The 51978-nt window shown below is 46.2% G+C and carries 45 protein-coding genes; 24 read left to right on the forward strand and 21 right to left on the reverse strand.

Annotated elements, in window-relative coordinates:
- Positions 1-499: 499 nt before the first annotated feature.
- The 4 genes from QUA97_RS19525 to QUA97_RS19535 form a co-directional block, all read right to left on the reverse strand.
- On the reverse strand, positions 500-3643 hold the full coding sequence (locus QUA97_RS19525; protein WP_333195607.1) for an efflux RND transporter permease subunit: 3144 nt from the start codon (positions 3641-3643) through the stop codon (positions 500-502).
- Between the two features lie 126 nt (positions 3644-3769).
- Positions 3770-3898, reverse strand: coding sequence for a D-galactonate transporter (locus QUA97_RS28345; RefSeq protein ID WP_442922543.1), 129 nt, complete (start codon positions 3896-3898; stop codon positions 3770-3772).
- Positions 3899-4106: 208 nt separating this feature from the next.
- Complete coding sequence (locus QUA97_RS19530; RefSeq protein WP_333195608.1) at positions 4107-6095, reverse strand: efflux RND transporter periplasmic adaptor subunit; 1989 nt, start codon at positions 6093-6095, stop codon at positions 4107-4109.
- Between the two features lie 360 nt (positions 6096-6455).
- Positions 6456-6836, reverse strand: a complete 381-nt coding sequence (locus QUA97_RS19535; RefSeq protein ID WP_194063040.1) for a hypothetical protein — start codon at positions 6834-6836, stop codon at positions 6456-6458.
- Positions 6837-7285: 449 nt separating this feature from the next.
- Between QUA97_RS19535 and QUA97_RS19540 the strand changes: the two genes are divergently transcribed.
- From QUA97_RS19540 to QUA97_RS19550, 3 genes are read left to right on the forward strand one after another with little or no spacing between them, the layout of a single operon-like run.
- Entirely contained in the window at positions 7286-8482 is a 1197-nt protein-coding gene (locus tag QUA97_RS19540) for a sensor histidine kinase (protein WP_333195609.1), read from the forward strand.
- 10 nt (positions 8483-8492) lie between these two features.
- The gene (locus QUA97_RS19545) at positions 8493-9143 is read left to right on the forward strand and encodes a response regulator transcription factor (RefSeq protein WP_194070267.1); all 651 of its coding nucleotides are present in this window, start codon (positions 8493-8495) and stop codon (positions 9141-9143) included.
- Between the two features lie 50 nt (positions 9144-9193).
- The gene (locus QUA97_RS19550; protein ID WP_194070268.1) at positions 9194-9619 is read left to right on the forward strand and encodes a hypothetical protein; all 426 of its coding nucleotides are present in this window, start codon (positions 9194-9196) and stop codon (positions 9617-9619) included.
- Between the two features lie 106 nt (positions 9620-9725).
- Here QUA97_RS19550 and QUA97_RS19555 read toward each other — a convergent pair whose 3' ends face one another.
- Together QUA97_RS19555 and QUA97_RS19560 are read right to left on the reverse strand one after the other, a co-directional pair.
- Positions 9726-10550 carry an NAD-dependent epimerase/dehydratase family protein gene (locus QUA97_RS19555; protein WP_194070270.1) on the reverse strand — a complete coding sequence of 275 codons (825 nt, stop codon included), beginning with the start codon at positions 10548-10550 and terminating at the stop codon, positions 9726-9728.
- Positions 10551-10667: 117 nt separating this feature from the next.
- Entirely contained in the window at positions 10668-11024 is a 357-nt protein-coding gene (locus QUA97_RS19560) for a zinc ribbon domain-containing protein (RefSeq protein WP_333088660.1), read from the reverse strand.
- Between the two features lie 493 nt (positions 11025-11517).
- Here QUA97_RS19560 and QUA97_RS19565 point away from each other — a divergent pair, with 493 nt between their 5' ends.
- The 5 genes from QUA97_RS19565 to QUA97_RS19585 all read left to right on the forward strand — a co-directional run bounded on the left by QUA97_RS19565 (position 11518) and on the right by QUA97_RS19585 (position 15400).
- Positions 11518-12843, forward strand: a complete 1326-nt coding sequence (locus QUA97_RS19565; protein WP_194070272.1) for an RNA-guided endonuclease InsQ/TnpB family protein — start codon at positions 11518-11520, stop codon at positions 12841-12843.
- 39 nt (positions 12844-12882) lie between these two features.
- Positions 12883-13464 (forward strand): hypothetical protein, encoded by a 582-nt coding sequence (locus QUA97_RS19570; RefSeq protein ID WP_194070274.1) that lies wholly within the window; start codon positions 12883-12885, stop codon positions 13462-13464.
- Positions 13465-13698: 234 nt separating this feature from the next.
- Positions 13699-14172, forward strand: coding sequence for a TspO/MBR family protein (locus tag QUA97_RS19575; protein ID WP_194070276.1), 474 nt, complete (start codon positions 13699-13701; stop codon positions 14170-14172).
- Between the two features lie 6 nt (positions 14173-14178).
- Complete coding sequence (locus QUA97_RS19580) at positions 14179-14664, forward strand: AAA family ATPase (protein WP_333195610.1); 486 nt, start codon at positions 14179-14181, stop codon at positions 14662-14664.
- Entirely contained in the window at positions 14645-15400 is a 756-nt protein-coding gene (locus QUA97_RS19585; protein WP_333195611.1) for a tRNA(His) guanylyltransferase Thg1 family protein, read from the forward strand. The genes QUA97_RS19580 and QUA97_RS19585 overlap by 20 nt, the downstream gene beginning before the upstream one ends.
- 121 nt (positions 15401-15521) lie before the next feature.
- On the opposite strand, the gene QUA97_RS19590 is transcribed toward QUA97_RS19585, so the two are convergent.
- Positions 15522-17588 (reverse strand): hypothetical protein, encoded by a 2067-nt coding sequence (locus tag QUA97_RS19590; RefSeq protein WP_333195612.1) that lies wholly within the window; start codon positions 17586-17588, stop codon positions 15522-15524.
- Positions 17589-17840: 252 nt separating this feature from the next.
- Positions 17841-18740 carry an Hsp33 family molecular chaperone HslO gene (gene hslO / locus QUA97_RS19595; protein WP_333195613.1) on the reverse strand — a complete coding sequence of 300 codons (900 nt, stop codon included), beginning with the start codon at positions 18738-18740 and terminating at the stop codon, positions 17841-17843.
- A 770-nt stretch (positions 18741-19510) separates the two neighbouring features.
- On the opposite strand from hslO, the gene QUA97_RS19600 reads away from it, so the two are divergent.
- A complete protein-coding gene (locus tag QUA97_RS19600) occupies positions 19511-20164 on the forward strand; it encodes a Crp/Fnr family transcriptional regulator (RefSeq protein ID WP_194070286.1) in 654 nt (217 codons plus the stop codon).
- Positions 20165-20520: 356 nt separating this feature from the next.
- Here the strand turns inward: QUA97_RS19600 and QUA97_RS19605 are convergent, their stop codons facing one another.
- On the reverse strand, positions 20521-21741 hold the full coding sequence (locus QUA97_RS19605; protein ID WP_194070288.1) for an FtsW/RodA/SpoVE family cell cycle protein: 1221 nt from the start codon (positions 21739-21741) through the stop codon (positions 20521-20523).
- A 253-nt stretch (positions 21742-21994) separates the two neighbouring features.
- Between QUA97_RS19605 and QUA97_RS19610 the strand changes: the two genes are divergently transcribed.
- Positions 21995-23038: a zinc-ribbon domain-containing protein gene (locus QUA97_RS19610; protein ID WP_333195614.1), complete on the forward strand. Its 1044-nt coding sequence runs from the start codon at positions 21995-21997 to the stop codon at positions 23036-23038.
- A gap of 289 nt (positions 23039-23327) precedes the next feature.
- Here QUA97_RS19610 and QUA97_RS19615 read toward each other — a convergent pair whose 3' ends face one another.
- From QUA97_RS19615 to QUA97_RS19630, 4 genes are all read right to left on the reverse strand, one after another.
- Positions 23328-23531 (reverse strand): phycobilisome linker polypeptide, encoded by a 204-nt coding sequence (locus QUA97_RS19615; protein ID WP_006634929.1) that lies wholly within the window; start codon positions 23529-23531, stop codon positions 23328-23330.
- A gap of 322 nt (positions 23532-23853) precedes the next feature.
- Entirely contained in the window at positions 23854-24339 is a 486-nt protein-coding gene (gene apcB, locus QUA97_RS19620; protein ID WP_006634930.1) for an allophycocyanin subunit beta, read from the reverse strand.
- A 176-nt stretch (positions 24340-24515) separates the two neighbouring features.
- Positions 24516-25001 (reverse strand): allophycocyanin subunit alpha, encoded by a 486-nt coding sequence (apcA, locus tag QUA97_RS19625; RefSeq protein WP_194008983.1) that lies wholly within the window; start codon positions 24999-25001, stop codon positions 24516-24518.
- Positions 25002-25071: 70 nt separating this feature from the next.
- The gene (locus QUA97_RS19630) at positions 25072-25227 is read right to left on the reverse strand and encodes a hypothetical protein (RefSeq protein WP_194070298.1); all 156 of its coding nucleotides are present in this window, start codon (positions 25225-25227) and stop codon (positions 25072-25074) included.
- Positions 25228-26061: 834 nt separating this feature from the next.
- Here QUA97_RS19630 and QUA97_RS19635 point away from each other — a divergent pair.
- Positions 26062-27270, forward strand: a complete 1209-nt coding sequence (locus tag QUA97_RS19635; protein WP_333195615.1) for a hypothetical protein — start codon at positions 26062-26064, stop codon at positions 27268-27270.
- Between the two features lie 113 nt (positions 27271-27383).
- On the opposite strand, the gene QUA97_RS19640 is transcribed toward QUA97_RS19635, so the two are convergent.
- On the reverse strand, positions 27384-27968 hold the full coding sequence (locus QUA97_RS19640) for an endonuclease dU (protein ID WP_194070304.1): 585 nt from the start codon (positions 27966-27968) through the stop codon (positions 27384-27386).
- A gap of 513 nt (positions 27969-28481) precedes the next feature.
- Here QUA97_RS19640 and glpK point away from each other — a divergent pair.
- Both glpK and petJ read left to right on the forward strand, forming a co-directional pair.
- Positions 28482-29969, forward strand: coding sequence for a glycerol kinase GlpK (gene glpK / locus QUA97_RS19645; RefSeq protein ID WP_333195616.1), 1488 nt, complete (start codon positions 28482-28484; stop codon positions 29967-29969).
- 74 nt (positions 29970-30043) lie between these two features.
- The gene (petJ, locus tag QUA97_RS19650; RefSeq protein WP_194070307.1) at positions 30044-30421 is read left to right on the forward strand and encodes a cytochrome c6 PetJ; all 378 of its coding nucleotides are present in this window, start codon (positions 30044-30046) and stop codon (positions 30419-30421) included.
- Positions 30422-30436: 15 nt separating this feature from the next.
- On the opposite strand, the gene QUA97_RS19655 is transcribed toward petJ, so the two are convergent.
- Positions 30437-31981, reverse strand: coding sequence for an NB-ARC domain-containing protein (locus QUA97_RS19655; RefSeq protein WP_333195617.1), 1545 nt, complete (start codon positions 31979-31981; stop codon positions 30437-30439).
- A gap of 464 nt (positions 31982-32445) precedes the next feature.
- On the opposite strand from QUA97_RS19655, the gene QUA97_RS19660 reads away from it, so the two are divergent.
- The 5 genes from QUA97_RS19660 (at position 32446) to rpmA (ending at position 35693) form a co-directional block, all read left to right on the forward strand.
- Positions 32446-33390 carry a hypothetical protein gene (locus QUA97_RS19660; RefSeq protein WP_333195618.1) on the forward strand — a complete coding sequence of 315 codons (945 nt, stop codon included), beginning with the start codon at positions 32446-32448 and terminating at the stop codon, positions 33388-33390.
- 110 nt (positions 33391-33500) lie between these two features.
- Positions 33501-34010, forward strand: a complete 510-nt coding sequence (locus QUA97_RS19665) for a DUF3122 domain-containing protein (RefSeq protein WP_333195619.1) — start codon at positions 33501-33503, stop codon at positions 34008-34010.
- 337 nt (positions 34011-34347) lie between these two features.
- Positions 34348-34563: a hypothetical protein gene (locus QUA97_RS19670; protein WP_333088635.1), complete on the forward strand. Its 216-nt coding sequence runs from the start codon at positions 34348-34350 to the stop codon at positions 34561-34563.
- A gap of 413 nt (positions 34564-34976) precedes the next feature.
- The gene (gene rplU, locus QUA97_RS19675; RefSeq protein ID WP_194008993.1) at positions 34977-35369 is read left to right on the forward strand and encodes a 50S ribosomal protein L21; all 393 of its coding nucleotides are present in this window, start codon (positions 34977-34979) and stop codon (positions 35367-35369) included.
- A 27-nt stretch (positions 35370-35396) separates the two neighbouring features.
- Entirely contained in the window at positions 35397-35693 is a 297-nt protein-coding gene (gene rpmA / locus QUA97_RS19680) for a 50S ribosomal protein L27 (protein WP_194008994.1), read from the forward strand.
- A gap of 246 nt (positions 35694-35939) precedes the next feature.
- Here rpmA and thiS read toward each other — a convergent pair whose 3' ends face one another.
- On the reverse strand, positions 35940-36152 hold the full coding sequence (gene thiS / locus QUA97_RS19685; RefSeq protein WP_194009021.1) for a sulfur carrier protein ThiS: 213 nt from the start codon (positions 36150-36152) through the stop codon (positions 35940-35942).
- Between the two features lie 180 nt (positions 36153-36332).
- Entirely contained in the window at positions 36333-37415 is a 1083-nt protein-coding gene (locus QUA97_RS19690; RefSeq protein WP_333088632.1) for a thiamine phosphate synthase, read from the reverse strand.
- Between the two features lie 293 nt (positions 37416-37708).
- Here QUA97_RS19690 and QUA97_RS19695 point away from each other — a divergent pair, with 293 nt between their 5' ends.
- Both QUA97_RS19695 and QUA97_RS19700 read left to right on the forward strand, forming a co-directional pair.
- Positions 37709-37891, forward strand: a complete 183-nt coding sequence (locus QUA97_RS19695) for a hypothetical protein (RefSeq protein WP_228050295.1) — start codon at positions 37709-37711, stop codon at positions 37889-37891.
- Positions 37892-37904: 13 nt separating this feature from the next.
- Entirely contained in the window at positions 37905-39647 is a 1743-nt protein-coding gene (locus QUA97_RS19700) for a DUF1565 domain-containing protein (protein ID WP_228050296.1), read from the forward strand.
- A 1205-nt stretch (positions 39648-40852) separates the two neighbouring features.
- Here the strand turns inward: QUA97_RS19700 and QUA97_RS19705 are convergent.
- The 3 genes from QUA97_RS19705 to QUA97_RS19715 form a co-directional block, all read right to left on the reverse strand.
- Positions 40853-41650 carry a peptidoglycan-binding domain-containing protein gene (locus QUA97_RS19705; protein ID WP_228050297.1) on the reverse strand — a complete coding sequence of 266 codons (798 nt, stop codon included), beginning with the start codon at positions 41648-41650 and terminating at the stop codon, positions 40853-40855.
- Positions 41651-41749: 99 nt separating this feature from the next.
- The gene (locus QUA97_RS19710; protein ID WP_228050298.1) at positions 41750-42661 is read right to left on the reverse strand and encodes an RNA-guided endonuclease InsQ/TnpB family protein; all 912 of its coding nucleotides are present in this window, start codon (positions 42659-42661) and stop codon (positions 41750-41752) included.
- Between the two features lie 45 nt (positions 42662-42706).
- Positions 42707-43138, reverse strand: a complete 432-nt coding sequence (locus QUA97_RS19715; RefSeq protein ID WP_333195620.1) for a hypothetical protein — start codon at positions 43136-43138, stop codon at positions 42707-42709.
- A 288-nt stretch (positions 43139-43426) separates the two neighbouring features.
- On the opposite strand from QUA97_RS19715, the gene QUA97_RS19720 reads away from it, so the two are divergent.
- From QUA97_RS19720 to QUA97_RS19730, 3 genes are all read left to right on the forward strand, one after another.
- Positions 43427-45358, forward strand: coding sequence for an SdrD B-like domain-containing protein (locus QUA97_RS19720; RefSeq protein ID WP_194070537.1), 1932 nt, complete (start codon positions 43427-43429; stop codon positions 45356-45358).
- Between the two features lie 173 nt (positions 45359-45531).
- On the forward strand, positions 45532-45726 hold the full coding sequence (locus tag QUA97_RS19725) for a hypothetical protein (protein ID WP_194070538.1): 195 nt from the start codon (positions 45532-45534) through the stop codon (positions 45724-45726).
- 318 nt (positions 45727-46044) lie between these two features.
- Positions 46045-48612 carry an MSCRAMM family protein gene (locus QUA97_RS19730; protein WP_333195621.1) on the forward strand — a complete coding sequence of 856 codons (2568 nt, stop codon included), beginning with the start codon at positions 46045-46047 and terminating at the stop codon, positions 48610-48612.
- 352 nt (positions 48613-48964) lie between these two features.
- Here QUA97_RS19730 and QUA97_RS19735 read toward each other — a convergent pair whose 3' ends face one another.
- On the reverse strand, positions 48965-49993 hold the full coding sequence (locus QUA97_RS19735; protein WP_333195622.1) for a hemerythrin domain-containing protein: 1029 nt from the start codon (positions 49991-49993) through the stop codon (positions 48965-48967).
- Positions 49994-50325: 332 nt separating this feature from the next.
- Between QUA97_RS19735 and QUA97_RS19740 the strand changes: the two genes are divergently transcribed.
- Positions 50326-51591: a M16 family metallopeptidase gene (locus tag QUA97_RS19740; protein ID WP_333195623.1), complete on the forward strand. Its 1266-nt coding sequence runs from the start codon at positions 50326-50328 to the stop codon at positions 51589-51591.
- Positions 51592-51978 lie beyond the last annotated feature (387 nt).

Raw genomic sequence — 51978 nt, forward strand, 5'->3', positions numbered from 1 at the left:
CAGTAGTCAGTAGTCAGTAGTCAGTAGTCAGTAGTCAGTAGTCAGTAGTCAGTAGTCAGTAGTCAGTAGTCAGTAGTTATTGGTTATTGGTTATTTGTTATTGGTTATTTGTTATTTGTTATTTGTTATTAGTTATTAGTTATTGGTAACAACTGACAACTGACAACTGACAACTGACAACTGGCAACTGCTTTCCGTACAACGTCATCAGGAAGAGGGAATAAGTTGTAGGGTGTGTCGCTAAGGATCGAAAACTTAATAACTTAAACACCTCCTAAAGTCCTTTCTCGTTTAAGTTGCGATATCAAAGGAGGTAGAGCCTGGTAACGAGCAAAACTTTTTACCCCACCCCAACCCTCCCCTTAGCAAGGGGAGGGAGTAAGAAATTCACAAATGATTTAGGATTGCTATATCAATCAAAGACTTATCCAATCTTCTCTATTTAGTTAGAGATCGATCGCAGGCGACGCACCCTAGGAATATTTTATAAAGGTTATTTTCACCGCCCTCCTTTAAATGAAAATACTTGCCCAAACTTAACCTCTCTGAGTTTCTTTCGCCACGATTCCATGTAGATGTAAAATACGGGCGTTAGATACAGCGTCAAAACTTGCGAAAATAACAGTCCGCCGACAACTGCAATACCTAACGGGCGGCGAGATTCTGAACCTGCACCAACTCCCAACGCAATTGGTAATGTGCCCATTAATGCCGCCATTGTAGTCATCATAATTGGTCGGAAACGCACTAAGCAGGCTTGATAGATTGCTTCGGCCGGTTTTTTGCCATCTATGCGCTGGGCTTCGATCGCAAAATCGACCATCATAATCCCATTTTTCTTGACAATTCCTACCAGCAAGATGATGCCGATGAACGAATAAACGTTGAGTTCGACTCCAAACAACATTAGTGTTAATAATGCTCCAAATCCCGCCGAAGGTAATCCCGACAAAATTGTAATCGGATGGATGAAATCTTCGTACAAAATGCCGAGGATTAAATAGATGACCAAAATTGCGATCGCCAACAACATCCCCAAACTAGGTAGCGAACTCTGAAATACTTGACTCGCGCCCTTATAATTGGTGGAAATGCTCTCAGGAATCAGCGATTTGATGATTTGGTCGATCGCGCTATTTGCATTTCCCAGCGCCACCCCAGGCGCGAGGTTGTAGGAAATTGTCGCAGCATTCATCCTACCGACGTGGTTGACAATTAACGGTGCAACTCCTAGAGAAATTTTGGCAACCGTTGCTAGCGGCACCTGGGTTTCACCCCCAGAAGCATCGCTAGAATTACCCGCTGTACTGATGTAAAGCTGCATCAAAGCATTCGGATCTTTTTGATACTTTGGTTCTAGTTCCAAAATAACTTGATACTCGTTACTCGCACCGTAAATCGTCGAAACTTGGTAAGCGCCGTAGGCATTTCTCAGGGTGTTTTCGATTTGACTAGCCGTAATTCCTAATGCTGAGGCTTTGTCGCGATCGATATCAATTTTGATTTGAGCAGTCATCTGCAAATCGCTGTTAACATCCTGAATTTCCGGCATTGCTTTCATTTTTTCAATTAGTTGCGGTACGTATTTACGCAGCGGTAAAACATCCGAACTTTGCAGCGCCAGTTGGTACAATCCCGTGCTTTGTTGAGTGCCCAGCGGGATTGCTGGAGGATTTTGCAGGAAGACTTGAATGCCTGGAATTTCGGCTAATTGCGATCGCAAACTCTGCACAATTTCGTCGGCACCCATCTGCCGCTGCGAGATCGGTTTGAGGCGCACAAACAAGCTGCCGGAATTCCCCGCAACCGCAGCCCCGCCGCCATTGGCGCTCGAACCGGCCCCGATATTCGAGTTGACTGCTTCCACGTTTGGATCTTGGCGAATCGCACTGACAACCGCTTGCTGGTGGCGAGATAATTCATCAAAAGAGGCATCTTGGGCGGCTTGGGTAATTCCGGTAATTTGTCCCGTATCTTGGCTGGGAATAAAGCCTTTGGGAACTACAATAAATAATCCAACTGTAACGAACACCATTGCTAATGATAAAATCATCGTGGTGCGGTGATATTTTAAGGCTATTTTGAGACTCCAATCGTACAGGCTTAAAATTCGATCGAATACGTACTCAGAAGCTCGATAAAGCCGGCTTTGATTTTCGTGATTTACCGGGCGCAAAAAACGGCTGCACAACATCGGTGTCAAAGTCAAAGAAACAAAGCCGGAGACTAAAATAGAAACCGCAATTGTGACGGCAAATTCATGAAACAAGCGCCCCAACAACTCGCTCATAAATAACATCGGAATAAACACCGCCACCAAGGAAAGCGTCATCGATAAAATCGTAAAACCGATTTCGCTAGAGCCGTTTAGCGCGGCTTCTCGCGGGCTTTCTCCGGCTTCGATGTGGCGGACGATGTTTTCGAGCATGACGATCGCATCATCGACTACAAAGCCCACAGATAGCGTCAGGGCCATCATTGACAAGTTGTCGAGGGAGTAGTCGAACAAGTGCATGATACCGAAGGTGCCGATCAGCGATACCGGTAGCGCTAAACTGGGAATGACTGTGGCAGAAAGATTGCGTAAAAATACGAAAATTACTAAGATGACAAGGGCGATCGTCAAAACGAGGGTAAACCGCACATCATCCACCGACTCGCGAATCGATTGAGACGCATCGTACATCACCCCAACCGCGATCGAACTTGGAATCTGAGTTCTCAAATTGGGTAGCAATTTTTGAATCGTATCTACTACTTCTACGGTATTCGTGCCCGGCTGTCTCTGAATCGTGAGGATAATTGCGCGATCGTTATTGTACCAACTAGCAAGTTGAGTATTTTCTACACTGTCAACCACTCGCCCTAATTGTTCGAGATAAACAGGCTGTCCGTTTTTATATGTCACAATTAAACGGCGGAATGCAGCAGCATCTTTCAGTTGTCCGTTAGTTTGCACAGCAAAGTTTTTATGACTTCCCGAAAGGCTTCCTGTAGGTAAATTAACATTGCCTTGTTGGATAGCAGTTTGCACTTTGTCGATGCCAATTTGCCGCGCTGCTAATTGTTGCGGATCGAGTTGAATTCGGGCGGCGTATTTTTGGGAACCGTAAATCTGAACTTGCGCCACACCGTTGATTGTCGAAAGCTTTTGCGCGAGATAACTTTGCGCGTAGCTATCAACTTCAGAAAGCGGTAAAGTTGGGGACGTGAGATAAAGGTAAAGAATTGGCCCGTCGGCGGGATTGACTTTGCTGTAAGTCGGCGGATTTGGCAAATCGTTAGGCATTTGGCCCGAGGCTGAAGAAATTGCCGATTCGACATCTTGCGCCGCATCATCAATATTATGACTGAGATTGAATTGCAGGGTAATTTGAGTTTTGCCGCTGGTACTGGTAGAAGTCAGCGTATCGAGTCCAGCAATACTCGAAAATTGCTTTTCTAGGGGGCGCGCTACCGATGCGGCCATCGTTTCCGGGCTAGCACCGGGGCGGGAAGCGCTAACTTGAATTGTGGGATAATCGACGTTGGGCAAATCGCTAATCGGTAGCAAGCGATAACTCATCCAACCAAAAATTATAATTGCCGCCATCACCAATGTGGTCATAATTGGACGGCGAATAAATGGTTCTGAGAGATTCATTGGTTATATCAATTTCGGTTTTACTGAAATGACTGATGACTGTTGACTGTTGACTGTTGACTGTTAGTTGTTATTTGTTATTTGTTAGTTGTTATTTGTTAGTTGTTAGTTGTTATTTGTTAGTTGTTATTGGGAATTGAGAATTGGAAATCGGGAATTCGTAGCCAGTAACCAATAACCAATAACCAATAACCAATAACCAATAACCAATAACCAATAACTAATAACTAATAACCCATTTCCAACAACTAACAACTAATGACTAATGACTAATGACTAATGACTAACAACTAATGACTAATGACTAACAACTAATGACTAATGACTAATGACTAATGACTAATGACTAATGACTGATGACTGTTGACTTTGCGAACGAAACGAAGTGAAGCACTTGCAGGAGTTTGAGATTACTTTTGTCTGCCAAATAACTTTCGACAATCCAAATATAAAATCGATCGCCCTAGGGATTTTTGGGGGATTTCCATGACTTATTTCCCGATGAATTGGAATCGCTGCCAGATTTTGCACCAGTTTCTTTGGCTTTAGATGTGTCTGAATTATTATTGCCTTTACTGCTATCTGAATTATCTTTAGCATCCTCTGCATCTTTAATCCGAATCTTGCTACCATCAACCAGATTAGCTTGTCCGTCGGTGACAACATCATCACCAGCATCTACACCTTTTTTGATGACACTTAATCCGCCGATCGTATTTCCGACAACTACAGGCACATTGTCTACTGTATCGTCGTCTTGGGCGACAAATACAAACTGTCCGTTCGGCCCGGTTTGTACTGCTTGGGAGGGAACTACAATTGCATTTGGCTGTTGAGATAATGTTAAGGTAGTATTGACAAATTGACCGGGAAATAGTTTCCCATCGGCGTTATTGAAATCGCCAATCAGTTGAATAGAGCCTGTGGAATTATCAACCGTGTTGTTGACAAATGACAAGGTTCCTGATATTGGGCGATTGTTGCCGGCAAAGGTGACATCAACTTTTAGCTTGCCGTTGTCTACGTATTTTTGGATGTCTGAAAGGTTGGATTCGGGAACAGAAAAGGCAACTTGAATAGGATTGATTTTCGAGATTGTGACTAAGGGTTTGTCTGTGCTCGGTTGCACTACATTGCCTTCTGTGACTAGGATATTGCCGGCGCGTCCGTCGATCGGTGCAAACACTTTAGTATAGGATGATTGCACTTGAGCGTTTTGCAAACTACCGCCGTCGGCGCTGACACTAGCTTGAGCACCCTCGATCGCCGATCGATCGCCATCAACAACAGCCCGAGCATTGTCAATCCCCACTAAATCGCTCTTCACCGCCGTCTGAGCGTTCTCAATTCCCACCAAATCGCTCTTCACCGCAGTTTCAGCATTTGCGATCGCCACGGAGTCACCTTTGACGACAGACTCCGCATTTGTGATGCCAATGCGATCGCTCTTTACCGCCGTTTCTGCATTGGCGATCGCCTGTTTGTCAAGCTCCACCGTTGCCGCCGCAGCTCGACTGCTAGTAGCGTATTGTTGCGCCTGATCTTGACTAATTACTCCTTGTTTGTAGAGTTCTGCGTAACGTTGACTTTGGGCTTCGGCATACTCGGCTTGCGCTCGATCTTTGCTCAAAGTTGCCATCGCCTGCTTAACCGCACCTAAGTCTTTTTCCAACGTCATTTTCGCCTGTTCAACAACTCCCTTATCTTTCGCCAGAGTCATTTTCGCTTGTTCGACAACACCCAAATCTTTTTGCAGAGTCGCCCTAGCTTGTTCGACAATTCCTCTATCTTTATCCAAAGTCGCCCTAGCTTGTTCGACAATTCCTTGATCTTTAGCAAGATTAGCCGTCGCTTGTTGCACCTGGGCCCGGTCTTTTGCTACGATACCCTGAGCTTGTTGGATCGAAGCATTTTGAGAGCGATCGTCGATCGAGAAAAGCAACTGTCCTTTCTTAACTTCTTGCCCTTTCTTAAAATAAACTCCCGTCACCCGCCCGCTAGCCTGTGCTGTCACCGAAACAGTAGCACCAGATTGCACAGTACCGATCGCCTGTAACTGAATCGGCACAGTTTTTTTAGTCGCCGTCGCCACCAGAACCGGAGTTATTTGCATTTTACCACCGCGACGGCTCGCTTTTTCCGGTTTAGGGGCGATCGCCCGTTGCCAAACCAAAAATCCCAAACCACCAAGCAACAACAACCCCAGCAAAAACATCGCAATTCGCCCTTTTGCCAGCACCTTTTGAGGCTTCGGTTCTTTTGCTAAAATATTATTTGTAGGCTCGCTTTCCGGCAAACTCGGAGATTCCAGAGCCACTTCAGGAACAGTGTCATTCGGAATTTTATCAACAATTTCAAAATTCTGCGTCGGTTGCTCGTTCAGCTTCAAATGTTCATCAGAAACTTTAGGGCGAGTGCCATTTCGACTGTCACTAATAATTTCTTCTATCATCACAAACCTCTTAACAATAGCCCTCATCTCATGTCTCGTAGACGAGCGCAAAAAAACGGTTAGTAGTGCGGACTTCAGTACACTCTTGAAGTTCGTAGTGCGCTCAATCCACCGGACATAACATCACTTTTCATAGCAATTATTAGATTTTCAGTAGAATTCCCTTTGCTATCTTGAATTTATCTCCGTAAATCGGTGTTAATCTGCCTCGATAGGCGGTTAACTTATTACTCAAACATTGATGAAATTCAAGTTTATTATAGGGTGCGTCAGACCCAAAAGTTAGCAATTGCTGAAAACATTAAACCCCTGACACACCATACAAAGACTGAAAACAAACAAAACTTGTTCTTAGATCGTTTACTTAGCTTTAGCTCCAGACTGCCCATTTTGCGCGCGAGGATAAGCAGCCTTGAGAATCCCCTTAACTTGGGTTTTTTGCTCAGCACTGAGGTTTAGCTCGTTAAGAGCTTTCCGCATTTTTTCGCCTCCCTTGATTTTGGAGTCCAACTGTTTCACCTGCTCGGGAGTTAGCACCGCTTCGACTTGTTTGCGAAGTTCGTCGCGTTTCTGGGCGCGTTGAGCAGGAGAAAGCTTCGGTTGTCCTGAAGTTGCTGCATTTGCCGCCACCGCGTTAGATTTGGTGACATTAGAAGCGTTGGATGGCATACAACCAGACAAACTACCTACCAAGATGGTGCCGGCGAGGATAAATGCTGCTGCGATGGTATTTCTTTTCATGATTCACTGCCTGTAAATTAATCTTCACCCACAAATCTTAGAAGCTTAAACCAGCCAGCGCATCACGCAATACTCCTAATCTAACCAGTCAAAAAGCACATAGCACTTGTGACTTTTTTCCTAGTCCCAAACCCCAAAATCAGCCACAAAGGCTCTAACGCAATCGATCGCACCTTCGCTAAGCTGTTATGGCAAAAGGGGGAATGGGAGAGTGGGAGAGTGGGAGAGGGGGAGAGTGGGAGAGGGGGAGAGTGGGAGAGGGGGAGAATTGCCCAATTACCAATTACCAATTACCAATTACCAATTCCTTCAACATCCATCCATAACATCCGGTGACGAACTTCCTTCACCCTAGGGAAAATAATATGTTTTTTGACTCCAAAATACCATCTATAATTAAATCATGGCGATTGCTTGAATCGCTTCAGATATTGATGGGAAAAAGTTCTATGATTCGGCTAAACTATCCGTCCTTTCGTTTGTTGCTTTATTTGGAGTGGCTGCTGCTAGCGACGGCCGCATTGATAGAAATGCTGCATCAGTTTCAGTCGCTGCAGTCTCTAATATGGCGCGTGGGGGCGATCGCACTTTTCGGCATCATCGGGCTGCGTTTACCAACAGTTAACTTACGTAAAAAAGTTTTATTCACAGCCCTCGAATTTGGATTGATTTTCCTACCAATAGTCCAACAAGGATTATCCAGCAGATCGAGCTTTTTGCTGTTTCTCGTTTTGCTGATGCGGAGTTGCCTAATTTTCCGGCAGCCCGGACAGATAGCAGTCTTAAGTTTAGCAATGGTGTCCTATACTTCGCTGCTGTTGTTCAAACCAATTTTACCCGAAAAAGTCATTTCCACAGTTTGGGAATGGCGGTTGAGCAACGTGTTATTATTTGGGTTGACCTTAGTATTTGCCTTGCTATTAATCAATGCCTTAATTGCCGAACGTCAAAGCCGAGAGGAATTAGAAATTGCCCACGACAAACTAGCGGTGACTCACCAACAACTGCGCCACTACGCACTGCGAATAGAAGATCAAGCAACATTGCAGGAACGCAACCGCATTGCTCGCGACATCCACGACGGATTGGGACACACCCTTGCAGCTCAAACAATTCAGCTCAATAACGCCCTATTGTTCTGGAATTCCGAGGATGAAAAAGCCCTGGGATTTCTGAAACAAGCCAAACAACTCGGTTCAGAAGCATTGTTAGAAATTCGCAAATCTGTTTCTGTATTGCGATCGAATCCTTTGCAGGGATTATCGCTGGAAAGTGCGATTAACAAACTGCTCCAAGACTTTAAGTGCATGACGGGTAGCGAAATTTCTGACTCAATTAACTTACCTGTTAGTTTATCTCAAGAAATGAATATCACGCTTTACCGTATTGTGCAAGAATCGCTGACCAATATTCACAAACACGCCCAAGCAACGCTCGTCATAGTTAAATTGCAGCAACAGGCAGGACTGATTCATTTGTCGATTTCTGACAACGGCAAAGGCTTCGATCCGGCCCAGAATACTACAGGATTTGGAATGCAAGGAATGCGAGAACGAGTGGCGGCGCTGAGCGGTCAATTTTCCATTTACAGCGAGTCAGAAAACGGTTGCCGAATTTCAGTTTCTTTGCCTTCTCAAAATATTTAGGGTTGATAATATGATTAGAATATTGCTAGTAGACGATCAGCATATTATTCGTCAAGGACTCAAAAGTATGTTAGAGTCCAATTCAGATATGCAAGTAATCGGTGAAGCAGAAAACGGACAGCGGGCGATCGCCCAAATCCCAATTTTAGCGCCCGACATCGTACTGATGGACATTCGGATGCCCGTGATGGACGGCGTAGCAGCAACCGAGGCGATCGCCAAATCCTATCCCGACACAAAAGTCCTGGTGTTAACCACCTTTGACGACGATGAATATGTCAGCAAAGCAATGCGAATGGGTGCCAAAGGCTACCTGCTAAAAGACACCGAACCCGACGAATTAGCCCTAGCAATTCGCGCTGTTTATAAAGGACACACCCAACTAGGCCCCGGATTGTTTGAAAAAGCCCTGATGACACCTGCGGTAACTAATTCCCCGGCGGTTTTGCCGCCAGAATTAGAGCAACTCACTCCCCGAGAATTAGAAGTATTGCGTTTAATAGCTTCAGGTGCAAATAACCGAGAAATTGCTCAAACCTTATTTTTGTCAGAAAATACAGTCAAAAACTATGTAACAAATATTTTGAGTAGATTGAATTTACGCGATCGAACTCAAGCGGCGCTATTAGCTCATTCACTATTTAATCCCAAAATCTCATGAGACCTGATAGTAATGTATGATGGTTTCTATAATTAAAATATTGAAATGCGATGCTTTCAAAACTATTAACTACTGCAATTGTTTTTCTGTCTGCCGGAACCCCTTGTTTGGCGATGACTCCCTCAGAATTAGCAACATTTGCAACCAACTATAAATACAATGAAAATGCTCCGGTAGCTTATTCTTATTATGACAAAAGTTGTCAAACTACTGTTTCTGTGCCGCTGGTAAAAACTCTGGATTTAGGTAGTGGAAGAATCGGAGGAATTACTAACAAATATCTGTGTTGGGGAGCTACCTATACTTATTTTGAAATGACTCGCGGCAACTTAGAATCTATTCGAGTCTTTGCGGAAGTAGGTGCAGGCCGATCGACTCGTTATACAAACTGGGGCCCCGTGGCAAATCCTGGGGATGATTTAACTCAGGATCAGCTTATATCTGTAGCAAAAGCGATCGCCAAACATACGCAATAAGCTAGCTTTTTGCACAAATATTCGATCGACCAGTTAACCGCAGATAATTGAAAAAAGAGCGATCGCCTGAATGCAATTGTGTTTAATGTGTGTTTAAGGACTGCATTTAATACTCTCTAATTTCAGGATGGATGAATTGATAACCAGCAGCCTTAATCTTTTGATTCGACACCTTCGCATTATAAGGCCGCACGCTAGGACTTCCATCCCAAGTAGCTTTTGGCAGATTGTGACGTTCAAAAATGCGATCGAGCAATTCGCGACTCGACAGCGACACATCCCCAACTAAATTGTAAATTCCCTGCAATCGATTGTCCAAAGCAAAGGTTAATCCCCCAACAATATCATCCCGATGCACCCAATTTGTAGCATCTTCCCCCCTACCCGGACGAGTGGTTCCAGCCCAGCCTCCAAAGATTTTAACTAATTCTCGCCCAGGCCCGTAAATGCCACCCAAACGAAAAATGCAGGTGTGAAGATTTGGACTGGATGCTGCTAATAAAATTCGTTCTGTTTCGGCGAGAATTTCACCGTTGGGATTGGCTGGCTCCACGGGCGATTCTTCGTTTACCAGTTTACCTTGTCGATCGCCATACACAGAATAAGTACCCGTATAAATCACCTGTTTAACCGTCGGTATCTGCTGCAAAACTGATACCAAAGTTGTCGCCGTCTCTAAGTAACTTTCTCGATAAGCACTAGAATTTCGAGCGCCGACGCACAGCATAACAGCATCTTGGTCTTGCAGTAAACTGGCGATCGCACTTGCATCATTTCCCTTAACTACAGCTACCCGCTGGGCGACAGCCTCCAATTCACTGACTCGGCTCGCCGTCGTAGTTGTCGCCGTCACGGTACAATCGGGTTTAGCGCGTAAATGTTTGGCTGTCGCAGTACCCACATAGCCGCAGCCGACGATCGCCACTTTCATAAAAAATTCTCCCTTCTATCATCCCATCTCAAATTATTACCGATTTTGGCGATCGATTAGTCAGTCAGAACGATCGCACCTGAAGCCATCATTACAAACTGGATTAGTTGGGATTTTTCAGTTTTTAAGCGGCTTACCTTCTCGATTCACAATACGGCTTTCACCATCCTTAGCCGTGACATTTTCATAAACTCCTTCATCCCGCTTCACGTACTTGCTGAAACCAGAATTTTTATAATCGGTGTCGGATGTCGGCTTCATCAACCTTGGAGCGCTCAGCAAACGGCGCACCGGAGCATCTGCGGGAGTATCTCCGGGTTCGCACTTAGCCAACTCGCACAGTTGGCCCCAAGTCGAAACTTCCAGATTCATGCTGTGCGAAACTTCTAACTGCTGGTTGTTTTTTGAACAAAAATAATCGTAGACAGGCATACTAAAAATCTCGTTGGCTACTACTAAAATTATTAATTGCACGGTAACAATGAGTATTATAGCTCAACATTACTAAATGTTCAAGCCCAAAAAATAAAATTTACTATTTTTAACGGTTGTTGAAACACGAAATCAGCTATATTATTAACCCTGTGCTGTTGCTCCCGGATACGATCGAGACCGAGCCCAAAAGTACCCTACCGTGAAATCGTCTCGCGCGATCGCTCGATCGACGGTTAGCAAATGCCTGCAAGACTTCCCTAAATGCAGTCAAAAGAGCGATCGTCAATTTCAGACTGCACCCAAATAACACATTTTAGATTTCAACTATAACAGCAGGATTCTCCCACCATACCGCCTCGGTTGGTGGCGGGTCGGACAAGCGCGTGAGGCTTGTGATTGCACCGCATATTGAATCGATCAGCGCAGCGTTCGACTCTCGATGCGGTGCATGAGTGAACGAACAAGATTTGTTACGAAGTGGTTGCTTTCTCAAACTTCACGAGTTATATTTATCTTAGAGTTTAGTGAACCCATGAGCCAAGTTATCACCGCAAAGCTAAGGTTGAATCTTACCGCCGAACAGAAGTTGGCGGTGCGTGATACTGCGCTGGCTTACCGTGATGCTTTGAACTATACTGCCATGATTGCTTTCGGCAATAGTAAGTCTAATAATGGCACTAAATTACAAAAACTCGTCTATACCCACCTGCGCTCCGAGTTCAAACTAGGTGCACAGATGGCGTGCAACGTACCTAGACAGGTGGCGGCAACCTTTAAATCCTTGTCAACCAAGCTTAAACAGAACAACGAAGCTATTAAAAAGGGATACACCAAGAAGCGCTTCAAGGGGCTTGATAAAGCTCCTAAATACGCATCTCGGACTGTGACCTTGAATTATCAGCGAGATTACACGTTTAAGTCCGATCAACAGGTCAGTATCGGAACGTTAAACGGTCGAATTGTTGTGCCTTACGAGGGTTGGAATAAGCATTTAGATTTGATCAAAGTCTGTCCCAATATTGGTGCAGCAAAGATAGTCTACCAGCGTTCTTCCAAGATTTACTATTTAATGGTAAGTCTTGAAATAGAACTACCGGACATCGACCCAACAAGTATTACCCGAATTTCTGGTGTTGATGTTGGGATGAGATATTTGGCAGTAGAAACAGATTTAAACAATAGGTCTGCATTCTACTCTGGCGCTTCATCTCGACACAAAGCCAATCAATATCAGAAGGCTCGAAGAAGTCTACAGCGTAAAGACACCCGTTCGGCGAAGCGACGACTAATCGCTTTGTCAGGACGGGAGAGACGGTTTATCGCTGATGTGAACCACCAAATCAGTAAAGAAGTTGCCAAGCCTAACAGCTTGATTGGACTAGAAAACTTGACTGGAATCCGTGATAGAACAAAATCCAAGTCTGGCAATTCGGCAAGCAAGAAACAGCGTAGGGCTAATCGAAACAAAGCTAAATGGTCATTTGCCGAATTGCATGGCTATATCGACTACAAAGCTAATTTGATTGGCAGCCTAGCAACTAAAGTTCCAGCACATTATACTTCTCAGAGTTGTCCTAAGTGTGGGCATACCTCGAAGGCTAATCGATCGAACAAGGGGCTAATGTTTCGTTGTGAATGTTGTGGGCATGAATTACACGCTGATTTGGTGGGAAGCAGAAATATTGCATTAAGAACGTTGCTCGTTCGGCAAGACTGGACGAGTACGGGGAGCTTGTCAGTATCCCCCGATGTGTCGCGCGATGAAACTAAAGCTGATCTCCTGCAAAGGTTTTCAGAATTGCGGTGGAGCGTAGATACAAGCCCTCATCATATCGGTATCCCGATTGATGACGGGTAATTGACGTTTATTCATCTACTCACCAGCGAGGGTTTACCGATGAGCGATTTCAAAGTTACACCAGAAGTAGAGCTCAACATAGCTCAAATGTTGGAGAGATACCAACTGCAAGACGAGACAATTCTGCGGCGTTGGGCAAAACTGCACGGTATCAACAGCACTCGCGGTTTCTTCTATCCCGGCGAAGTAGATTTGATGGATCACGCTCACCACCACATTTATAATTTGGGAATGAGCATTGGTGAATATCAAAGTCTTTTAGACCGCCGTCGCAGCAATTCCGACACATCGGGCGATCGCAATAAAACAGTAGCAACTCAAGTTGCTGACGAAGCATACGATGCCATAGAAATGCTGAAAGAACAGTATTCTGAAGCAGTTGATTTAATGGGAGAACGTATAGCAGACCATTTCATCGACGAACTAGATTTATCAGTGATGCGACACCTTTCTCAAAAAGTTAAAGACCGCCGTGCTCTCAACGGTCAAGCTAAAAAACCCAACCGTTTTCTGCAAGTGATTAAAGCCGTATTGCAACCGAGCAGCGAAAATACGCTTCTAGTCCCCAGAAAAGATGATGACTCTAGTTTAGAACTAGAACAGCATCACCGGCTAGGCTAGCCTGGAAAAGTTGCCAGGTGAAACGCTACTTATAGCGGTAGGGTGCGGTGTGCTTCGCCCTACATAATTAAGTTGTGCGCCAGCAGCAGGAAAGTAATAAATTTGCTGTTTTTGACAATTCTAATTCACCTTTAAATTATTGTAAATTTAAGACTGGAGAGAGATGTATTTTGTGCCACATCTACATAAAATCAGAGTTGAATCTCAACCGTCAATCTAACCAAAGGTAGACAAATGATTAAATCTTGGATGGTAATTGGAGGTGTCGCCTTTGCGGTAGCACTGTTGGCTAACTTGCTCTCGCCCAGCGACATTAAGTGGTTCAACCGCTTGCAGCGTCCGAAATGGCTAGTATTTGAAAAAGCAATTCCCATCATTTGGACAGTAATTTTTATTTGTGCAGCTTGGTCAGCAGTGATTGTTTGGGAAAAAGAACCGGGAACTCAGGAGACTTGGCTGAGAATGGGTTTGTACCTGCTTTTAGAAATAGTAACCATATCTTATACATCTGTGATGTGCAAACTTAAGAGCCTAAAAGTCGGCACAATCATCGGCGGAACGGGCGCTATTTTAAGCGTAATACTAGCTTTAAGCGTGTTGCAAGTTTCCCAGCCTGCGGCCCTGTTATTGCTACCTTACATACTCTGGAGTCCGATCGGCACTTACACGACTTGGGCGATGATGCACCTGAATCCGGCGGATGTTTAGCCTTTCATGGAATTAGTCATTTTAATGGGATTGCAAGCATCAGGAAAAAGCACCTTTTGCCGCGACTATTTAGCTGCAACGCACGTTTTGGTCAGCAAAGATTTAATGCGAAACAATAGAAATAAATCGCGCCGACAAATTCAATTAATTGAAAATGCACTCCAAGCAGGTCATTCAGTCGCGATTGATAACACCAATCCCGCAGTTCTCGATCGCAGACCGCTGATTGATATCGGTCGCACCTATCATGCCCAAATCATCGGTTACTACTTTGAATCAATAGTCAGCGACTGTTTAGCTAGAAATCAAAAGCGATCGGGCAAATCTCAAGTTCCAGACATAGCAATTTATGCTACTATAAAAAAAATGGTAGTGCCCAGTTACGACGAAGGGTTCGATCGGCTGTTTTCCGTCTGCATAGCAGACAACTTTAAATTAGAAGTAAAAACCTTGTCCGCAGAGGAAGTTATTCATGGACAATCAGATATTTGAAAAAAAAATGCGGGAGCTAGAATACTTTCATAGCTTGCGTTTATTGCCGGAAACTCACACAGTAATTCGCGCCGACGGCCGCAGTTTTTCAAAATTTACTTCCTCAAGTTTTGATAAGCCTTTCGACTTAAAATTCCACGAACTAATGGTGGAAACCGCCAAAGCGCTCCTGTCAGAACTAGGCGGCATTTACGCTTATACCGAAAGTGACGAAATCTCAGTTTTGTTTCCTCCAGATTGGGATTTATTTGACCGCAGCTTAGAAAAAATTGTCTCTATTTCTGCCAGTATTGCCAGTGCAACTTTCACTTGTGCCGCCCAAACAACAGTAAATTTTGACACCCGCATTTGTTCCGCAGCGAACAAATCGCAAGTAGTAGATTATTTTCTATGGCGCCAAGCAGATGCAGCGCGCTGCGCTTTGAATGGCTGGAGTTATTGGATGCTGCGAAAAAATGGCGAAACGGGTGAAAATGCAACAGTTATATTAGACAAACAATCGGTGGCTTTCAAAAACGAATTGCTGTTTCAAAACGGAATTAATTTTAACGAACTGCCGGCTTGGCAGCGCCGGGGAACGGGATTGTATTGGGAAAAATACGATAAACCAGGTTATAACCCGATCGAAGGCAAAGAAGTTGTGGCAGTGCGGCGACGACTCAAAGTCGATGAAGAGCTGCCCATGAAAGAGGAATACAAAGAATTTATTTACCAATTTTTAAATGTTGGCGATTAACTCGCCAAGGATATCTTGTCAAATCTAGTGGCAATTGATGAATGCTCGGTCGGTTTTAACCGAATGCAAGCTTTGAGATGGGGGTTTAAACCCCCTGCCCAAAGTCTGGCAAGAAGTTAACCTAGGGACTCGGAGACGGGCTCGGAGGCTCGGTTTCCGGTGGATCGGGAGCCACCGCCGGAGATTCGGCAGGCGGAGGATTCAGGGACTCTTCCCAAACTTTGATTTGCGATCGCGCTTGCTCAAAAGCCCGAGCTCCCGAGGGAATTTTCTTCAAAGTGGCGATCGCCCCAGCCAGATCCGACGACGACTGTTCCACAGCAAGCGCCAAAATCCGCTGGCTCCACTCATCAATCGCCTCACTCGCCTGCCAGCGGAGCGAACTCGACTCTGGTACCTGAAGGGCAAGGGAAATTGCCGTTTCCAAAGCGTCAGCAGTCCCCGGTATGGCTGCCTGACGGGCGCTCTGCAAACCTTGTTCGCCCAAAAATTGAGCCTGCCAAGTCCGAATGTTCGATCGAGCTTCCTCATAAAGCACCCTTCCCGATCGAATCCGGCGGGCCATCTCAATTGCCCCCGCCAAATTGCCGCTTGCTGCTAGCTGCTGAGCTCTATCCAAAAACGGCTGGTCTTGAAGGCGCTGTCTTCTCTCGATCCAAGCTTGAATTTTGGTTTGAGCTTCCCGGTAAAGCGTCCTACCTTGACCGATCCGAGAAGCTTGAGCCACGGCGGCCTCCAGAGAATTCGGATCGCCCGCGCTCGCCAAATCGTTAGCTCTTTGCAGGTACGGACTGTCTTCGAGCAGCTCGATTTGACGGCTCAAGTTAATAATTTGAGTGCGAGCTTCCCCGGAACGGGGATTTGATTGGGGGACTGTTTGCAATTGCGCGATCGCAGCCCTCAAATCCTTCACTCCTCCCGGCGCCGCCAGCCTGCTTGCCACATCCAAAGTTTTCACATCAGCAATTTCTTGCTGCCAGCGCCCGACTAAATCTTGAGCTTGTTTGTACAAAGGGCGACCATCCTTCAACTTTTGAGCAATCTCGATCGCCTTAGACAAACCCTCAACCGAGCCAGTCAAAGCCTGAGCCGTAGCACTCGCCAACTGGTTAAAATCCTCAACTTGTGCTTTTAAATTTGCCGCATCTGGAATCTTGTTAGCGATCGCGACCGCCTCCTGCCAATCGCCGGCCTGCAAGCGTTTTTGGGCGATATCCAGAATTTTTTTGCTAAATTCCGCGATCAGCTTATTGGCAGCCTGATACAAATAACTGTTTTGATCGATTCCCTGAGCCAGCTTAATACCCGTCACCAGATTGTCCAGCCCTCCCTCCGAGGCTGTATTTCGGGCTTTAATCAACTTATTGCCTTCAGCCTTTGTCGTGTCAATTGCCTGAGTCAGTTCTTCGTACTTAGTCGATTCCCAGAAAGTATTTCCCGTATCCAACAGCAGATTAGCTTGGCGGAAAGCTTTGCCCCACTCTTCCTCACGCAAGTAGGCGACTGCGGCAGCGTAAATTTTCTCTGCATCGTTCCATATCGACTGCCACTGTTGAATCTGCTTTTCCACCGCCGGGTAAGCGGGAACGTTTTGAGGAACCTTGCGGGCGATCGCGACGGCCTCCTCCAGCTTCCCTTCTTGGAATCTAGCATTTCCCAACTTGAGAATATCCTGCGACCACCGATCGATTTGACCGTTAATTCTCGGTCGCAGGGGGTGATCTGACGGCAAAGCATTTACTAATTCGATCGCCCGCAGCAAATCATCCACCGTCCGCTTGCTAGCTGCTTCTTGAGCGCAAAAAAAGCGATCGTTAGCAGAAGCCGTCGGCCAAAAAACCTTCGAGCAATTCGACTCCGCAGTCAAGTTGAGCAAAGACGCAATTGCCACAAACCCCATACCCACCGACAGCATCAAACTCACCGCCAGCCAAAACTGCCAGTTCTTCGACCACCTCCGCCACAAAGGATTATGTTCCTCCGGCTGCCAGTTTTCCCCAGACTCTTGGGGCCGCTGTTCCAGATACCCTCCCGGCTGTTTTCCCGAAGTCACCAACTCACGGATTTCTTTAAGTCGCTCAGCGCGGTTTTTCCTGGCGGGAATTGGCACTAGCGAGGAAGTATCCTTTTTTGACTCGAAGGATTCTGATGCAGACCAATGGTCTGGTGTTTTGCGATCTTGACTCATAAATCTCCGCTCACCACAAACAGCAACCAGCCTGTCTTAATTATTTCAAAACTGCGATCGCTGCTATCTACTGCTCTATAGAATGTCTTCATACTTTTACATACTCCCGTCGGCCCAAGACTGCTTTGGGCCGATCCCCAAACTGCCAAAATTTTAATTTTGCGATTAGGTAATTGATAATGCGTAATTGGCAATTGGTCAAGGCCGTCATCCCTAACTCGCACTCAATAGAGCCAATTACACATTATCGTCTCAAGAACCGGAGTTCGATCGCAAATCGCCAATCAGTTCAGCCAATTCGTCGCTGTTAGCTTTGTAAACCTCGTTGCAGAAATGGCAAGTAGCCTCAGCCCCGCCATCTTTTTCGATCATGTCTTGGAGTTCCGCTTCGCCCAACATTTTGAGAGCTCCCAAAACTCGCTCGAAGGAACAGCCGCAGTGAAAGCGCACCATCTGAGTTTCCGGGAAAATTTCTAGCCCCATATCACCCAGTAACTCTTCGAGAATCTGGTGCAGCGTTTTGCCCGATCGTAACAGCGGCGTAAAGCCCGACAGTGCAGCCACCCTAGATTCTAGAGTTCGCACCAGTTCTTCGTCCGCTGCAGCCTTCGGCAACACCTGCAACAGCACGCCCCCAGACGCTTGCACACCGCCCGCCCCGACAAAAACCCCCAAAACCATAGCCGAAGGAGTCTGCTCCGAGGTTGCCAAATAGTGAGTCAGATCGTCGCCAATTTCGCCGGAAACCAATTCTACCGTACTTGAGTAAGGGAACCCGTATCCAACATCCCGCACCACGTACAAATAGCCCTCACCGATGGCCCCGCCGACATCGAGTTTACCTTTGGCATTGGGCGGCAATTCCACTGTGGGATTGCTCACATAACCTCGAACCGTGCCATCAAGTCCCGCATCAACCAGAAGTCCGCCCAGCGGCCCATCTCCTTTGATGCGAATGTTGACCCTCGATTCGGGGCGCTTCATGCTGGATACGAGTAACAGCCCCGCCGACATCGTGCGTCCGAGGGCGGCTGTAGCCACGTAGGAGAGGTTGTGTCGCCCTCTTGCTTCTTCAGTCAGACGGGTGGTAATGACGCCTACAGCCCGAATTCCGCCATCTGCTGCTTTCGCGCGAATTAATTGATCGGCCATGAAAAACCTTACTTTTCTCTTTTGATACTTCCTTCAACTATTTTAGAAGCTCTTGAAGGTTGTCGCAGCAGGGAGCAGCAGACTCGACCGGTATTGAAGGGCGATCGAACTTCACAACTCCCGTATTTTTAAAGGTAAAACCTTCATCTACTATTTTTTAACAAATAGTCTGATTAATTATTAAAAATACATTCATTGCCACATAATATCAATTCCTGTTGCACTCATACATGATGTTAATAGTTAACAGTTAACAGTGAATTTACTATTCCGATCATAACGAATTTGATATAATCTCTATACCTAGGGGGAACCACACCGCACCGCGAGCCATATAAATAAGCATATAAAACCACTTATTTAGTTGTTTTGAAATAAATATTTATTGAATAGTCCAGCATAACAAGTGCATTTATTTTTTCGCTCCCGCCCGCACTCATTCAAGTGACAATTACTAACAACCAACAACTAACAACTAACAATTGAGAGAGCGGACACGCACCATCCACCGCTCCTAGCAACTAACAACTAACAACTAACAACTAACAACTAACAACTAACAACCAACAACTAACAACCAACAACTAACAACTAACAACTAACAACTAACAACTAACAACTAACAACTAACAACTAACAACCAACAACTAACAACTAACAACTAAAGCTTATCTTACCGCTAACCTGGCGATCGCCAAACCTTTACCTTGGCAAGCTAGAGTCAGATGCGTAGGTCTGACACTAATGTTTTTTAGCTGGAAATAACGGATATGCCACCAACATATAAAGCACTTTTAGCGGAAGTCCAGCATAACACAGGAGCGACTCGAAACTTGCATTTTTATGCCAAGGGCGAAACCATTCCTTTGATGTCTCAAGGACTTTGGCGCGTCTGTCAAGGCTTAGCACAACTGAGTACGCTTTATCCAACCGGGGAAGAAGGACTTTTGGGTTGGGTTGGGCCTTCGATGTGCTTCGGTTTGTGGTTGACAAATTTGCAGACTTACCGAGCTACGGCGACATCTGATGTTTATTTGATTTGGTATTCTATGGTGGAAATCGAAGCTTCTCCTCAATTGGCTCAGGAGTTGCTGCCTCAAATGGTTCGGCGGCTGCGGCAAATGGAATCAATTTTGGCGATCGCCGGAGTGCGGCGAGTAGATCACCGTTTGTATCAGCTCCTGCTATTATTGCAACAGGACTTCGGTCAGCCTGTGGTTGAGGGAACTCGTTTGAGCATCCGCTTGACTCATCAAGATATTGCTAATGCTATTTGTACGACGCGGGTAACAGTAACGCGAATGCTGGGAAAATTGCAGCAGCAGGGGTTAATTAGTCGAGATGGCGATCGGCATTTAATACTTAACAAAGATGTTTTTGCCTCTACCTCGGATTTGTTTGGCTGCCATCCTCAAGGAGTGTAGCAAGGGACAGGAATTTGCATCTACTTGAGAATTATTTGTATTGCTCTTGCTCCCGCTATCTAGACCCATAGATTTGTAGCCGGAAAAGATATAATTAAGCGGTGCATCTATTTAGGAAGAAATTCAATGGCTAACTCTACTCAAGAAACACCAAAACCAGACAAAAAAGAATTAATTGACATCACAGCTAAACCTCAAGAACAAGAAGAACCGCCAAATAAGGGTGACGGGCGGAAATAAATATAGTCTTGGAGGCAAAAACCGGGTTTTTTACCAAGATTGCGGTTTTAAGCAAATATTTGGGTTAAAAAACCCGGTTTCTAGCTACCTGCGCTTCCAGCAAATGATTTGACAAATTACTCGGTTTGTGCATTGCCATTGGTCGATCGCAACTTAGGCTTTCCAGGCATCTTTCTGCGTCCCTCCAAAGAAACAACATCAGCCTCAGAAGTCTCCCTAGCCACCCGAATCAGCAACCCCGACAACAAAAAACTCGCTACCATGGATGAGCCCCCGTAACTAAAAAACGGCAGCGGTAAACCCGTAGTCGGCAAAACCCCCGTCGCCACCCCAATATTCAGCAGCGACTGTCCCACCATCACCACCATCGCCCCAATCGCCACCAACTGACTCTCAATATTCCGGGCCCTCGTCGCCACCCTCAAAGCCACAGTAGCGTAAGCCGCCAACATCAGCAACAGCGAGAAACCTCCCACCAAACCAAACTCCTCAGCAAACACAGCAAAAATAAAATCGCTGTACTGAATCGGCAAATAAAATAACTTTTGCTGCGACATCCCCAAACCAACACCCCAAATCCCCCCAGAACCCACAGCTAGCAGGCTTTGAATCAACTGATAGCCATCCTGCATCGGATCGGCCCAAGGATTGAGAAAAGACATAATCCGGCGGCGCTGATATTCCCGAAAACTAATACTTAAAACCGCCAACATCATACCCCCCACAGCCGTTGCGCCCAACTGCAAGTAAGGCAAGCCCGCCGCCAAAGCCACCAACCACAAAGTCATCCCGCACAAAGCCGTGGTGCTCAAATTTGGCTGCAACAAAATTCCCAACAGCATTGCGCCGAAAATTAACAGCCAACTAAGGCGAACTTTATTTGTCAACCGGGGCCAGTTGCCGAAAATGCGGGCGCTTTGGAGTACAAAAAACGGCTTGATCAATTCCGAAGGTTGAATAATCGGCACCGGGCCCAGAGATATCCAGCGAGTCGCCCCGTTGACGGTGGTTCCCACTCCCGGAATTAAGGTCAACCAGAGCAATCCCAGCAGCAACAAAATGCCCAACTGAGCTGATTTGAGCAGGTAACGCAGGGGGGAGTATACCATTAAGTTAAAACCTGCCAGCCCGATCGCCACTGCGATGAGCTGTCGTTTAAAATAGTAAAGGCCGTCTCCAAATTCAGAATTTGCAATGGGATAGGAAGCCGAAAACAATGCTGTCAGCCCTACAAACAGCCACAAAAAAGTCAGCCACCTGAGCCACCGGGCCTCAGCGCCCCATTGCGACGCCCTGGGGTCAAAAAACGGAATGAAGCGTCGAATGTCATTAGCCATAGGATTTTAGAACGATCTCAATAAATTTTAACAAAGATGGCTAAAGTACCAGATTGGTTAATTTACGCATTAATACGCATTAATCTGTTCGCTATTATATGATTGGTGGGGATTTTTCGGCAATGCAAGCGACTAAATATATTGACTGCCAGACTGCTTTTGTTTGTGAAGCAATTGGCGCTATTGTTTAGATCGTCACACATTGTTTTCAGACAAGTTAAACTGTAAATTAGCGTTTGCGTACAAGTGCCATATGTCAGACATTCACCTTTTGTCAGCAGCAGAAAACTTCAATAGTAGAGAGATTGGGCTTCTTGATTTACTGCGTCAGTATCCACTGCGAGTCAATGAGGGAGTATGGGTATTGTCCGAGCCTCCTAAAAATTTAGTGGAGCATGCCACAAATAATGTCTACTTAAGAAATTTAAGAGCTCTTAACGCTCTTGAGGAAAAAGGTTTAACACAAAAGCAAAACAATGAAATACACCTGAGTCACCTAGGAAAAAAAGTAGCGGAACACCTACAAAAAGTAGCGGAAGAGATACAAGAGAAGCACCAGCAATCAATAGATCGGACTCAAACGCAAGCAAAGCTCGCCAAGAGTAAGGCAATGCTCGAACTGTACAAGCAAGGCTTAACCTATCTAGAGATTGGAGTTCAGTATAAAATAACTACGGAGAGAGTGCGTCAAATTCTAAAATTTAATCCTGCCTTTCATGAGTATTTGACAGAAAGAAAACAAGCTCAAAAACAAGCTCAAAAAGAAAAAGCAGAAAAAAAGAGGCAAGAACGGTTAGCCAAAAGCATAATTACACTCTATCCCGAACGTGTTGCACAATTGTGGGACAATGATAAAAACGGCTCTCTCAAACCTGAAGATGTGAACGCAAAGTCGTCAATTGTATTAGTTTGGTTTAAATGCCCAATTGATGGAAACTCGTGGCAGAAAAAGACAAAAGATATTACTACAAGTTGGAATAGAGGATCTAGTGGATGTCCTAAGTGTGCTGGAAGAAAGAACAAGCCAGAGAGACATCCCGCTCTAACTGAAGTATATTCTGAACTAATCTCCCAATATTGGGACTATGAGAAAAATAATGAGCTAGGTATTAAACCATCAGAAATAACTCTTAGAAGCAATAAGATAGCATGGTTTAGGTGTCCGCATGATGGCAGTGTATGGCAGTCAAGCATTGTTTTGACAGTAAATCGGTGGTCAAAGGGAAATACAGGTTGCAGGGTTTGTAATGGAACAGATAAGCGTCAACGCGGTAAAGAGAATCCTAGAAAGAAGTAAAGTTTCGCGAGCAATAATTGAGTAGAGATGGAGGAATACTAATTCCACAATATTTCTTCCTTTTTGCTTAAACTTTATTTTCTGCTTTTATTCTCATGAATAATGCAGGCTAGTCTGAATTATTCACTCCCGGTGCAGCCGGACATTTTCAATTGCTGAAACCATTAATTTTATTGAATTTCCATTCTCTCCTAGATAAGATCGGTCTTCTTCCTTCAACATCTGCTATAACAAACAAAAAAAGAGGCCGCGATCGACCTCTTGCCCTCTACAAATCCATTCTCGGATCTTAAAGTAGACCAGTATTAGCTCCGGGCTTACCAGTAGCCAATTGCACTTTAATAATTCTGCCGCCCATTTTCATAATTCTTTGCTGTTCCCGGAACCAGTTGTCATAGGGAACCAGCTTAGTAAAATAGGTATTTTGCAATTCGCGCTGAGTGCGGATGCGAGTTTGGCTGGGGACGCAAGCAGTCACTTTAAACATTCTCATGGGAAACTAACTCCTGAGTAGGTTTACAGATTTTTAGATGGATTTTAAAAAGATTGAAGTCAGGGAGTTAGGAGTCAAAACTAGCTCGTTAAAACTTGTCGGGCTTTCTCGACTGGCCTTTGACGGTCTAGCAATCACTCGTAACTTCCCTGACCTCTTTGAAAGCTAAAGGTAACAAGTCCAAAGTTAAAAGTTTAAGGTTAAAAGTTTAAAGTTAAAAGTTTAAAGAGGCAAAAAATTATTTTTTTCCTTCTTCCTTCTTCTTCCTTCTTCCTTCTTCCTTCTTCCTTCTTCCTTCTTCCTTCTTCCTTTTTCCTTCGATTTAGCTCAAGCCAGAGCAGATGTAGTCGAAATAGACGCCCATTTCTTTACCAGCGTCAGAACCAACCAAACCGGCGGTGACTTCTTTCATTGCTTGGATTGCTTGTACGGTAGAACCGATGGGCACGCCCAAGGAATTGTAGGTTTCTTTCAAACCGTTGAGCACGCGCTCGTCGAGGATGGAAGGGTCGCCAGCTAGCATGGCGTAGGTGGCGTAGCGGAGGTAGTAGTCCAAGTCGCGGATGCAAGCTGCATAACGACGTGTGGTGTACATATTGCCGCCGGGACGAGTTACGTCTGAGTACAACAGAGACTTAGCAACTGCTTCTTTGACGATTGTGGCTGCATTGGCGCTGATAGCGGTAGCGGCGCGGACGCGCAGTTCGCCAGAAGCGAAGTAGTTCTTGAGCTTGTCTAATGCGCTGATGTCAAGGTACTTACCTTGAACGTCAGAGGAATTGATTACGGCGGTAATTGCGTCTTGCATGGTTGTCTTGTTTCCTAGAAAGTGGCTGAGTCAGTCCAATTTTGGAGCTAGAATTTGGGATTTGGGATTGGGGATTTCAGATTTTTAAGTGGTTGGTTATCTGCAAAAGCTTTTAGCTTGCTGTCAGCAACCCCCGATTCTTCAATCAAAAATCAAAAATCAAAAATCAAAATTCCTTACTGCATCGCACCGATAACGTAGTCGAAGTAAGAGGAAGCTTCGGAAGCATCTTCTCCAGACAGCAGCGAGGAAGCTGCACTCTTCATAGCGCGGACGCCTTCGGCTACGGCTGCAATCGGGGTTCCGAGAGAGTTGTACATTTCGCGGACGCCGACAATACCGATTTCTTCGATCGGAGTAATGTCGCCAGCTACTACTCCGTAGGTGATCAAACGCAGGTAGTAATCCAAGTCGCGCAAGCAAGTTGCGGTCATTTCTTCGCCGTAAGCGTTGCCGCCGGGAGAAACAACATCAGGGCGCTTTTGGAAAAGTTGGTCGCCGGCTTGCTTGACGATGCGTTCGCGGGATTCGCTCAAAATTTGGGCGATGCGGACGCGGCGTTCACCAGATGTGACGAAGCTCTTGATCCGATCTAATTCACCTGGGCTCAAGTAGCGAGCTTCGGCATCTGCGTTGACGATTGATTTGGTGACGATACTCATCTTGTGTGTACCCGCTGGATATTTTGCAATTGCGAACTGCTCTGCGTTGAGCTAGCGGCGGCGGGCGCTTTCATCCCGTACCTTTCGCTTCGCTGGTGGCAGGAGCTTTGACGGGGAAGGGCGGACTTTCCAGAGCTAGCAAGTGTTGAATTTGCTGGCTGGTGACTGCCTTCGGTGTTTGACGGCGCTGGTTCTTCACGCCGGTGCGCTTGGCTGGTGCCCGCACAGTGCCTGTCGCTTAGAATACCACAAATGACTGATGCGATCTTTAAATCTACGATCGAGATTGCAGCAGATCGCTAAGTGGCGATCGAGTAACTGTCGGGCAGTTAGTCAGAATATTGCTTGTCTGACGCAACTACCTCTCGCAAGTATTTTGAGGCATTATGTTCACATTCTGAGTGTTACTGTAATAGTTTGTAACATTCCTTTTCATATTGGGGCCCCGGTTGGGCTCTGACTGGTGCAAATTTGACAGTCAAAAAAATCGCTAAAATTATTTGGTAGCAAAGGTTGCAGGCGATCGCTCTAGGGACTGGTTTGTCCCCAAGGCGGCGCCGCGAGGATCGGAGACTTCTGTCTCAAAAAAAGGTGCGGGAGACGGGGAGGAGACAGGGTGGCGACTGGTGCGGATCGGAAATGGTGACTTTCTGGCTTGTAGCTAAATTTGACCCTGCCAAAAACGGAGACAAGCCCCCGACACTCGTCGCGATCGACCTAAAATTTTAGATCGAAGTCAGAATCCCACATTGACGGAGCTGCAAGTAATGCCATCTCCGGTCAATTGACAACGATAAAATTGGATCGAGCCTGCGGACTGTTTTTGTGACGAGCGTAGACCGGACATGATATTACGGAGCATCTCGCTTTTACCATAACTATTTTTGGAAGGCTGGCGATCGCCACAGCTCGCTAAAAATACAAAACTACAGATGCTCCCCCAACCAAATCTAAAATCTAAAACTCGTACTGAGCGACTTGTGAGCCAGCGTAGCCGAAGCAAGCCGAAGTATCTAAAATCTCAAATCGATTGACTCTCACTTTATAATTCAGGTGCGCCGTGAAAAGAAATCTATCAGCCATTAAAAAAGCTTTGCAGTTTGGGATTAGCGGTGCTGTCGGCGGTTTTGCCGGCAATCTCATCACCGAACCTTTCATGCAGCGGCTCAATAATTCAACATCTGTTTTTGACAGTGTATTGTCCACAACTCGCTGGTTTGGATTGGTAGGTGGCGGAATTGCTACTGCGATTATGCTCGGCTATTATTACTATATTAAAGGCAAGCCCCAAATTAAACAAGCTTTAAAAAATGGCGGATTATTTGGTTTAATAACAGGGGCAATTTCTGGAGCGATCGCCGAGGGAATTTTTAGCGGAATTGGCGACGGCGAAAACGAAATATTGCGAGTAATTTGCTGGGGAATAGCCGGCAGTTTGTTGGGACTTGGACTTTCTAAACGAATTCCTAATTTGGGATTGCTGCGCGGCGCGGGAGGTGGCGGTGTTGGCGGGCTTTTGGGCGGTTGTTTGTTTATTCTGTTTGCTTACAATTTATCCGGTGTGGCGGGCCGTTTAGCTGGCTGTGCTGCGATCGGCTTTTGGATTGGAATTATGTTGGTTGTAGCCGAAACTTTGTTTAACAAAGCTTGGCTGGTAATTAGTTACGATAATGGAGCGAATCGCACTCTGACTGTTGGTACCGAACCGGTGACTTTTGGTAGCGATGAAAATTTGTCTATTATCTACATTCCTGGTGTTTCGCCCTTAGCGATGCGGTTTCAATTAGAAGCCGGTCAAATTGCTTGCGAGAATGTCGATAGCGGGGCGGTGAGTTATTTGCGATCGGGCGACCAAAAGAGAATCGGAAACTGTACAATTACCGTCGGAAACTCTGACTTGCCCGCTGCAAGTTCGCCCCCTGTCAGCCAGACTATTATATCACACAAATCCCCAGCCGATTCTTCTAACAACGGTCAATTTTTTCTGAAATTGGGAAGTCGAGTGATGCCTCTGACTGCGGGAACTCAGCTATTAACATCGGACATCCCTAGTTTAACAGCTACTGCGTCTAATGGTGTTGTAGCGCTGGTTAATTCTCGTTCAAAAGACCAGCTTTCGTTGGGATTGACTAATTTGGGCGATCGCACTTGGTGGGCCACAGACATTCAAGGCGACATAAAAATGATTGAACCTGAAAGCACCCTAACTTTAGCCTTGGGAACTAAAATCGAATTCGGTGAAATTGAGGGCGAAATTGTCAGAAGCTAAATCATTATTTGGTTCGATCGTTCGGAATGCGAGTCCGCATCCAAATTAGCGGACTCGCATTCCTCACTACCAACCTTTTTGACTTCAGATCAATCAAATAGCCCATAATAAATTCAAGCAGAACTACCGCTAACACCAGTAATAACCGCCGCACCAATCAAATGAGCCAAACGCAAAGCTTCAGGAACCTTACCAGTATCAGTCAAACGCTGGAGTACCAGCGCGATTACTTCCGGTTGTTCGCCGCATACCTGAAAAAAGAAAGGTTCAAAAGCATAAATTTTTCCCGCCCGACGCAACAATTCTAAACGGTATTCCAAGTCGGGTAAATAGCCGAGGGCTTTTTCAATAGCAGCTAAATCTGGTTGGCGGCGCATCACAGCAACGCAAGGAATTTGCAGCCGCGATGCTAACTCCCGAAGGTCAATAATATTGAAGCCGCCGAAAGCGATTCCGTCTAGCAAAACGAGATGCAATTGCGGCAGAAATTTGCCTCCTAGCAGTAGCTGACAAATAGCATCAGTGGCATCTAATCCGTCTGGGAAGACTTGTCCCCACACCATTCCTTCAAATCTGGTGCCTCCGCAGACTACTCCGGCGACGGACACCAGACCGCCGCTGGTACGAGAAAATGGAGCGTCGTCAAAGCCAATAACCTTAATTGTGCGATCGAGTCTGAGCAATTCTGCTAGTTTCAAAGTAGGGACTTCCCTAAACTAAAATTTTTTAGATTAATTTGACTTTTACATATTATCATAGACGTTAAAGACTCGAACGCTAAGTAAATTGACTTAACCAAACCTAAAATACATATCGCTCAAAAGCTTGCTGTTTATGTCTTCTTTTTTCTTATGTCTTCTTTTTACCCGCTGGCGAAGCCGAAGGGCTTCCTTCTTGTGACTGATGAATAATGAATCCTTCCTTCTTCTTGTTCCTTCTTCCTTTGTATGACTAATGACTAATGACTAATGACTGATGACTAACCTTCGACTTCGCCAGCGGGTAAAATGACTAATGACTAAAAACTAACAACTGAGGGCGGGCACGCACCATCCACCGCCCCTACCAACTAACAACTACCAACTAAGAACTCAGAGGGCGGGCACGCACCATCCACCGCCCCTACCAACCAACAAATAACCAATAACAACTAACCAATAACAAATAACCAATAACAACTAACAACTTCTACTTAAAAAGGTTTTAAATAATTGAGAAAAAAATACGTAGCAGCGATCGACCAAGGAACAACTAGCACCAGGTTTATTGTATTCGATCGCCAGGGACAGATAATTGGCAGCAACCAACAAGAACACCAGCAGATTTATCCGCAACCGGGATGGGTTGAACACAATCCCTATGAAATTTGGCGGCGCACCCAAAGCGTCATTAAAAATACCCTCGAACTAGGCAAAATCGACCCCAAAGATATTGCGGCCCTCGGCATTACCAACCAGCGCGAAACGACAATTGTTTGGAACCGAAAAACTGGTAAACCTTACGGAAATGCGATTGTTTGGCAAGATACCCGCACTCACCAAATTTGTACTAGCTTAGCAGAAGTTGAGGGCAAAGATCGATTTCGAGAGCGATGCGGTTTGCCGCTGGCTACTTATTTTAGCGGGCCGAAAATCAAGTGGATGTTGGATAATATCGCAGGCTTGCGGGAAGTGGCAAATCGAGGCGAGGCGATTTTTGGTACTGTCGATTCTTTTCTAATTTGGCACCTCACCGGCGGCGCGCACGTTACTGATGTTACCAATGCTAGCCGCACGATGTTGATGAATTTGCAAACCCTCGATTGGGATGCTGAAACTTTGGAAATAATGGGAATTCCCCGCTGTATGCTGCCAGAAATTTGCCCTTCTAGTCACATTTTTGGCACTGCAAAAGGATTGTTAGATGGTGTTCCAATTGCTGCTGCTTTGGGCGATCAGCAGGCTGCTCTGGTGGGGCAAACTTGTTTCAATGTTGGGGAGGCGAAAAATACTTACGGTACGGGCTGTTTTATGCTGCTGAATACTGGTGAGGCGATCGTCCCTTCAAAGCAAGGGTTGCTGACAACTGTTGCCTACAAGATGGGAGAATCGCCCGCTGTGTATGCTCTCGAAGGCAGTATTGCGATCGCCGGAGCATTAGTGCAGTGGCTGCGGGACAATTTGGGCATCATCAACACATCTGCAGAAGTAGAAACATTAGCAAATACTGTCGAAGACAGTGGCGGAGTTTACATTGTGCCGGCTTTTTCTGGACTCTACGCGCCCTATTGGCAAGACAGCGCGCGGGGAGTAATTGCAGGTTTAACTCGCTACGTGACTAAGGCACATATTGCCCGCGCAGTATTGGAAGCGACAGCATGGCAAACGCGGGAAATATTGGATGCTATGAATCAGGATTCTGCTGTGCAGCTTTTGTCTTTAAAAGTAGACGGTGGCATGGTGGGAAATAGTACGCTGATGCAGTTTCAGAGCGATGTTTTGGGAGTGCCTGTGGTGCGGCCTGTGGTAGCAGAAACTACTGCCTTGGGCGCAGCCTATGCGGCTGGTTTGGCGGTGGGTTTTTGGAGTAAATTAGCTCAATTGCGGGATAATTGGGCGGTGGATTGTATTTGGGAACCGCAAATGCCGATCGCCCTTCGGGAGCAAAAATATCGCTTTTGGAAAAAAGCAGTTACCCGCACCTTCGACTGGGAAGAATGAATCGGTGAGTCTACCCCAAAACCCGTATTTAGTGATATCATGAAATCCTGCACTATTTTTCAAATTGCCAATAGATGATTTCTCTAAATAATTTTAAAAAAAGCTTCACCGCCTTTGTATTAATACTGACACTGGCATTTGTAGGAATCGCTACTAATTCCCAAATCGCGATCGCAGATCCAGCTACAACTCCCGAAACTGCCACCGCCGCCGAAGTCTTCAGCGCCAACTGTGCCGGCTGTCACATCAACGGCGGCAACATTATCAGGCGCGGCAAAAACTTAAAACAAAAAGCCTTGAAAAAATATGACATGGATTCCCTCGATAATATTTCCAACTTAGTAACCAACGGCAAAGGTATTATGCCCGCTTACAAAAATCGTTTGTCGGAACAACAAATTATCGATGTTTCAGCCTACGTGCTATCCCAAGCTGAAACTGATTGGAAATAGAACCTCGGTTATTATTTATGGCTTAGACAATCTTGCCACAGACATCAGATATTTCTTGATCGCAGGTTGAAGCGCGAACAGGGTTTCAGTTTCTGCTGGGACTGTTTCAATTAGCGATCGCCTGAAAAGCGATTCCAACGTCTTAAAAAAATCTGAGTCCCGATCTTGCTGAATATTTGAACACAATTTTTCAATATCAACAGGCTTGACTTCTTTCGCCATGCAGTGTAAGAGCTGGATTTCTAAGGATGATAAGCGATGAAACTGCCGAGATAACGTATCGCTATAATCTCCCAGAAATAGCCCATTTTTTAAAAAGTTAGCAATGCTTCCGCCAAACATATCCTTAATCGTTGTTGTGACTATTTTTAACGCTAAAGGATTGCCGCTGTATGCTTCTATCAGTTCTGAGTATTCACATTCTTCAGACAAACCCTTGTTTTTAAGGATTTCCACAGCCGCCTCTCCCAAACCACCCAATTTTAATGACCGTACAGCTTGATTTTGACCTTCTAACGCTGCAATTTCTTTAGGTTTTTCACAGCTAGTCAACAGCAAGCAACTTTGATGCTGCGATTTTGCTACTTGTTTCAGAAATTCCCCATATACTTGATATCCTTCTCGATAATTTCCTGTTAACTGCTCAGTGCTGAAAACAGCTTCCCACTCATCTAAAATTATTAGGCATCGACGCTTTTGTAAACACTGAATCAGCCGCTGGATACCATCAGCGATGATCGTCTGTTCTATTGCAGTTGTGGAAGCGATTAGTTTTTCTAGATAAGATTCAAGCTGCGAGCGATCTTTGAGAGCGATCGCAGCTTGAAGAAAAACTTTTTTATCCTGACTGATTAACCGCAATTTATCTAAATCGCTTAGTGGTTTATCTGATAAAGATTCGATCAAATTTGCCAGAGTATCTGCCAATAGAGGTGCATAACTGAGGTCTATCCAAATCAAGCACTCAAACTGGTCTTTAATCATATTTCTTAGCTTAGATGCTAAAGCAGTTTTGCCAATGCCACCCATACCCAATATAGCAACTAAGCGACAGTTTTCTTGTAAAATACATTGCTCTAAGTTAGCAAGTTCTGTTGTGCGCCCGTAGAAAATAGACGTATCAGCCAACATCCCCCATTCAGTTGGATTTTCAATGGGAGTTTGGGGAGTTTGGATATAATTTATCAATGTAGGATGCAATGTTTCTACATTCCCCTTTTGTTTATAACCAAATATTTCTAGCATACTTGGGATTTCTCTCCAGTCTTTGGGTTGTTGGAGCGTCAAAACTTCTATGTAGCGATACAGCCCTCTCGATAAGTCTACTCTAATACCGGCGCATTCGCGGTGGAGTGCGGTGGCAATTTCCGGGGGACTATAATTGCAAAGCAATCCTCGCAGGTAAGTTTTTTCTAAAGGAGTGAGTCGCTGCTTTGTACTGCTAGCGTACTCTTGTTTGGCTGCTGTCAAGTCTGCATATAACTGTTCGAGATTCCAGCAAGCCGCAGCCTCTATAAACTTCTGTTCTGGTATTTGTAAGGATTTATTTAGGTTTGTCATGGTATATTTATAATTATTTATAATTATTTACAATTGTACCTGCTTAAGGCACTAACTTTTTGTGTATTCTTCTCCCACATTCCGCACCCTCAACTGTCGCAATCGGTTTTTACTTATTTTTATCGAACCCTCAAGCTATAAATTATACTGATATACCGTAGATAAAAAATATTTTTCTAATAACATATAACTTTTTACTTGAAAAATTGATTTTTATAAGTAATTATGCTGTGTGACACCGTAGGGTGCGGAATGTGGGTTTTACTGATGTCAGACAATGTTTTACATAAATTGTTAAATTTATTTAAAATAAAATTAATTCCCGCGTTGGTATATTTTTTACAAAAATACCTAATAAAAATACTAATAGCTCTTAGGTTACTTATCAGTCTTAAGTGTTTTATAAATGTAGAAGGCAGTATTTTATAACACCTGCTATCAAAAAAGTTAAGAGGACAGTTTAAATGGCATCAGTTCAAGTGACAAATCAGTTAACTGCAACTGACAAGGAGATCCCGACTCCTAATAAGTTCGATGGTTCTGCAAGAACTCGCGCTAAAGATTACCTTTTAAAAGTAGATTTAGTTAATCAGCCTATATCAATTGATCTTTTTAAAGATCTAAGCATTGGCTTCGACCCTTACGTGCAAGTTTTTCAGGTACCCAAAAACAGCACGGGTGCGAATGTCGCTGATACGAGTGGTCTTCTTGTTGCTGAGGATGATGATAGCGGCACCAACCAAAACCCAAAAATACCGGGTTTTGGTACCCAATACTCCAATGGTGCTTCTAACCCGCTTACAAGTGTGCCTGGTGTGGACTATGTAGTCCGTGTGACTAGCTTTAGGGAGTTAAACCAACTTCCTAGGCCTTTCACATTACAGGTTTCAACTCCCAGTGGCAATGTCACCTTGAATGATGTCCTAACAGGTGCGCCTGTAAATCCAGGAGGCAGTAGTGGCGTTCCCGTGGCGCGTTTCTTTGACAAGACGGCAGGAGGGCATTTTTATACTACAGATCCAATAGAGAAAAGTGACCGACTAACCAACCCTGCTCGTTTCCAGAGTGAAGGCGATGAATTTGTTGCTCCAGGCGACGGTAATGCCAAGGTTGAACGCTTCTTAAATACGGCATCAGGAACCTATTTCTTTACGAATAAACCTGGTGAGATAAGCTTTGTTCGCACCTTACCCCAGTTCCGCGATCAGGGGGAGGTTTTCAATTCATATAGCACGGCAGTTCCGGGTGCAATACCCGTCTATCGTTTTACTAACCTGGCGAGGGAACGGGAAAATTCGCTAAATATTACACACTTTTTCACAGCAAGCGACGAGCAGCGGCGTGCGGTACAGGGGAGGTCAGATTTCCGGGATGAGGGAGTTGCTTTTTATGCTCTTCCCCCTGCCTAAGCAGGCAGTTGGATTCATCTAGGTTTAAAATGAGTAGTAGGGTGCGTGCGACGCATCCTACTTTTTTATGTATTAAACTTTTGGGTAACAAGCGATATTTTGGTCATCCTATGAACAATCTCAGTAAAAAACCTTCCTTTTTCAAGGCTTTAACAATCATTAGCTTGTGTTTGTATCTAACCTTAACTCTCAGCCCGCCCGCTTTCGCCTCGATTCACAAGTATCCAGAAGCGGGCGACAGAGTAATGTTTCGTTCCGTACAAAGCCTGCGCGATACTGATGACAAAGCGTGGCAAGTGGTTTTGTACAAACGAGTAAAGTCGGGAATAGTAAATTCTTTTAATCTGAGATTGGTAGGGTTTCCAGGAACAGAATTGCAGCACCCTGTGCCGCTGAATGTGGCTGCGGGAAGTCGCGCAATGGGCATGGCTAATGATATTTGGAGCGAGTCGGATTTGCCGATTAATGTCGGAGAATACGATTTTAAATCAATCATTACACAAGTCGAAAGTAATCAGCCTTTGCGGTTGAACTTGCCTGTGAAAGGTGAAAAACAAGCTGCGTTGCTGGTTCCTCCTTTTGCTGTCAGAGAATGGCGACTGTTGTTAGAAACCAACTAATGCCTGTGACAATAAATTGTGCTACATTTTTAAATTTGATATCATTTTTAAAAATTAGATGATTCCTAGACATGGCAAGGGATTGCCAGTTTTTTTTCAAAGTATCCTACACTGTTTATGTGTAGCTTAAGTTGCAAGAATAGCTGTTAAATCATCAATTGAATCGCATTTTTGAGTAAAAATTGATACAATTCTCCACTGATAAATCGATAGATTAAAATATGCCTTAAGGTAGATTTGACCTATTTGAAGGGCGATCGCGAAACAAACTAAAATCAGAGTTAGTCTGGTGACAAAACTCCAATGTTTACGTGCGTGCCTTCAGGGTGAATCTACTATGACTTTAATCAGTACCATTGTCCAAAAAGCTTTAAAAACGGGTTATTTAACGGTTGAGGCAGAAGAAATGTTGCGACAGCAGTTGCAGATGACTAAGTACGGTTTGGAAGATTTTGAGGCTTTTATTACTTTGCAAAAAGAGGTGATGGAGGGCCGGGTAAGACATCAGGCTTTGGAATTGTTGCGAACTAGCAGGTGTTCTGCGACTGCTTGAATTTGGATAAATTGGATAAAAATGTCCAGCATCTTCTGTTTTTATCCCTAACAGTTCGCGACATTCAGACCAAAGAAACCGGGTTTTTTATCCTTACTCTGGGTGAAAACGCGCCTTTTCGTAAAAAAAACCCGGTTTATGACCGCCTTTGCGTGCAAGACTGCCTAATTAGAAAATTGCGGCGCACCGGAGAACTTGACAAAAATACCCAAATCAACAATAATTGTAGATTGTCTGTCTAAATCCTGCTCGGATCAGGTCGAGACATTCCAAAAGCTGGAGAGCAGCCGTCAAAAGTCCACAGCCAAAAGTCCACAGCCAAAAGTTCATAACTAATGACTGATGACTAATGACTAATGACTAATGACCAATGACTAACCAGCTACCTGTACGGCAAACCCAACGACTATCCCATGACCTACGCAATTATTGAGACCGGCGGCAAACAATTTCGAGTAGAACCGGGCCGCTTCTACGACATCGAACTGCTTCACGTCGAAGCTGAATCACAAGTCACCATTGACAAAGTATTTCTGATCCAGCACGAAGACGACGTTCATATCGGCCAGCCTCTAGTAGAAAATGCCACAGTCGAAGGAACTGTGCTGCGGCATTTCCGGGGCCGCAAAGTCCTCGTCTACAAGATGAAGCCGAAAAAGAAAACTCGGAAGAAAAAAGGACACCGCCAAGAAACAACTCGGTTTATGATTGACTCTATTACAGTCAATGGTGTTGTTTTGGCCGCGAGAGATTTGTCTCAAGCAGTTGTGGAAACTCCCCAAACTGGCGAAATTGAATCAGAATAAACAATAGTAAATAAAGTTGAGGACATTATGGCCCATAAGAAAGGTACAGGCAGCACACGTAACGGACGCGACTCTAATTCCCAGCGTCTTGGTGTCAAAAAGTACGGCGGTCAAGTTGTCAAAGCTGGCAACATTTTGATTCGTCAACGCGGCACGAAAGTTCACCCCGGTAATAATGTTGGTATCGGCAGAGATGATACTTTGTTTGCTTTGGTTGATGGTGTTGTGACTTTTGAAAGAAAGGGCAAAACTCGCAAGAAACTCAGTGTTTATCCTGTGGTTGCAGCGGCGACTGAAGCTGTGGCTGAAGCTGTCGCAGTTTAATTTTATGCGTTCCTGGGTTTTGCCTGGGAACGTATATAATTGGGGATATGTTTCCTGATTTCATATCTCAATATACCCATATCCTCGACTTCTTAAAGAAGTCGGGGATGTCATGTTTGGTAGACAATTTTTGTGAGAAATTCGGAATGATTTAACCGCAGAGGCCGCAGAGGCCGCAGAGGAAGAGAAGAGAGAGATGAATCATTTGGATGCCAAGGGATTTGATATGATTCGCTCGCTTTGTGGCTAGCCTCCTCCGACGATTGTGACTACTTCTAAGATGTCGCCCTCTTGGATGTTTGTGGTTTCCCAAAATTGTTTGTGCAGGATTTCGCCGTTGTACTCCACAGCTATTAAGCGCGGGTTTAATCCTAGTTGTTCTAGTAATTTGGGTAACGGTGTGTCGATCGCACAATTGCGTTTTTCTCCGTTAACTTCCAGCGCAATTTGATTTGTCATCATTTAAATATTATCAGTTTTTAGAGCTGCCTCGGTACCAAAATTATATTTCAATATGTTTGAAATGAAAAGACTCGCCGGTTTGAACCGCCAGAAAGTCAGACAAAACCCGAACTCAGACGGGTTATATCGGTATACGAAACCCGCCCGACAAATTGCTAATCAACTAAGCTAATAAATTTAGCTTGTCCCTCGCAAAGCTTTCTGGGCCTTCAGATTCTGCATCCGAATCAACTGCGAGATCAAAAACTGCGTGACTAAAGTAGGCTGTTCTGCTTCCATGATCGATCGCACTACGGCAACTCTTTGAGATCCAGCATTCAATACTTGATCGAGGTTGTTGATATCAATTCCGCCGATCGCAAACCAAGGAACAGGCGACTTATCAGCAGCATACCGCACATAGTCCAAACCCGCCGCCGGCTTGTTTGCTTTCGTCGGAGTTTCGTAGACAGGCCCAACTCCAATATAGTCGGCTCCCGCATCAATAGCTCGCTGCATTTCCTCGCCATTGGTAGTCGAACAGCCGATAATCCGTCCCGGGCCGAGCAACCTGCGCGCCTCGGCTACAGGCAAATCTTGCTGCCCTAAGTGTACGCCGTCGGCATCCACTGCGATCGCCAAATCCACGCGATCGTTCACAATCAGCAAAGCATCGTAGCGGTGACAAAGTTCGCTCATCTGCCGCGCGTTGGCCAACCTTGCGCCGTCGTCAGAGGTTTTGTCGCGGTACTGCACCAAAGTCAGCCCGCCTTGCAAAGCAGCTTCCACGACTTGTAACAAATTGTCTCGGGGCGAAGTTACCAGATATAAGTGCGATCGAAGTAACTGCTGGTAGCGCCGGTAAGCCAGCAAATCGCTTTCGAGAGTATACACCCGATAGCGCATCTGCTTAAAAGCCTTGCCCATATTTGGATCGTAAACTTTGCCGTACTCTTCCAGTACCCGCAGAGCTTCTTCCACCCGACAGAAATTCGCCTCCAGTAGCTGCTGGATGCTCGATCGCTGCTCTTCCTGCGGGTGAGTCAACTCCGTCCCCGGATCTGCCGGCGTATCCCTAGCGCTGCGTAATTCTGCCGTGTGCCAAGCCGCCAATTCCTGACGCAGTTGTTTGCACGCCAGGGCCTTTTCGGCGTTGTTAAGACCAAACCTGCACCATTCTTCAATAATTCTCAACCCTTCGCGCGCGCGGTCTAGATTTGCATCTAAAATCCGGCAGAGTGCCGGCTGTGCCGGTAAAGTTCTGTTTTGTTTCTCGGTCATTCAGAACCACCTTAATTAAAATTAATCCTACCTTTCAAACTGCTACATTCTCCCACACAGTCAAGATTGTGGCAAAAACGACCGACCTAATTTTGGCATCAACGGATCTAAATTTGACAAATTTTTAAGTTTTAGGGAATTTGAAAAAAACAAAGCATAATAGATCAAACTTGATCAAAGTGGAATCGTTAAACTGCATACCACACTTCGGAGGAGAGCCGTCAGGTTAGCAGAGCAAAACAAAACATGGCGTTGCTGAATTGGGAGATGAAATCTGTAGGGGCAATCCCCCCGTGGTTGCCCCCACCGCCGACGGGGTAAGCACGGGGGCTTTACCCCTACAAATCCATCATACTTTCATTCAGCAACGCCAACAAAACATTAACAGCAGAAAACGCCAGCAGGCGGGTGAAATCAAACTGCGATCGCCAAAACCAGACACGAAACAGGGAATGCGAAATTTGGCTCAAAGATAAATTGTGTTTTTTTATGTTCCTAAATTCAAAACAGAGCGAGTGCAAAGAAAATCGTAGCTTGCGGGGCGGAACGCCATCGCCAAGGAAAGCTTTAAGTTCTTGCTTGCTGCTCGTCTTTGCCAGCACAGCTTTTTATAGCCCTCAAGCCTCAGTTGTCGCTGCGGGTATCCCCCCGGTGCAGCTTCTTTCTCAAGCGCCAGAAAGCAACATTAACATACTCTACGTGAGTTCTAGCGGTGGTAGCGACACAGGAGGTAACGGGAGCGATCGATCGCCATTCAAAACCCTCACCTACGCCTTAAGCGTAGCCCCGCCCAAAACAGCAATTTTACTAGCGCCCGGTACTTACAGCGCTCAAAGCGGCGAAAAATTTCCATTAATGCTCAGACCCAGCGTGACTGTCCAGGGAAATCCCAACACTCGCGGCCAGAATATTGTGATCAAAGGCGGAGGAGAATTCCTCAGCCCGACTTCGGCGGGTCAAAACATCGCAATTTTAGGCGCAGACGGGGCGGGACTCAGCGGGGTGACAGTGACAAATACCAACTATCGCGGTTACGCTTTGTGGATCGAATCGAGTTCTCCGACGGTTGTCAACAATACTTTTTCGGGGAGCACTCACGACGGGATTTCGGTAGTGGGAACTGGAAGGCCGACGATTGGCGGCAATGTTTTCTCGAAAAATGGAGCTAACGGGATTACGATTTTTGGCAGTTCCCGGCCGGAAGTTCGAGATAATGTGTTTGAAGACACTGGATTTGGCGTGAATGTAGCGCAGAACGCCTCGCCTTTGCTGATCGGTAACAAAATTACTCGGAATAAGGACGGCGTCGTGGTGCAAGCTGATGCTAGACCGGTGCTGCGTAACAATTATATCGAAAGTAACAAGCGGGACGGAATTGTGGCGATCGCCCGAGCTCTGCCGGATTTGGGAACTGCGGCCGAACCGGGGGGCAATGTCATTCGCAACAACGGTCAGTACGATGTCAACAATGCGGCGAAAGGTCAAGTAATCCCAGCTTACGGCAATCAATTGTTGAGCAATCGCACGACGGGTTCGGTAGCTGTGGCTGGAACTTTTAGCCCGCCTGCGCCCATTGCGGGCAGTGGTTTGCTGCTAACGTCCGATCGATCTGCGAGTATCGGCGGCCCTGAAACTTCTCTCCCTGTTTACACTCCGGGGCGGCTAACTCCCCGAGTTGAAAGAGCGCTAATTGCGCCACCACAGCCTGTTTCCATAAGGTCGTCTAACCCTCAGTTGCGGCAAGAAATTGCTCCGATAAATGCCACTGCTGCATCGATTGTTCCAGGGGCGATCGCAATTCCCGTACCAGATCCCGATGCTCGATCTGTTCGAGAAAGTTCAGTAGAGCAACCAATAATTTCGCCCAATTTTGATAGGTCTAGTTCGGTTTCTTCCGAGGGTAAATTGCCGGTTCCTGGCCGCAACATTCCTCTAGGAAGGGGCGGCTACGTACCTGCTATTTTAGGGGGTAATTCTGTGGCAGGTTCGGAGAATTCGCCGTCATTCGATCGAGCTATTGCTTTGGGTTTCCGGTATCGAGTTGTGGTGGATGCCCAGAGTTCCGGCGACAGACAAAAAATACTCTCCTTGGTTCCCGATGCTTTTCGGACTTTTACCAACGGGCGATCGGTAATGCAAGCCGGCGCTTTTCGGGAGCGCGAAAAAGCTGACGAATTGCTCCAAATTCTCACCGTTAACGGTTTGAATGCTCGCATTGAAGATATTAAATGAAATGGGCTTGGCAGTTGCCAGTTGTTTGTTGTCAGTTGTTTGTTGTTAGATCAATTCCGGTTGCATTCCTCATGATGTTGACTGTTGACTGTTGACTGTGAATCGAATAACTGAAAATTGCACCGAGATAGGTGGTGATTTGTAAAAATCCTTCATGAATTGCCCTCTAATTTATCACCTGACGATGCAGCCGGAAACGATATTATTAAGCTGTAACGTGTAGCGCAAATAAACATTGCATATTCAGGGCGGGACACCCCACTCATTGTTTTATTGTTTTTTGATATACAGTTTAAATGCCGCAACAGCTTATTAGCTAATGCCAACCACCAACCACCAACTGCCAACCACCAACTGCCAACCACCAACTGCCAACCACCAACTGCCAACTGCCAACTGCACGCAAAATTTTAGGGCCTAGCATATCGGATGCCAGACCCTAAAACATTTGTGAGTTAAATTGATTCAAGTGGGTTTTTAGCTGTGCTGAAATCCAGCAAAACTACTACTAAAGTTTACTTTTTGGCAATTGCTCTGCGGGCGATATAGCTAATAGCGGAGCCTATGCAGACTTCTGTGTTTGACTGCGCGATCGCCATTCTAACTTGTTGACATTCGATTTCTCAAATCGCCTCAAGCTATTTCACAAATCTCGATCGCAAGATCAACCTTTCTTTGCTAATAAACTATACGATTCAGGCATGGCCTGCGAACTAGAGTCGATCGGGACAAATACTCTAATTTCAAATTTTTTATCCAAGTTTTTTTTGCTTCTTGGTTCTGCCCCTCATGTATTTAACATAACACCAACTTCCGCCATGACAATACTTTCTTTACTAAACTTGACACTTTTTAAGTCATTAGTCATTAGTCATTAGTCATTAATCATTAGTCATTAGTCATTAGTCCAACGTCATGTTTTGCTGTCGCCTCGGAGCTTTCCGTACAGCGTCATCAGGAAGAAGGTATATACAGCAGGCTTTTTAGAGTTCCAGACTGTATGTTTAATTAGGTTGATGGACTTAACAATTTGTACGATCGCCCGTTAGCCCTCGCAGAGGATCGCGCCATGTGCATATAGCGGTTGTCAAGAAAGTGAGGTATGCCCGGCGCGGGCCTATGCCCTGCGCGGGCCGATGCCCTGCGCGGGCCAGCGACAGCTCATCTTTCTGAGAAATGCTATATCCGACAGTATTTGCTGGCTTTCAGCGCAGCAAAGCTTCCCAAGTAGCGCGGCCGACAATGCCGTCTGCTGGTAGTTGATATTGTAGCTGAGCAGCCTTGACAGCAGCTTGAGTTTCCGCCCCGAAAACGCCGTCAGCACTAACGCGCAAAAATCCCTTCGCCCGCAGTCGTTCTTGCAAATCTCTGACCGCCGGGCCCCGCATTCTTCTTCTCAAAATCGGAAAATTGGTGGGCTGCGGTTGTGGGTTAATCTCTGAGTTTTCTGCCGTTGCAGGATTGTTGGCGATCGGGCTTTCGATCGCCCCAGGAGTCGCAGGAAACAGCCGGTTCCAAGTATCTTGACCGACAATACCGTCTGGGGCGATGCCTGCTGCTTCCTGGAACTGAGACACAGCTTTAGCGGTGCTTTGCGAGAAAATCCCGTCTACACTGTCAGCGTAAAATCCCAACAACGCAAGAGCAGCTTGAAGTTCGCGCACTTCCGAGCCGCGGCTGCCCAATTTGATGGCGGGACGGACGATCGCACCTGTTTGGGCTGTTTGGGCGATCGGGCTATTATTGTTAGCGGGTTCGGAGGCCGGTAGCTGTGCAGCAGCAGGAGTAGAGGCGATCGAACTTATTGCCAAAAAACCGCACAAACCCCAGCCTAGGGGCCAACTCAGAACCTCGCGAGCTTCATTCCAGCGTGCTGTCTGGTTTCGGGACATGGAAAATTCGACCTCTGTCTGCACAACTCTTGGCGATCGTACATCAAATCTGGCAAAAATTGGGCATCGGGCATCGGGCATCAGGCATCGGCCAAACAGGGCATCGGGCATTTTTGATTCTCAGCGCTTCCCTCCGAGCAAAAAATTAATCCCCTGAAATAGCTGCAATTGGCAAAAAAACTGCTAGATTGCCGTAGAGCAAACAGTCAATTACCCATCACCAAGCGGAGTACCGCTATGATGAGGGCTTGTATCTACGCTCCACCGCAATTCTGAAAACCTTTGCAGGATATCAGCTTTAGTTTCATCGCGCGACACATCGGGGGATACTGACAAGCTCCCCGTACTCGTCCAGTCTTGCCGAACGAGCAACGTTCTCATTGCAATGTTTCGCGCCCCAACCAAATCAGCGTGTAATTCATTACCACAACATTCACAGCGAAACATTAGCCCCTTGTTCGGTCGATTAGCCTTCGAGGTATGCCCACATTTAGGGCAACTCTGCGAAGTGTAATGCGCTGGAACTTTAGTCGCTAAACTACCAGTCAAATTAGCTTTGTAGTGAATGTAACCGTGTAATTCGGCGAAAGACCATCTAGCGCTGTTCCGATTAGCTTTGCGCTGTTTCTTGCTTGCCTTTTTGCCAGATTTTGACTTCGTTCTTTCACGGATTCCGGTCAAGTCTTCCAGTCCAATCAAGCTAACCGGCTTGGCTATTTCTTTACTGATTTGGTGGTTCACATCAGCGATAAACCGTCTCTCCCGTCCCGATAAAGCGATTAATCTTCGCTTGGCCGAACGGGTGTCTTTACGCTGTAAAGTTCTTCGAGCCTTCTGATATTGATTGGCTCGATGTCGTGATGCTTTACCGGAATAGAAGGCAGACTTATTGTTGAGGTCTGTTTCTACTGCCAGATATCTCATTCCCACGTCAACACCAGCAATTCTGGTGATGGTAGTTGGCTCAATATCTGGTAATTCAATCTCAATACTTACCATTAAATAGTAAGTTTTGGAAGAACGCTGGTAAACTATCTTCGCTGCTCCAATTTTTGAGCAGGATCTGATTAAGTCTAAGTGTTTATTCCAGCCTTCATAAGAGACAACGATACGACCATTCAATGTTCCAATGCTGACTTGCTGACCGGGCTTAAAGGAATAGTCGCGCTAGTAATTCAAGGTCACGGTTCGAGACGAGTATCTGGGAGCTTTGTCAAGCCCTTTAAATCGCTTCTTAGTGTATCCTTTTTTTATTACTTCGCTATTCTGTTTAACCTTTGTCATCAATGCTTTAAATGTTGCAGCGACTTGCCTGGGTACGTTACACGCCATCTGCGCGCCTAACTTAAAATCAGAGCGCAAATTGTTGTAAACCAGTTTTTGCAACTTAGCGCCCTTGCTAGACTTGCCATTGTCGAAAGCAATTACCGAGGTATAGTTCAAAGCGTCACGATAAGCTAACGTAGTATCGCGTACTACTGATTTCTGATCGGCTGTGAGCTTTAACTTTAGTTTGGCGGTGATAACTTGGTTCATGGTTTCAACAGACTCTGTAACCATCTTATCTGTTGAAAACGCCAAAGGCAATAGTTCGGGCAAAGATTTGTTCGCTTACTGGCGTTGCTGAATTAGGAGATGAAATCCTCCGGGCAATCCCCCTGTGGTTGCCCTCACCGCCGACGGGGTAAGCACTCTTTGCTTTACCCCTACAGACCCATCATACTTTCATTCAGCAACGCCACCGATTTTTCTGCCCCGTTGCGATTGTTCGCAAACTTTGGAGACGCGGGTTTATGTCTCCATCGTCACGGGTGGGTCTTTGACAATTAAAATTGTATCCAATATAAAGCCGTCCTACAATAACGGGGTTTCCACCCACATTTTCCGATGACAAAATCCAGCATCCCCACCAGAACCGCCAGCCAAATAGACATCGGCAACGTCAACATCGGCAACTTCCAAGTCGGCAGCATCAGCGGCAATAAATACAACGATTTCAACGCCAACGGGCGGCCCGATGGCGGCGAAGTGCCAATTCCCAACTGGCAAATCTACCTCGACCTCAACAACAACGATCGACTTGACTTTAACGAACCTTCCACCGTCACCAACGCCCAAGGCAACTACACCTTCGCCAACCTGCCGCCTGGGACTTACCAAGTTAGGGAAGTCCAGCAGCCGAACTTTCGCCAAACTACGCCCAATCCCGCGCCCATCACGATTAACAGCGGGACTTTTGCTGGCAATATCAATTTTGGCAACAACTTCAACGCCGGGACGATCGCCGGGACAAAATTCAACGACATCAACAGCAACGGCCGCCAAGACCCAGGGGAACAACCCCTAGCTAACTGGCAAATTTATCTCGACCTCAACCGTAACAACAGGCTCGACGGCGGCGAACCTTCTACTATTACAAACCTTCAAGGCAATTACGCATTTGTCAATATTCCTGCAGACACATATTTGGTGAGAGAAGTCCAGCAACCGGGTTTTATCCAAACTACGCCAGACCCTGGCCCGATTAACGTTACTTCCAATGCCAATATCAACAACGTCAATTTTGGCAATGTCTTTTTTGTCGGCAGCATCAGCGGTATTAAGTACAATGACCTGAATGCCAACAGCATCCGAGACGCGACTGACCCGCCTCTGGCTAACTGGCAAATTTATCTCGACCTCAACGGCAACAACAGCCTCGATCCGGGCGAACCGAATACCATCACTAACCCGGAAGGTAACTACACTTTTGGCAATGTTTCCCCCGGCCGCTATTTGGTGAGGGAAGTTCAGCAGCCCGGATGGGTTCAGACTACGCCAAATCCAGGGGCGATCGACATTACGGGCAACACTAACGCTGTCGGCGTCAACTTCGGCAACAATTTCCCCACCGGCAGCATCAGCGGTTTCAAGTTCAACGACCTCAACGCTAACGGTATCAACGAACCGACGGAACCGAGAGTTGCCAACTGGCCGATTTACATCGACCTCAACAACAACAACGCTAGCGATCCCAATGAACCTTCGACTTTAACCAACCCCCAAGGCAATTTCTCTTTTATCAACTTGCCCCAAGGCACTTATTTCGTGAGGGAAGTCCCGCAGCCCGGTTTTCGACAAACCACGCCAAGTCCGACTCCTATTACCGTCGGTAACGGCACAAATGCGACTAACCTCAGCTTTGGTAACGTGTTGGTAACGGGGACGATTAGCGGTGTCAAATTTAACGATTTTAATGCCAACGGTCGCCTCGATGCCGGGGAACCGCCGATCGCCAATACCCAAATTTACATCGACCTCAACAACAACAGCAGTTTAGATCCGGGCGAAGCGAGTACCTTGAGCGACAGTCAGGGGAATTACAGTTTCCGCAACGTTCCGGTAGGTAGTTACGTAATCCGGGAAGTTCAGCCTCCGGGCTTCATTCAAACGACTCCGCCTGCGGTGGTTGTTGTCTCGGCAGATGTTCGGGCTAGCACTATCGATTTGCTGACGGGAGAGGCTGAGGGTCGATCGGCTAAATCTTTGAGTGGCGACTCGCTGACGGATGGGGGCAACTCTGCGGGTGCGGAACCGGAGGCTTTGATGGCGGCGGATAGCTTGCTTTCGAGCGCTGGTCGTGCTATTTATCCAATTAGTGATTTTTTGGTCGATCGACAAGCGGCGAGTTTAGGCAATCTTCCTAACTTGGGGCAACAGAATGTCGGTCGGGAGCCAAATACACAAGTGGGTGAATTTGTCAATAAAAACGAATTAATTAATTGGAATCTCGGAAACTCTTTCGTGCCGTCGGGTGCGAGGGATTTGTCGGTGATGTAGGGTAAAAAAAAGTAGGCGCGGCGCGGCGATCGGGAACCGGAATCGCCGCGAAGCCCAAACCGCCGATCGACAGTGGGAAGTGGTTAAAGGGCGATCGCGTGATACCGTATTGTTGGCAACCTCCAACACTCAAGCCTGAGTTCCGGCAACTCCGAAGCAGGCTTGTATATTGGATGCAAGATTCAGAGGCTTTAGGATCGATCGTGAGTGAGAAACTATCAGACAGTTCCCCAAGGCCGACCGACATATTTCCAGGCAAAGCAAGTCAGTTCGAGTCCGATCGCTCGATCGGTCTAAAGTTTTTTCAGGTTGGCAATCCCAGAGGCTGCGATCGCCTCTTCACAGCGAACCGTGACAAACCTGAATGATGCAGCCTGACTAGATATCGGGGAGAACACTAAGTCTTAGGCTTTTTAAAGCTCGAAACAGCAAGTAAGTAGGGACACAGAAGGCGTGCAAATCTTGAAGAGGTTGCCCTCAAATTGCCAGGGTTCTTCAAAACCTGATATACTTGCCAGCGACAAAGCTTGAGGCATTGTTGTGTGAGATGGGGAACATTACCTCAAGCGCAGACGTATGTAAAATCGAGTGGCAATTGTCAGCGACTAGCAAAAGCTACTCAGCTATTGACAAACCCATACAGTAGTCTGTAATTAACGTGGATTTAGGTGTGAAGGAGAGAAATCATGGCAGATTTAACTAACGAAGAGCGGATTGCCCAGCAATTACAGGTTGGGAATGCAGGCCCGGCAATTATAGGCATCAAGTTCAATGACTTGAATGCGGATGGGATCAGACAGGCCAATGAACCGGGTCTGGCAAACGTCCCCATTCTCCTCGAACCTGCGGTCGGCAGCAACGGCACATTAGATGCAGGGGATGTCTCCGTACTGACAAACGCCAACGGATCGTTCTCATTCATCAATCTTGTTCCCGGCAACTACGTACTCACAGAAACCACAGTACCCGCAGGTTTCCGTAGTACGACTCCCAATCCCCTCGCTGTAACTGTTGGAAACACAAACGCCAACGTTTTCTTTGGCAACACCCAAGTTGTGGGCAGCCGGATCGTTGGATGCAAATACCTAGACGTAAATGGCGACGGCTTTCGAGACGGGAATGAACCGGGCATTAAAAATGTCAGGATATATCTTGATATAAATGGCAACGGCCAACGCGATGCAGGCGAACCCAACACCCTAACAGACAAAAATGGTGCGTGGTCGTTTGACGTAGCGCCCGGAACCTACAAAGTTCGGGAAGAACGGATCGCACCACAAGTTGATGCAAACGGACTAAGAGTTAACAGTCCGACCGCAGAACCTTTAGAAACACAAGATTTCCCCCAAAGCACCCCACCCAACAACATTCCCGTACTCGACGTAACGGTAGCCGCCGGCCAAACCTTTGCCTGCGCTCAAGTTGGTGACACTCCGCTCTATCAAATTGAAATTAACAAATTTCGGGACCTAGACCGCAGCGGCACGCGAAATGTGGTCAATGGAGTTTTGGAATCCCCCATTGCTAACGTACCCTTCATTTTAGATTTGAACGGTAACGGTCGCTGGGATGGAGCCGCCGCTGAACCAGTTGCCATCACCGATGTCAACGGAGTGGCTACCTTTAAAAATTTGCGAGCGGCCAATTATTCAGTTTTGGAAGTTTTTCCCCAAACCTCTCTGAGCGAAGTAGGTGGGCCTAACATTCCTCCCGGCAATCTCAATGCTCCAGTAGCAACAACTCCCAACCCCGCTCTGGTTTCTGCACCAGGCCCGCAGGCACGGTTCCAGGCCTCGATCAGCAGAGAGCAACCGCTGTTAGTAGCAGACTCAACCTATACACTGAAACCAAACGACCCTAAATTCGTAGACAACAACTTAGACGGCATCCAACAGCCAGGGGAACCTTCTATTGCAGTCACGGGTGTACGACCGATTTTTGCGAACACGCCTTTGGCTTTCCCAGCGACTAACCCCTCACCGGCACTTACCTTTACTCCTGTGGGAGCTAATACTGGCGCTGGAACGAATGCTGGTGTGGGCAACACTCGACCTAACATCACTGTATTCAAATACAATGACCTGAACGGAGACGGTCGCTACGAGCCAACTCAGGGTGAAGCACCCCTTAGCGGTGTTACCGTCTTCATCGACACCAACAATAATGGGGTTGCTGACACCGGAGAACAACAAATACAGACTAATGCCCAAGGAAGAGGAGCATTTACCAACTTGGCGACGGGCAGTTACACCGTGCGAGAAGTCGTACCGGCTGGTTTCTCGCCTTCTACATCTGTTGCTGTTCCCGTGACTCTGAGCACTCAGGACGCTAACGTTACTTTTGCCAACACGCCGAACAGCAACATCACCGGTTGCAAATTCGAGGACTTTAACCTCAACAGCTATCGAGACGGAAATGAACCGGCGATTCCCAACGTTACTGTCTATCTCGATACGAATAACAACGGTGCTTTGGATGCAGGGGAAGCCACTACGACTACCGATCAGTTTGGTCGCTTTGCGTTCAACAATTTGACTCCGGGTACTTACAACCTTCGAGAAGTACCTCCTCCTGGTTTCTTCCAGACGACTCCAGCGCTGAATATTGTTCTGGGCCCCAATCAAACTTTTACCTGCGCTTTGATTGGCAACTCTCGCACCTATGACCTGTCGGTGCCTAAATTCCGAGACGACAACCGTAACGGCACACAAGATCCAGGCGAACCGCCCCTGGTCGATATCCCATTTACTCTGGATTTGAACAAGAACGGCCGCTACGATCCGGCAACTGAACCTCTGGTAAGAACGGATGCTAACGGGATTGCTGTATTTCCCAATTTGTTCCCTGAGAACTACTCGGTTTTGGAAGTCTTCGATCCGAGCGTTCAAAATCCGTTCCCGATCCCAACCGGGCCCAATCCTGTTACCTTTAACGTGCCGGGCCCCAATACTTCGCCTTCGGTGCCTCTACCAGCGGCAACAAGAACTGGTTCTAGCATCGATTTGCTGACTGGCGACGCGGGTGTTGCGGCTGCTAGCACCGATCCTTTGACTAACGGTGGCGGTTCCGCTGTGGTGCAAGCGAGCAGTGTTGATAGCTTGCTCGCTCCTACACCAGAAGGCGTAAGTAGCTTTATTGACTTCAACGCTTTGAAAGATGCGGCGGAAGCTTCCATCGTATCGTTTTTAGAAGCTCAGAAGCTTGATGAACCTAAATTAATGTTGGGCGCTCCAACTTCGACTCCGCTGTTTTAAGGTTAGTTTGAGTCTCTAGTTTCAGACTCAGCAATTAGCAGCTAGTTGGTTTAAACTGCACGTCAAAATATAATTTTGGGGTGCAGTTTTTTGCGATCGCGACTTGTGCATAAATACCTTTAGGAGTTATATCAAGTAATATCCCGACCAGAGGAAGAGTTTTTGAAATTGTCAGTTATTGGCCAGTATTGTTGGTCAACTCGCCCCTACAAGTAATATCAAATCCATCTCAATAAAGTAGAACATTGGTGTTAAACAAAACAGTAATCCCGCCACCTTGGTAGCGGGATTGATAGGTTGCAGTTGAGCTATTCTCTAGTTTTGCCAGAGTGGAAATTAGCTTGCTGCTGAATTAGCTCATCTTAGCCATTTCTTGCTGAATCGTGCTTTTGGCTGCTTTAAATTTAGTAGCCATTTGTTCCATTTGGGCTTCGCTAAAGTTGCGGCGAATTTGAGGGAACATATCGCCTTCTTCTTGCTTGACGTGATCCTGAACCGCTGTTTTGAGCAGTTTGATTTGAGCTTTGAAATCCGCAGAACTAGGGTTCATAGCCTTGATTTTGGCGAGCATTTGCTTCATTTCTGCTTGCTCGTCGTACAGTTCTTGGGTATCCGTGTAGTAGCTGCGAACTGCGGGATAAACTATTTGTTCTTCGGCTTCTGCGTGCACGCTTAAGTCTTTGTAAAGTTGACCGAAGAATTCTTGCAGTTTTTGAGGATCTTCGGTTTTTTCGATTTCCATAAATAGGGTATCGACTTTGCGGTGATCCATTGTGATGATTTCGACAATGTTCATCTCATCTTTGGTGCGGGTGACAGCACCGCCGATGATGCCGCTCATAGCAGCGACGGCATCTTGGACGCGAGCCCAAACGCCTTGATCGGGGTCTTTTCCGGTCAGTTCCCGCACGCCCAAGATTTCGAGAACTCCTTTGAGTTGTTCTTGGTGAGCGCGGTTTTCAAAGTTAACTGTGTTGAGGGGAGTAATGGCTGCTTCGATGTCTGCGCCGACTACTTGAGCGGCTTTGTGAACTAACATTCCGGCCATTGTTTGTTGGTGTTTGAGCAGTTCGTGCTGACCCACTTTTTCAAACATTGTGAGTTCAGAACCTTTCATTAGTTTGTGAACTGCTTCGATCATTTTTGTGGTGGTTTCTTTGGGTTCGCTTTGAACCCCGTATTGGACGATCGTAGTTTCCAGTACGCCCAAGTTTTTGCGATCGTCTTCGAGCATATCGCGGAAGCGATCGCGCAGTTCGGAGTCGCTGCAGGAATTGATGAACAATTGTTCGTTAGCAATCAGCAGATTTTGCACTGCTTTCATGTCTGCTAATTTAGTTGCGATCGCTTGGCGCTTGGTATCTTCTAAGGTAGCTACCATCTGTCGTGTCTCCTCTCGATGTCTTTAGTGTTCTTTCGTGTTCTGATATCTTTTAATTTATTGGAATATTCCGATCGCTTCCTCTTTCTCCCGACTGATTCATTAATATCCCGCGCAACCTATTGACTTTTAAACAAAAAAATGGTATTAGATTAAGGCTAAGGTCGTTTTAAAAAAAAGCCAAAATTACCCTTAATAACAGCCAACAGTCAACAGCCAACAGCCAACAGCCAACAGTCAACTGAGTTTTGTATCAATTAATCCAGATCGCAAATCAGTAAAGCGTTACCATAGTTGCAGCCGAAGTTAACTAAAGTTTAAGAATAACTAGCTTGTCTCAACTGCTCGCTGCTTTAGAGTTCCCAGCCAATGTCTGGAAGCTGCACAATGGGTTAACGGTCATTCACCAACGGATGCCGGCCACACCTGTGGTTGCGCTAGACGTGTGGGTGAAGGCTGGCGCTACGCGGGAAACCGATGCTTGGTCGGGAATGGCTCATTTTCTCGAACACATGATATTTAAAGGGACGGATTCGATCGCCCCAGGACAATTTGACCGAGTAATCGAAAATCGCGGCGGTGTCGCCAATGCAGCTACAAGTCACGACTACGCCCATTTTTTCGTCAACGCTGCGGCTGATTATTTAGCAGAAACGGCGCAGCCACTGGCAGAATTGCTGCTGCGCGCTGCGATTCCCGATGCAGAATTCGATCGCGAACGAGATGTGGTGCTCGAAGAAATCCGCCAAGCTCAAGACAGTCCCGATTGGCTGGGTTTCCAAGCATTGATGGAAACAGTTTACCAGCGACATCCCTACAGGCGATCGGTACTAGGAACCGAAGAGTTGCTGATGTCGCGAACTCCCCACGAAATGCGGTGTTTTCATCGGTGGCACTATCAGCCGGATAATATGACTGTGGTGATAGTCGGGGGAATTGATGAACAACAAGCCAGAGACATCACAGAGAAAGCATTCGATCGATTTTCCGATCCGTGGGAATGTCCCAAATTTGCAGCAGAAGCGGAACCGCCCCTGGTAGAAATCCGCCGTCAGGAACTCCGCATCCCCCGACTGGAACAAGGGCGGCTGATGATGGCCTGGACTGGGCCGGGAGTTGAACAGTTGCAAAATGCTTGCGGCTTAGATTTGCTCTCAGTGTTGCTCGCAGACGGGCGGACTTCGCGTTTGGTCAGGGAACTGCGCGAAGAATTACAATTGGTAGAGGCGATAGAAAGCTCTTTCTCGCTACAACGGGAATCTAGTTTGTTTACTATTAGTGCAGTCTTGGAAGCGGATGATATCGAAGGAGTGGAAGCTCGGATTTGCGATCGGCTTTGGGAATTGCAATCTGAGCCGGTTTCGGAGGCAGAACTGATGCGCTGTAAGCGTTTGCTGTGCAATGACTTTGCTTTTTCGATCGAAACGCCGGGACAGTTAGCCGGTCTTTACGGATATTACAGTACGATCGCTACTGCCGAATTAGCGCTCAGCTATCCCACCACGATTAAAGCATTTCAACCATTAGACCTGCAGCGTCTAGCTCAACAATATTTATCTCCCCGTCGCTACGCGGCTGTGGTGCTCAAGCCTGTTTGATTGTTAAGCAAGTGAATATCAATAGACTTCAGATTTCACAGGAGAAGTCACGGACTCGATCGAGAAACCGCAGATATCAAACAGATAAACACTGATTCACCCAGATGATTTCAGGGTATTTTCCGATTTTGCAAAAGAGGTCTAATATCTTTTGTACCGGATAGATGTTTGTTTGTCCGAGGTTTTTTGCGCTTACGGCGCAGCCGGATCGAGTAGATTTTGTTACCAGAAAGTTGGGTCTAAAGCCCCGTCCTTATATAGCAATCCTAAATCATTATCACGTGCGGCGAACATAAATGTGATTTCCCCCAAATCCATCTGTAGGGACACGGCAGTGCCGTGTCCGGGAGACGGCAATGCCGTGTCCCTACAGACAATCATTTAGGA

This window comes from Microcoleus sp. CZ3-B2 (genome assembly GCF_036705055.1).
In the GTDB taxonomy this organism is placed as follows: domain Bacteria; phylum Cyanobacteriota; class Cyanobacteriia; order Cyanobacteriales; family Microcoleaceae; genus Microcoleus.

Excerpts from the sequence above, each read along its gene's own strand:
- QUA97_RS19525 (WP_333195607.1), bottom strand. The coding sequence starts at position 3,643 with ATGAATCTCTCAGAACCATTTATTCGCCGTCCAATTATGACCACATTG.
- QUA97_RS19530 (WP_333195608.1), bottom strand. The coding sequence starts at position 6,095 with ATGATAGAAGAAATTATTAGTGACAGTCGAAATGGCACTCGCCCTAAA.
- QUA97_RS19535 (WP_194063040.1), bottom strand. The coding sequence starts at position 6,836 with ATGAAAAGAAATACCATCGCAGCAGCATTTATCCTCGCCGGCACCATC.
- QUA97_RS19540 (WP_333195609.1), top strand. The coding sequence starts at position 7,286 with ATGATTCGGCTAAACTATCCGTCCTTTCGTTTGTTGCTTTATTTGGAG.
- QUA97_RS19545 (WP_194070267.1), top strand. The coding sequence starts at position 8,493 with ATGATTAGAATATTGCTAGTAGACGATCAGCATATTATTCGTCAAGGA.
- QUA97_RS19550 (WP_194070268.1), top strand. The coding sequence starts at position 9,194 with ATGCTTTCAAAACTATTAACTACTGCAATTGTTTTTCTGTCTGCCGGA.
- QUA97_RS19555 (WP_194070270.1), bottom strand. The coding sequence starts at position 10,550 with ATGAAAGTGGCGATCGTCGGCTGCGGCTATGTGGGTACTGCGACAGCC.
- QUA97_RS19565 (WP_194070272.1), top strand. The coding sequence starts at position 11,518 with ATGAGCCAAGTTATCACCGCAAAGCTAAGGTTGAATCTTACCGCCGAA.
- QUA97_RS19570 (WP_194070274.1), top strand. The coding sequence starts at position 12,883 with ATGAGCGATTTCAAAGTTACACCAGAAGTAGAGCTCAACATAGCTCAA.
- QUA97_RS19575 (WP_194070276.1), top strand. The coding sequence starts at position 13,699 with ATGATTAAATCTTGGATGGTAATTGGAGGTGTCGCCTTTGCGGTAGCA.
- QUA97_RS19580 (WP_333195610.1), top strand. The coding sequence starts at position 14,179 with ATGGAATTAGTCATTTTAATGGGATTGCAAGCATCAGGAAAAAGCACC.
- QUA97_RS19585 (WP_333195611.1), top strand. The coding sequence starts at position 14,645 with ATGGACAATCAGATATTTGAAAAAAAAATGCGGGAGCTAGAATACTTT.
- QUA97_RS19590 (WP_333195612.1), bottom strand. The coding sequence starts at position 17,588 with ATGAGTCAAGATCGCAAAACACCAGACCATTGGTCTGCATCAGAATCC.
- hslO (WP_333195613.1), bottom strand. The coding sequence starts at position 18,740 with ATGGCCGATCAATTAATTCGCGCGAAAGCAGCAGATGGCGGAATTCGG.
- QUA97_RS19600 (WP_194070286.1), top strand. The coding sequence starts at position 19,511 with ATGCCACCAACATATAAAGCACTTTTAGCGGAAGTCCAGCATAACACA.
- QUA97_RS19605 (WP_194070288.1), bottom strand. The coding sequence starts at position 21,741 with ATGGCTAATGACATTCGACGCTTCATTCCGTTTTTTGACCCCAGGGCG.
- QUA97_RS19610 (WP_333195614.1), top strand. The coding sequence starts at position 21,995 with ATGTCAGACATTCACCTTTTGTCAGCAGCAGAAAACTTCAATAGTAGA.
- QUA97_RS19615 (WP_006634929.1), bottom strand. The coding sequence starts at position 23,531 with ATGAGAATGTTTAAAGTGACTGCTTGCGTCCCCAGCCAAACTCGCATC.
- apcB (WP_006634930.1), bottom strand. The coding sequence starts at position 24,339 with ATGCAAGACGCAATTACCGCCGTAATCAATTCCTCTGACGTTCAAGGT.
- apcA (WP_194008983.1), bottom strand. The coding sequence starts at position 25,001 with ATGAGTATCGTCACCAAATCAATCGTCAACGCAGATGCCGAAGCTCGC.
- petJ (WP_194070307.1), top strand. The coding sequence starts at position 30,044 with ATGATTTCTCTAAATAATTTTAAAAAAAGCTTCACCGCCTTTGTATTA.
- QUA97_RS19655 (WP_333195617.1), bottom strand. The coding sequence starts at position 31,981 with ATGACAAACCTAAATAAATCCTTACAAATACCAGAACAGAAGTTTATA.
- QUA97_RS19660 (WP_333195618.1), top strand. The coding sequence starts at position 32,446 with ATGGCATCAGTTCAAGTGACAAATCAGTTAACTGCAACTGACAAGGAG.
- QUA97_RS19665 (WP_333195619.1), top strand. The coding sequence starts at position 33,501 with ATGAACAATCTCAGTAAAAAACCTTCCTTTTTCAAGGCTTTAACAATC.
- QUA97_RS19670 (WP_333088635.1), top strand. The coding sequence starts at position 34,348 with ATGACTTTAATCAGTACCATTGTCCAAAAAGCTTTAAAAACGGGTTAT.
- rplU (WP_194008993.1), top strand. The coding sequence starts at position 34,977 with ATGACCTACGCAATTATTGAGACCGGCGGCAAACAATTTCGAGTAGAA.
- rpmA (WP_194008994.1), top strand. The coding sequence starts at position 35,397 with ATGGCCCATAAGAAAGGTACAGGCAGCACACGTAACGGACGCGACTCT.
- thiS (WP_194009021.1), bottom strand. The coding sequence starts at position 36,152 with ATGACAAATCAAATTGCGCTGGAAGTTAACGGAGAAAAACGCAATTGT.
- QUA97_RS19690 (WP_333088632.1), bottom strand. The coding sequence starts at position 37,415 with ATGACCGAGAAACAAAACAGAACTTTACCGGCACAGCCGGCACTCTGC.
- QUA97_RS19700 (WP_228050296.1), top strand. The coding sequence starts at position 37,905 with ATGTTCCTAAATTCAAAACAGAGCGAGTGCAAAGAAAATCGTAGCTTG.
- QUA97_RS19705 (WP_228050297.1), bottom strand. The coding sequence starts at position 41,650 with ATGCCCGATGCCCTGTTTGGCCGATGCCTGATGCCCGATGCCCGATGC.
- QUA97_RS19720 (WP_194070537.1), top strand. The coding sequence starts at position 43,427 with ATGACAAAATCCAGCATCCCCACCAGAACCGCCAGCCAAATAGACATC.
- QUA97_RS19725 (WP_194070538.1), top strand. The coding sequence starts at position 45,532 with ATGCAAGATTCAGAGGCTTTAGGATCGATCGTGAGTGAGAAACTATCA.
- QUA97_RS19730 (WP_333195621.1), top strand. The coding sequence starts at position 46,045 with ATGGCAGATTTAACTAACGAAGAGCGGATTGCCCAGCAATTACAGGTT.
- QUA97_RS19735 (WP_333195622.1), bottom strand. The coding sequence starts at position 49,993 with ATGGTAGCTACCTTAGAAGATACCAAGCGCCAAGCGATCGCAACTAAA.